Below are 44682 nucleotides of genomic sequence, written 5' to 3' on the forward strand. Positions count from 1 at the left end.
ATCGGCGCAGCGCAAGGCAGATGGGTGTCTCGACTTCGCTCGACACGAACGGACTAGAAGTCGCGCGCTGGCCTAGCGGCGGGAAAGGCGCCAGACAAGGCGGCTGGGGACAAGATGGCTGGACAAGCGCGGGCGGCTCCGGTCAAAGGACGCGCATGGCCGAGGTCAAATTGCATCCCGACTGGCTCGCACGCATCGGCGGCGAGTTCGAGCAGCCCTATATGGCGGCGCTCAAGACCTTCCTTGCCGGCGAGCGCGCAAAGGGAAAGGCGATCTATCCGCGCCCGCGCGACTGGTTCGCGGCGCTCGACGCGACGCCGCCGCAGGACGTGCGCGTCGTCATATTGGGGCAGGACCCCTATCACGGGCCGGGGCAGGCGCACGGGCTCTGCTTCTCGGTCCAGCCGGGCGTGCGGACGCCGCCGAGCCTCGTCAACATCTACAAGGAGATGCAGAGCGACCTCGGCATCCCGCCCGCGCGGCACGGTTATCTGAAGCATTGGGCCGAACAGGGCGTGCTGCTGCTCAACAATTGCCTGACGGTCGAGGCGGGAATGGCGGCGTCGCATCAGGGCAAGGGGTGGGAGAAATTCACCGACGCCGCGGTCGCGGCGGTCGCGGCCGATCCGGCGCCCAAGGTCTTCATCCTCTGGGGCAGCCATGCGCAGCGCAAGGCGGCGAACGTGCCGGGACTGGGGCCGGGAAGTCCGCACCTGATCCTGCGCGCGCCGCATCCCTCGCCGCTGTCGGCGCACAATGGTTTCTTCGGATCGAAGCCGTTCAGCCAGGCGAACGCCTTTCTGGAGGCGCATGGCCGCGGGACGATCGACTGGCGGTTGCCCGAGACGCCCGACATCGCCGCAGCATGAGCCTGCTGTCCGACCCGCTGACGCTGGCGGTGCTGATCGTCGCGGTGATCCTGCTCGGCATGGCGAAGGGCGGGCTCGCCGGGGTCGGTTCGCTCGCGACGCCGCTCGCCGCGCTGGTGCTGCCGCCCGCGACCGCCGCGGCGCTGCTGCTGCCGGTCCTGATCGTGCAGGACGTGATCAGCGTCTGGTCGTTCCGCCATACATGGGATGGCTGGATCATCGGCTGGATGCTCCCCGGCGCCGCGATCGGCGTCGCGGCGGGCTGGTTTTATGCCGAGCGGGTGGACGAGGCGCAGCTGATGGCGGCGCTCGGCGCGATCACGCTGGCGTTCGGTCTCTATCGCCTGTGGGTCGAGCGCGGCGGGCGCGTCGTCGCGGCCTCGACCTCGCCGGGCTGGGTGGGTACGATCTTCGGCGGCGTGATGGGCTTCACCAGCCAGATCGCGCACGCGGGCGGGCCGCCGTTCCAGATGTGGGTGACGCCGCGCAAGCTGCCGCATCTGAGCTTCATCGGGACGAGCGCGATCCTGTTCGGACTTGTCAACTGGATGAAGGTGCCCGCCTATCTGGCGCTCGGCGCCTTTCCGCACGAGGTGGTCGTCGCTGCGCTGCTGCTGATGCCGCTCGCGATCGTTTCGACGCTGGTTACGGTGCGCTGGCTGAAGCGGATGGACCCCGCGCGCTTCTATGTCATCGTCTATGTCCTGATGGTGCTGCTCGGCGCCAAGCTGCTGTGGGACGGAGTGCGCGGATGAGCGTCACGATCCTCGTCGATGCCGATGCCTGTCCGGTGAAGGACGAGGTCTATCGCGTTGCCTGGCGGCACGCGGTGCCGGTGAAGATCGTCAGCAACAGCCGGCTGCGCGTTCCCGATCATCCCTTGATCGAGCGCGTGGTCGTGTCGGACGGATTCGACGCGGCCGACGACTGGATCGCCGAGGCGGCGAATGCGCACAGTATCGTCGTCACCGCCGACATATTGCTTGCCGATCGCGCGTTGAAGGCCGGCGCGGTGGTGCTGGCGCCGACGGGCAAGCCCTTCACCGCGGCGTCGATCGGCCCCGCGATCGCGACGCGCGCGATCATGGCCGACCTGCGCGCCGGGATGAGCGACGGAATCGGCGGGCCGCCGCCCTTTTCCAAGGCCGACCGGTCGCAGTTCCTGCAGGCGCTCGATGCGGCGCTGGTGCGGCTGAAGCGCGAGGCCTGAAAATGTCGCGCCAGTGACACGGATCACGGCGCCACGGGCAGCGGCGGCTTAGGGACGGTATCGAAGACGAACCGTTCTGCGCCGGCCCACCACGCCAGTGCGGAGCCAGCCCTCCCGCCTGACGCGACCCCCGGCGGGAGGGCACTAATTGCGGGTGTTGGCGACAGGTCGGTTTTGGGGTGGGGAGCGGACGTAAAGCCCTCTCCCCTTCAGGGGAGAGGGTTGGGAGAGGGGGGAGGCGTCCACGCCCCTCTCAACTCCGGCTAGCCGGTAAACCGGCAAGCCTTCGTATCTCTCCCCTGAAGGGGAGAGAGCAAGCTCCGCCAACGGCCGACTTCAGCCGAAACCCGCCACCGCCTCCCGTCAAAGAAAAGACCCGCCCTCTTTCGGAGGGCGGGTCCTTATGTGCGTTGGACGTCGGATCAGCCCTTTTCGGGCGGCGCCACGGTGATGCGGACGCGTTCGCCCGAATTGCCGGGGAAGCCGGTGAACATCGCCTCGACGAGGTTCGGGACCAGCGCCTGCAGATTATTGTCGCGCGACTGCGCCTCGGCATGGCCCTCGAACAGGCGATAGCCGTCGGCGGCGCGGTTGATCTGCAGATTGAGGCCGCTCGTGTAGACGGTATAGCTCGACACGTCGTTATAGCCCCACCCGGGACCGAAGCCGCCCCACAGGAAGGGGTCGCGATACCCATAGACATAGCGGCGCCCGCGCGGCCCGCGGACGATCACCGGGCGGTAATAGGAGGGGCCGAAGCCGCCGTACCAGGGATCGCCGAAGCCGGGTGACGACACGACGCGTTCGCGGCCCTTGTCGACGCCATAATCCATGCGGACGACCATGTCGGGATGCTCGCCGTTCGCGGCGGGGCGATAGCCGTAGCGCGTCAGCTCGCCGGCGACGAGATTGGCATATTGGCCGAACTCGATGCCGCCCTGCAGCGCGGGGTTGCTCGCCTCGATCGCGAAGCTCTGGCCCTGCGGCGCCGGAAGCTGCGTCTGGAAACGCGCGACATCGGCCTTGAACGGGGTCGCGCAGCCAGCCAGTGCCAGCGCCGCGCCCGCGATGGCGGCCAGACCGAGCCGCCGGGAAATAGTCTTGCTCATGCTCTTGCTCCGTGATTCGGACGGGCGCGCATAATGCGCCGTTTATAACATGACTACGCCGATGCGACTTAACCTTGGTTGAACTCGCTTCGCCGCAGGGCGGCACCCTCCGCCCAATATGGGGAAGCGGCGCCGATAAACAAGAATTTCCTTGGTGCCGAATGGCTTGCTCAGCGGCAGAGCCCCAGCGCGGCATAAGCGGCGTCGAGCGTCGGCTTCGCGAGAAGCCGCGCCTTTTCCGCGCCCTTTTCGAGAATGGCGTCGAGCGCCGCCGTATCGTCCTTTAGCGCGACGAAGCGCGCATTGATCGGACCCAGCGTTTCGATCAGCAGCGTGCCGAGCGCGGGCTTGAACGCCCCGAACCCCTGTCCCGCATAGTCGCGCAGCACCGCATCGACGCTGGTGTCGGCGAGCGCGGCGTAAATGCCGACGAGGTTGCGCGCCTCGGGGCGGTTTTCCAGCCCGGCGGCCTCGGACGGCAGCACCTCGGGATCGGTCTTTGCCTTCTTGACCTTCTGCATCATCGTGTCGGCGTCGTCGGTCAGGTTGATGCGGCTCATGTCCGACGGATCGGACTTGGACATTTTCGCCGCGCCATCGCGCAGGCTCATGATGCGCGCCATCCCCGCCGGGATGATCGGCTCGGGGAGGGTGAAAATGGGCGCCGCTTCGCTGGCATAGTCGTTGTTGAACTTCTGCGCGACGTCGCGCGCGAGTTCGAGATGCTGCTTCTGGTCCTCGCCTACGGGCACGTGCGTCGTCTGATAGAGCAGCACGTCGGCTGCCTGCAGCACCGGATAGGTATAGAGCGCCGCCGACGCGCTTTCGCGATTCTTGCCCGACTTGTCCTTGAATTGCGTCATCCGGTTGAGCCAGCCGAGCCGCGCGGTGCCGTTGAGGAGCCATTGCAGTTCGGCGTGCGCGGGGACGCGCGCCTGATTGAAAAGCAGCGAGCGGTCGGTGTCGATCCCGCAGGCGACGAGCGCGGCGGTCATCGCGCGAGTGTTGGCGGTCAGTTCGGCCGGAACGTGCGGCATCGAAATCGCATGGAGGTCGGCGAGGAAATAGAGTTTGTCGCCCTCCATCTCGTCCTGCATCCGCACCCAGTTGCGGATCGCGCCCAGATAATTGCCGAGGTGCAAATTTCCGGTGGGCTGGATGCCCGATAGCGTCCGCATGTCTTACTCCTGAGGTTTTGCCGCACCGTTGCGGCGGCGCCGCGTCAGCATGGCGAGCAGATCCTTGTCAAGCGCGCCGGTGACGAAGGCCGCGGCAAAGAAGACCGCGCCCCCCGTGCCGCACAGCGCGGCGAGCGCGCCGACGCGCTGCGCGACATTGCCGCCATACCAGGGCTGCATCAGCGGCATCATCCACCACAGCAGCGCCGCCATCGCGGCAACCGCGACGAGCTGGCGCGCGATCCGTCCCGCGAGCTTCGCGGTGAAGTGGAACCAGCCGCGGCGGTGTAATATGCCATAGAGCAGCAGGCAATTGAGGCTCGCCGAAACCGCGGTCGCGCCCGCGAGCCCGACGATCCCGAAGCGTTCGACGACATAGAGGTTGATCGCGATATTGACGATCAGCGACGCGAGCGCGGTCCACACCGGGGTGCGCGTATCCTCGCGCGCAAAGAAGCCGGGGTTCAATATCTTGACGATGACATAGGCGGGCAGGCCCGCGACCAGCGCGACGACGATATGCGCCATCGTCGCGCCGTCGGCGCCGGTGAACTTGCCGCCGACGAAGAAGGCGGTGACGAAGGCGGGGGCGCAGATTGCGAGCGCGGCGGCGGCGGGCAGCGTCAGCAGCGTCGCCATCTCGAACGCATTCGCCTGCAGCCGCTGCGCCTCGGCGGCGTCGCCGCTGTGGATATGGCGCGACAGCATCGGCAGGATCGCGGTGCCGAGCGCGATGCCGACGATGCCGAGTGGAAGCTGGTTCAGCCGGTCGGCGAGCTTGAGCAGGGTCAGCGATCCCTGCGGCAGCGAGGTCGCGAAGAAGGTGTCGACGAACTGGCTGACCTGATAGATGCCAGCGCCGAAGGTCGCGGGCAGGATCAGCATCCCCAGCCGCTTCACCTCCGGGGTGAATTTGGGGAAACGGAAGCGCAAGGTCAGGCCTGCACGGCGCACCGACCACCAGAGATAGGCGAGCTGGGCGATGCCGGCGAGGCTGACCGAAACGGCGAGTGCTTCGGCGACGATCCGGTCGTCGCCGCCGGGCCCGCGCAGCCACCAGCCGGTGATGATGCCGCCGATCAGCAGGATGTTGAGCAGCACCGGCGCGAACGCCCCCGGCGCGAAGCGCGAGCGCGCGTTGAGCAGCCCCGACAGCATCGCGACGAGGCTGATCAGCGCGAGATAGGGAAAGGTCATCCGGCTCAGGAACACCGCGAAGTCGAACTTGCCCGGCACGTTCTGGAAATCGCGCGCGAGAATCCACACGATCCCCGGCATCGCGATCATCATCACCGCCGAAAAGGCGAGCAGGACCCAGAGGAAGACCGAGAGCACGTCGTCGGCGAATCGCGCCGCGGCCTCCTCACCCCCTTCGCCATGCAGCGCACGGCTGTACATTGGCACGAAAGCGACCGAGAAGGCGCCCTCGGCGAACAGGCGGCGGAAGGTGTTGGGCAGGGTGAAGGCGAGCTGGAAGGCGTCGGCCGCGAGCCCGGCGCCGAGCACGCGGGCGAGCAGCATGTCGCGCACGAAGCCGAACAGGCGGCTGACCATCGTCAGCCCGCCGATCGTCCCGACGCTCCTGACGAGGCTGGTCATGCGGCCCCGCCTTCAATGACCATCGTCATTGCGAGCGCAGCGAAGCAATCCAGAGTGGCGTAAACCGCCCTGGATTGCTTCGCTTCGCTCGCAATGACGAGGTTTTCAAGTCAGATCAGGCCTGACCGACCGGCGTCATCTCGCCCGCGTCGGCCTGTGCCTGCGCCTGCTGCATGAACAGACCGTGGAAATCGATCGGCTCGAGCAGCAGCGGCGGGAAGCCGCCGTCGCGGACGACGTCGGCGACGACACGGCGCGCGAAGGGAAAGAGGATGCGCGGCGCTTCGGCGAGGAAGAAGGGCTGAAGCTGGTCGTCGGGGACGTTGCGGACCCCGAACAGCCCGGCATATTTCAGGTCGACGACGAACATCGTGCCTTCGTCGGCCTTCGAGCTGATGTCGATCTTCAGCGACACTTCATAGATATTCTCGCCGACATTGTCGGCGCCGATGTTGAACTGGACATCGATCTGCGGCGCCGATTGCCACTGATAGGCGGCGGGAGCGTTCGGATTCTCGAACGACAGATCCTTCACATATTGCGAGATCAGGCCGATCGCGGGCGCGGTGTCTTCGCCATTCGCCTGCGGAGCGGGATTGATGTCGGTGCCGGTCTCGTCAGCCATGATCGTAACGCTTTCGTTGGAAATAAAGGATAGGGTCCGCCCGGAGACGGAAGGTTGCGGCGGCGCTTAGCAGCGGCGGCGGACCAGCACAATGGGCGGCGCGCGTCGCCCGTAGCGGCCCGAATCGTTGACCCGCCGCGCTGCCGGGGCCATGGTGGTTTGAAACATGGCCATGGATCGCCTATGTAATGGCCGGATAGACTTTCCCGTTATAATCGGATTTTGCCTGTGACTGCTTTTTCGATCGTCTTGCTCGCCATGATCGCTGCCTTTCTGGGCATGCGGCTCTATTCGGTGCTCGGCAAGCGGACCGGGCATGAGCAGGAACCCGTCCTGCCGCGCCGCGATGAACGCGCGGCAGCCTCGCCCGCGCCGGTTCGCCTCGACGAGGGCGAGGCGCCCGCGGGGCTTCCCGCCGCCGGTGCGAGCGGCACCGGGCTCGTCTATGAACCCGCGGCCGAGGCCGGGCTTCGCCAGTTGCTCGCCGCCGACCGCCATTTCGACGCCGGCCGCTTCATGGAAGGCGCCGAGGCGGCGTATCGCATGATATTGGAGGCTTTCTGGGCGGGCGACCGCGACACGCTGCGCGACCTGTGCGACGACGACAGCTATGAAGGCTTCGTCGAAGCGATCGAGGCGCGCACCGCGCGCGGCGAGACGCTCGACAACCGCCTCATCGGTATCGATTCGGCGAAGATCACCGCGGTCGAGCTCAGCCGCCGCGAAGCGCGGATCACGGTGCGTTATCAGGCCGACATCAGCGCGGTGACCCGCGATGCCGAGGGCAAGATGATCGCGGGGTCGATGAGCGACGCGGCGCAGGCCGACGATTTGTGGACCTTCCGCCGCCAGATCGGCAGCAGCGATCCCAACTGGCTGCTCGACGAAGCCGAAGCCGCCTGATTTTCGTGCGCGAGGCACGGGTGGCGCGGGGAGCTGGTGTCGTGCGATTCTGGTTCACGCGAAGCCGCGAAGACGCGAAGAGGTCGCGCTCGGTCGTTGGAGGCGGTTTGCCGCCGCAGGTGGATATAATAAGCGCAGCGCGCAACGGGCAGGCGAGCAGGGCGTCGATTATCGACTGCTTCGCGTCTTCGCGTCTTCGCGTGAACCCCGAAAATCCGGCGCGAAAAGGCGTTCGCCCGGCCCTCGGGCTGGCGCTGATCCTGCCGTTATTGTCGGGCTGTGCCTCGGTAATTCCCGAGGCGGGAAGCCGTCCGGTCGCGACCCGGCCCGCGCCGACTCCTGCGCCATCGCCGGGCACGCCCGCCTATACGCCGCGCCCCTCGGCACCCGCGAGCGCGGCGGCGAAGCCGGTTCCCGCGACCCCCAATCCGCCGCTGCCCGCGCCGGCACCGTCCGCCACCGCGACCACCGCCATCGAGGCCGGGGTCCTGGCCGGTCCCGAATATAACGAACTCGGCATCGCGGCCGATCGGGCGACCGCCGCGCTCAAGGCGTTCCGGCTGAGCTGCCCTTCGCTGCTGCGCCGCACCGATGCGAGCGGCCTCACGCAGAGCGGCGAATGGGCCGAAAGCTGCAACGCCGCGCCGGGCTGGGCCGATCGCGATGCGAGCAATTTCTTCAGCCGCTATTTCGGCACGGTGCAGGTCGGCGCGGGCACGGCGTTCGTCACCGGCTATTACGAGCCCGAGATCGCGGCCTCGCGCGACAAGCGCCCGGGCTATGACGTCCCCATCTATCGCCGCCCCGCCGATCTGGTCGACGTCGACCTCGGGCTGTTCTCGAAGGATCTGCAGGGCAAGAAGATCCGCGGCCGCGTCGACGGCCGCAATTTCGTGCCCTATTACGACCGCGCGACGATCGAGCGCGGCGCGCTCGCGGGGCGCGGGCTCGAAATCGCCTGGGCGGCCGACGCGGCCGAATTCTTCTTCCTTCAGGTGCAGGGATCGGGACGGCTGCGCCTGCCCGACGGCAGCGTCATGCGCATCGGCTACGACTCGCAGAACGGCCGCGACTATGTCGGCATCGGCAAGCTGCTGCTCGACCGCGGCGAGCTTCAGCCGGGTCAGGCGTCGATGCAGGGTATCCTCGACTATCTGCGCGCCGATCCGGTGCGCGGCGCGGCGGTGATGAACGAAAATCCGAGCTGGGTCTTCTTCCGCGAACTGACCGGCGCCGGCCCGCTCGGCGCGCTCGGCGTTCCCGTCACCGGCCGCGCGAGCGTCGCCGCCGACCCCAAATATGTTCCGCTCGGCGCCCCGGTCTTCCTCTCGCTCGACCGCGCCGAACCGAATGGTCTCTGGATCGCGCAGGACACCGGCGGCGCGATCAAGGGCGCGAACCGCTTCGACAGCTTCTGGGGCGCGGGAGAGGCGGCGCGCGCCATCGCCGGCGGCATGGCGGCGCGCGGTTCGGCGCTGCTGCTGCTGCCGCGCGCAAGCGTCGCGCGGCTCACGGCGCGCCCCTGACATGGCGCGGCGGCTCGCCCCCGAGGAAAGCGCGCTGTGGAAGAAGGTGGCGGCAACCGTCGCGCCGCTGGCGAAGCGGCCGGCGCCGCTCGAACCCAAGGTGCCGCCGACGATCAAGCCGCCCAAGACGGTCGTGCGCGCGGCCGCCCCCGCCGCCGCATCGCGTCCTTCGTCACCGCTGCCGCCCCCGCGCCGGACCTGGGCGAGCAGCACGCTCGACGGCCATTGGGACCGGCGGCTGCGCAAGGGACTCGTGCGCCCCGAGATGAGCATCGACCTTCACGGCCATACGCTGGCGTCGGCGCAAGCGCTGCTCGACGAAGCGATCGGCCGCGCCCTGCTGCGCGGCGCGCGGGTGCTACTGGTGGTCGCGGGGCGGCTGCGGCCGGGCGCCGACCGCCTGCCGCAGATGCATGGCGATCCCCGCCCGCGCGGCGCGATCCGCGCCTCGCTGCCCGACTGGCTGTCGGTGTCGCCCTATGCCGACCGCATCGTCGCGCTGCGCCCGGCGCATATCAGCCATGGCGGCGGCGGCGCGGTCTATGTCATCCTGCGCCGGGGGCGCGAGGAATAATCTCACGCGAAGGCGCTCAGGACAGGCTTTGCGCCTTTGCGTGAGATAAATTCAATCGAGCAGCGCGCGCATCAATATCCCGCGATAGATGGCGGTCAGCTTGTGCAGATCGTCGACCGCGACCGCCTCGTCGAGCTTGTGCATCGTCGCATTGATCAGGCCGAACTCGACCACCGGGCAGAGCGCGTGAAGAAAGCGCGCGTCGGAGGTGCCGCCGGTCGTCGACAGTTCGGGGCGAAGGTCGGTCTCGGCATGGATCGCCTCGGCGACCAGCTCCGACAGCTCGCCTGGCGGGGTGAGGAAGGCTTCGCCTGAAATCTTGCCGAGCACTTTCGCTTGCGGTTCGACGTCGTGCGCCAACCGCTCGACCATCGCGACGAGGTCGGCGCCGCGGTGCCGGTCGTTGAAGCGGATCGACAGCCGCGCGCGCGCCGAGGCGGGGATGACGTTGGTCGCGCCGTTGCCGACCTCGATATCGGTGAATTCGATGTTCGACGGCTGGAACCAGTCGGTCCCGGCGTCGAGGCTGACCGCGTCGATCGCGGCCAATATCTCAACCAGCTTGGGGATCGGATTGTCGGCAAGGTGCGGATAGGCGACATGGCCCTGCGTCCCCGGCACGTCGATCCAGATGTTGACCGATCCGCGCCGCCCGATCTTCACCATGTCGCCGAGCCGGTTCACCGAGGTGGGTTCGCCGACGAGGATCATGTCGGGCTTCACCCCGCGCGCGTCCATATGCTCCATGAGCGCGCGGGTGCCGAAGATCGCGGGGCCTTCCTCGTCGCCGGTGATGATCAGGCTGATCGTTCCGGCTTCGACCGGCGTCGCGGCGGCGGCCGCGACGAAAGCGGCGATCGCGCCCTTCATGTCGACCGCGCCGCGGCCGTAGAGGAGGTCGCCGCGAACCTCGGGCGCGAAGGCGTCGCTCGTCCAGCCGACGCCCGGCGGCACGACGTCGAGATGCCCGGCAAAGCCGAAATGCACCGGCCCCTTGCCCGTCCGCACCGCGAGCAGATTCTCGACCGGCCCGTCGGGTTCGATCCCGTCGATGAAGCGCTCGACCGTGAAGCCGAGCGGGATCAGCGCTGCCTCCAGCACGTCGAACACGGCGCCGGTGGCGGGCGAGATGCTCGGCGCGGCGATCAGCGCCTGAGCGAGGGCGACGGGGTCGATCGGGCTTGTCATGAACGCCCTTTATCCGTTCGTGTCGAGCGAAGTCGAGACACCAATCGTCATGGCGCAAGATCGACGGGCATCTCGACTTCGCTCGATGCGAACGGCAAGAGGGCGAGAGGAGGATTGCCATGCCCAAACTCGATCTCGACGCCATTCCGCAGACCAACGCCACCGGCTATCCCGCGCCGCACGACGCGCCCGTGCAGGGCCGCTGGTATCGCCGCCTCGCGCCGCCTGCGGGTCTCAGCGATTTCGCGGCGAGCCATGTCGTGCTGAAACCCGGCGCCTGGTCGTCGCAGCGCCACTGGCACGACGGCGAGGACGAGATGCTGGTGATGATCGCGGGCGAGGCGGTGCTGATCGAGGACGGCGGCCGCTGGCCGATGCGCCCCGGCGATATCGCGGTCTGGCCCAAGGGCAGCACCAACGGCCACCATCTGGTCAACGAATCGGACGCCGACTGCGTGTTCGTGGCGCTGGGCGGCGGCAAGAAATACGACACCGGCGGCGGTTATTCGGACATCGACATGCTGTTCACGCCCGACGGCTATTTCCACAAGGACGGCACGCCCTATCCGACGACGCGGATTCCCTAGCGTTCGATCCGCCCGACCCTAGCGGATATCGAAGCCGAGCAGCGTGAAGCGGGCGGGGGCGGTCGCATAGACGCCGTGGCCGCGCGCCGCCGCCGACCCGAACACCAGCCCGATGCGGTCGACGTCGGCCAGCGCCGCGGCGATGGCCTCCGGAGTCGCGCCCGATGTCTTGCCCAGCACCGAAATCCAGCTGGGATCGTCGAGCCGCACGCTGATCTCCTGCTCGCCCGTCGCCAGTGGGCGGACCGTCGCGGCGGGGGCGTACCAGCGATAGTGTTCGAACCGGCCTTTCGCGCTCCAATTGTCGCCGCGCCGCTGGAAATAGAGCGATACGGTGGCCGGGCGGCCCGGGCTTTCCTGCGGCACGAAGCGTGTTCCGGGCGGCGCATCGATGCGGTAGCGCACGCTGATCCGCGCATCCGGCGCGATCGGGCCGGACCGGAAGGTGACATAATGGACATGCCCCGCGACGGCGCTTCCCGCCGGGAAATCGAACTGCCAGCCGCCGCGCGCCGGCCGGGGATGCAAGGGCATGCCTTGCGAATAATTCTTGCCGCGGATGATCGGGCCGATTTCCCAGCGATACGCTTCGGGCGCGGCCATCGCCGCCGTCGCGCACAGGGTGGCGACGGCAAGCGGAACGGAGAGGAGACGGTGCATGGGCGCATGATAGCAGCGCTTGACCGATCCCGGCCTGAACGATCGGTTCATCGGCGCGATAGCCGCCGTGTCAGTCGGCGGACGGACCCTCGAACGCCTCGATCACCCAATCCTCGGCCTGCGCGCCGCCGATCCATTCCTGCATGTGCGGGTGGCTGATCACCGCCTGGCAATAGGGGATGGCGAAGCGCGGCAGCGCGATCGAGTAGGTGATGAAGCGGGTGACGACGGGCGCGAACATCATGTCGGCGGCCGACCAGTCGCCGAACAGATAATCGCCCTCGCCGCCGAAGCGCGCGCGCGCCTCGGCCCAGATCTGCATGATGCGGATGACGTCGGCCTGTACGTCGGGCGCGAGCTCGGCGGCGGGATAGATGCGGCGGATGTTCATGCTGCAATCGCGGCGGAGTGCCGCAAAGCTCGAATGCATTTCGGCGGCCATCGACCGCGCCATCGCCCGCGCCGCCATATCCTCGGGCCAATAGCCGCGGGTGCCGCCGGTTTTTTCGTTGAGATAGTCGATGATCGCCAGACTGTCCCAGACGACGGTGTCGGCGCCGTCCCACAGAATCGGCACCTTGCCGCCCGACGGCGCGAACTCGTCGCCCTCGCGCCGGTTCGACCAGTCCTCGTCATAGAGCGGGACGGCGACTTCCTCGAAGGGCAGGGCGCTGTGCCGCGCCGCGAGCCAGCCGCGCAGGCTCCAGCTCGAATAGGCCTTGTTGCCGATGAACAGTTTCATCCAAATTCTCCTCCCTCCCCCTGAACGGGGGAGGGTTGCGTAGACTTGCCAGCTTGCTGGCTAGTCGAAGCTGGGAGGGGGTGATGCGAGCCTTCGGCTCGCGCGGCCCCGCGGGCCGCTCCCCCTCACCAAGTTTCGGTAGCGGACAAGTCCGCAACCTGCACTATCCTCTCCCGCAAGGGGAGAGGATAAACCAGTCCTAACTCTCCACCGCCTCCAGCACCGCGGCACGCAGCTCGGCGATTCCCAGGCCCTTTTCGCTGCTCGTCGCGATCACCTCGGGGTGCGCGGCGGGGTGTTTGCGCGCTTCGGCCTCGGTCGCGGCCTGGACGGCGGCAAGGTCGCTCGCCTTGATCTTGTCGGCCTTGGTGAGCACGAGGCGATAGCTGACCGCCGCGGTGTCGAGCATGTCGAGCACCTCGCGGTCGACGTCCTTGATGCCGTGGCGGCTGTCGATCAGCACCAGCGTGCGCTTCAGCACCTGCCGCCCGCGCAGATAGTCGTTGACCAGGAAGCGCCATTTTTTGACGACATCCTTGGGCGCCTTGGCGAAGCCATAGCCGGGCATATCGACGAGCCGGAACACCAGCGGCGCGCCGACGTCGAAATAGTTGAGTTCCTGCGTCCGCCCCGGCGTGACCGAGGTGCGCGCGAGGCCGTTCCGGTTGGTCAGCGCGTTGAGCAGCGACGATTTGCCGACGTTCGAGCGGCCCGCGAAGGCGATTTCGGGCACCGAAGGCGCGGGCAGGTGCTGGAGCGCGGGGGCCGATTTCAGGAAGGCGATCGGGCCCGCGAACAGCTTGCGCGCGCGTTCGGGGAGCGTGGGGTCTACGTCGTTTTCACTCATGGCCGTGTTCCCCCGCGAAGGCGGGGGTCCATCTCCTGTTGTTTCATTCCGCGCCTGCCGGAGATGGGTCCCCGCCTTCGCGGGGACACACGCCGATTATTTTACCGGCGCCGCGCGAAGCTGCGGGAACTTGCGATACATGAACTGCTGCTGCGCGATCGACAGGCAGTTGTTGGTGATCCAGTAGAGCAGCAGGCCCGCCGCGAAGGGCGCCATGATGAACATGAACAGCCACGGCATGATCTTGAACACCTGCTGCTGCACCGGGTCGGTCGCCTGCGGGTTGAGGCGGAACTGCAGGAACATGGTGACGCCGAGGAGCAGCGCGAGCGGCCCGAGGGCGAGCAGCGACGGCGGCGTGAAGTTCAAGAGGCCGAACAGGTTGAGGAAATGCGCCGGGTCGGGCGCCGACAGATCCTTGATCCACAGCACGAAGGGCTGGTGGCGCATTTCGATCGTCAGCATCAGCACCTTGTAGAGCGCATAGAAGATCGGAATCTGGAGGACAATCGGCAGGCAGCCCGCAAGCGGATTGATCTTCTCGTCCTTGTAGAGCTTCATCAATTCCTGCTGCTGGCGCGGCTTGTCGTCCTTGTAGCGCTCCTGCAGCGCCTTCATCTTCGGCTGGACGAGGCGCATCTGCGCCATCGAATGGAACTGGCGCTGTGCGACCGGGAACATCAGCGCGCGGATGATCACCGTCAGCACCATGATCGCAACGCCGAAATTGCCGACCTGCTGGAACAGCCAGTCGAGCAGCCTGAAGATCGGCTTTTCGAAGAATTCGAACCAGCCCCAGTCGATCGCGTTCGACAGGCGCGGGATGCCCGCGTCCTGATAGGCCGACAGGGTGCTGACTTCCTTGGCGCCGGCGAAGATGCGGCTGGTCGTCGTGACCTGCTTGCCGGGCGCGACCGCCGCGAAGGGACGCGCGAAGAGCGTCTGATACGTGTCCGCCGCAGGCGCGGTGATCGACGCGGTGACGCGCTCGTCCTTCGCCGGGATGACCGCGGCGAGCCAATATTTGTCGGTGAAGCCGAGCCAGCCCGCCGCGCCATATTTGAACGCTTCGCCCTTATCGAGATGCTTGTAATCGACGTCGAACACCGACTTGCCGTCGAGGTAGCCGGTCGGCCCGATGTGATTCGTCCAGCTGCTCTGCTCGTGCGGGTCGGTCGGCTTGCCGAGGCGGTCGATCAGCGCGAAGCTGCTGGCGTTGACCGGCGCGGCGCCGGTGTTGGCGATCGTCTGCTTCGCGGTGATCAGATAATCGGCGTCGATGCTGTAATCGATGCGAAAGCTCTGGCCGGTGCCGTTCGCCCAGCTCAGCGTCACCGGGGTCGCCGGGGTCAGCTTCGCGCCGCTCGCGGCCCACACGGTCGCCGGGCCCGGAACCTCGACGCCTTGCTGCGCGGCCCAGCCGACGCTCGCATAATAAGCGGCCTTGGTGTTGCCGGGGGCGAAGAGCCGGACGGGGGGCGAATCCTTCTTGATCGTCTGGCGATATTTGGTGAGCGTGATGTCGTCGATGCGCGCGCCGACAAGGTTGATCGAGCCCGACAGCGCCGGGGTTTCGATCGCGACGCGATTGCCCGCGGTGAGCGCGGTTTCGAGCGGCACGACCGTCGGGGCGGCCGGGGCGGCGGCGTGCGGGGCCGCCGGGGTGCCGGGCTGCGCGGGTGCGGCCGGGTTCGCCGCCCCGTTCGCGCCCACGACGGTTTTCGTCACATCGGGCTTCGGCGGGGTGGGCAGGAATTTCTGCGCGACGAAGTTCCAGCCGAGCAGGATGGCCGCCGACAGCAGGATTGCCGTGATCCAGTTACGCTTGTCATCCACGCTGCTTGGTCTCTCTTCGTCTCAAAATGTCGGGAAAGGGCGCCTTACGGCACCGGGTCGTAACCATGGCCCCCCCAAGGGTGGCAGCGCAATAGCCGCTTTGTCGCCAGCCAGCCACCCTTGATCGCACCATGGCGTTTCAGCGCGATGATCGCATATTCGCTGCACGACGGCGCATAGCGGCACGTCGGCGGCAGGATGCGCGACGGGCCGAGCTGCCAGCCGCGCGCGATCAGGATGAGCAGGCGGGCGATCATGGAAGAAGCCCTGAAAACTGCCGAACTTCATTCGCGATTCGGGTTTTTGCGGGGACTCTCCATCCGTCGTCACCCCGGACTTGATCCGGGGTCCCGCTCGGCAACGGTGATAAGCGGGACCCCGGATCAAGTCCGGGGTGACGATGGGAAGGTAAGAGAAAAGCCCCGCAAAACTGGGCAACTTCACTCGCAATTCGCATGTTCGATACAGGCAGGAATAGGCTCATGCCGAAATCTTATGCCAGCGAAGCATTGTAGGACAGCCGGTCATTTCGCGAGCTTCTTCGCCGCGCGCTTCAGCGCCGATTCGAGATGCCCGGCCAGTTCGGCAAAGGCGATGGCGTTGCCGCCCGGGCGGCCGATCAGCACATGGTCGGCGCCGGCGATACCCGATTCGGGCAGCGCGGCGCGCGCCAGTTCGCGGAAGCGCCGCTTCATCCGGTTGCGGGTGACCGCATTGCCGACCTTCTTGCTGACGGTAAAGCCGATGCCCGGCACAGCGTCATCGTCGCCGCGCGGGCGGACGAGGAGGACGAAGCCGGGCATGGGAAAGCGAAGGCCGCGGTTCGCGGCCAGAAATTCGCTGCGTCTGGAAAGCGTTCGCACCAGCCCAGATCCTTCCAGGCTCGGCGGCGAAGCGCCGGCGCTTAGGCCGACAGCTTCTTGCGGCCCTGCGCGCGGCGGTTGGCCAGAACCTTGCGGCCGCCGACGGTCGCCTTGCGGGCGCGGAAGCCGTGACGGCGCTTGCGCACAAGGCGGCTCGGTTGATAGGTGCGCTTCATCGCGGTTTTCCCTAGATCTCGTCAAATGCTGCAACAGAAAAGGGCCGCCAAGCGTGGGCGGCCACTGTCGGGGGCGCGGATAAGCGGGATTCGGGACAAAGTCAATCGTCATCGAGGATATCCCCGATCCGGTCGCGGGCGCGGCGGCGCGCGGCGCTGACGCGGCGCATCACCCGGTCGGTCCACTCGCCATAGCGCGGATGACGCCGCTTGAAGCGGACGTAGCGGCGTTTCGCCCAGGCGCTGTTCTGCAAGGCCAGCATCAGCCCGAGCGGGGACAGGATGACGAAGCCGGGGCCGGGCAGCGGGGCGATGATTACCCCGGCTATGATCAGCAGCACGCCGACGCAGAACAGCGTGGTGCGGACCTGCGCGTTCGATCGCAATCGCTGGTAGAGGCTGCGCCCTGTCATGGCAGGCGATGTGGGAAAGGACTAGGTGAGTTGCAACCCTAAAACACGTCGCCTTCGCGGGGGTGACGGTCGTAAATCAGTTCAGCGTCACGAAGCGGGCCATGTCGGCGCGGGTCAGATAGCGGACATCGTCGAACGGCGTCGCGTTGGTGAGCGCATAGAAGGCGCGGGCCTTCGCCTCGTCCATGCCCATTTCGCGGTAATAGGCCAGATATTCGGCGTGGACCGGATCGTCGGCGGGATAATCGTTCGCTTCGCGGCCATATTCGTCGGCCCAGCTATGGACGCCGAATTCGGCGTCGGGCGCGGCGCGGCGAACGGCGCCCGCGAGCCACAGCTCGACCGCGCCCGACCGCACCGAGCCGCCGCTCGGAACGATGGTTTCGAGCCCGGCGCGGCGGATCGCGCGGGCGAGGATCAGATTGGCCTCCTCGTCTAGGCTGCCGGGGCAGTCGATCATCTCGAGCCGCTTGAGGCCGGGAAAGGCCGCGAGCATCGCCGCGAACTGGCGCGGCGTCGCCGAAGTGACGTCGCCCGCCATGCGGATCGTGGCGCCGTCGACAACCGCGAAGGGGCCGAAGCGCGCCTTGGCCTGGCCGAGCGTCGCGAGCGTCGCCGAGGGCGCATAGCGGCGCGTCGCGCCGAGGTCGGCATCTTCGGCAAGTCCCCCGCCGGCAAGCTCTTCATCGGCGAGGAGGGCGGCGCTTTCGTCGATGACGCCCGCATCGTCCGCGTCGGCGCCCGTATCATAAGTCCACGTCACCGTCGTGGTGACGGTCACGACCTGCTGGGCGCTGGCCGGGGCGAACGCCAGCAGCGCCGCGAAGGCGGCAATGATGAGGGTGCGGACGACGGCGGCTGGTGAAACCATGGACCCGCCTTCGCGCGCGCGCGGTTTCCAAAGGACGAAGCGGCAGCGTCAGTGCGGCGTTAACCGCGATATGGGACGGGTTGATCTTCCCCCCGATCCCGTTCGCATCGAGCGAAGTCGAGATGCCCATCGGGGTAGCGCCATATCGCCCGGTGTCTCGACTTCGCTCGACACGAACGGAATTTGAACGCCAGCTATTCTACCTCGCACAAGGCCTTCAACTGCTCGGCGACCGCGCCCCAGCCGGGGGTGAAGCCCATCTCCTCGTGGCTTTTCACCGCCTCGTCGGTCCAGTGGCGCGCCCAGCCGGTGAAGCGGGTGCCGCCCGCTTCGGCTTCGATCTCCCAGCCGCCGATCATGAAGGGCCCCGCGGGAGCGAGGCGGCCGCTCGCGTCGCGGACGACCGCGTCGGTGGTGACGAAGCGCTTGCCCGGCACGACCTCCAGGAACATTCCGTCACTGGGCATCGTCTCGCCCTCCGGCCCGTGCATCGTCATCGCGCAGCGGCCGCCGGTGCGCAGGTCGATCGCGTCGAGGGTGACGGTCCAGGGTTTCGGGCACCACCATTCGGCCATGCGGTCGGTCATGACCTGCCACACCTTGTCCGGCGAGGCGGCGATGAAGGTCGATACCGAGAGTTCGCGGGGGTCGCTCATGGTTTCTTCTCCTGACGTCAGTCGCGATCGGGGGCGCCGAGCGGGAAATAGGGGCGATAGGGGCGGGCGTCCTCGACGCAGCGCGCGACCGATGGATGCGCGAGCAGGCGGGCGCGATAGGCGCGCAGGTTGGCGTGGGTCCCGGCGATTGGATGGACCCAGTCGGCGTAGAAGAGCGACGGCGCTGCGGCGCAATCGGCGAGGCTGAACCCGCCCGGCGCCGCCCAGCCGCCCGCCGCCAGCTCGCTGTCGAGCCAGCCATAGATGGTCTCGAGTCGCGCCTTCGCCTGCTCGACGATCATCGGCAGGTGATGTTCGGGGCCGCGCAGCGCGTCGTTCACCACTTCCTGCATCGGGGTCATGACATGATTGTCGAAGACGCGGTCGAGCAGGCGGACCTGCAGCGCCGCCTCGAAATCCTGCGGGATCAGCCGCGGCTGGGGCGCCAGATGGTCGAGATATTCGATGATGATCGACGCCTCGAACCAGGCGCGCCCATCGTCGCCGACGAGCAGCGGGAATTTGCCGATCGGCCAGTGCGATTTCAGCTCCTCGCCATGCTGCGGCCATTCGGCCTCGAGAATGCGATAGTCGAAGGCGACGTCCTTTTCGTAGAGCGCGATCAGCGCCTTCCAGGTGTAGCTCGAAAAGGGGTGGCCATAGAGGATCGGCATCAGGCGGCCTTTCGCGTCAACCATGCCAGCGGCAGGCCGACGAAGAAGATATGGGGAAAGAGCGCGACCGCGCCCTTGACGAGGTCGGCGGGCGGGAAGGGCGCGCCGAAGCGGAGCGGCAGGACGAGCGCGTTCATCACCAGATAGAGGGCGAAGCCATAGAGGGTGCCGGTGAGCCACCATGGTTCGCGCAGCGCCGGGGCGCGGCGGACGGCGGCGAACCAGAAGGCGACCATCGCGCCCATGATCGCAAAGTGGGTGCCAAGCCCCGCGAGCGCGCCGCCGAGGCCCCAGTTGGCGGCGCCGTCGCCGAACGGTCCCTTGGCGACGCCGCGCAGCATCGTGCCGGGATCGCTCCCCGCAAGCACGCTCCACACCGCCGCGTAGCAGATGTCGAGCGTGCCGCAGAGCAGCCAGGCGAAGAGGGCAGGGCTACGCCGCGCCAACGGCTTCGCCCCCGATCGCGGCCTCGATCCTGGCGATGTCGATCTTCTTCATCGACATCATCGCCTCGAAGGCGCGCTTGGCGGCCGCCTTGTCGCCGCTTGCCATCACGTCGGTCAGGACGCGCGGGGTGATCTGCCAGCTCACGCCCCATTTGTCCTTGCACCAGCCGCACATGCTTTCGGCGCCGCCGTTGCCGACGATCGCGTTCCACAGGCGATCGGTTTCCTCCTGCGTTTCGGTGTGGACCTGAAACGAGAAGGCTTCGCTCTGTTTGAAGGCGGGGCCGCCGTTGAGCCCGATGCACGGGAAGCCGAGCACGGTGAAATCGACGGTCAGCACGTCGCCTTCCTTACCGCTCGGATTATCGCCGGGCGCGCGATGAACGGCGCCGACCTTGCTGTCAGGGAAGGTCGCGGCATAGAAAGTCGCCGCTTCCTCGGCGTCCTTGTCATACCAGAGGCACAAAGTTGCTTTGTTGGACATCATTTCTCTCCTTTCACGGGGGTTCCGATCGACCAGGCATGGCCGAACGGATCGATCACTTGCGCGTAGCGGTCTCCCCAGAACATATCCTCGGGCGGCATGCGCGGGGTCGCCCCCGCCGCGATCGCGCGGTCGTACCAGGCGTCGGTATCATCGACCTGCAGATGCAGCGTGACGCCCGACGGCGGTGCCATCGCGCCGCCGGTATATTCGGGAAAATCGTCGTGCATCATCAGCGACGCGCCGTTGACCGTCAGATGCGCGTGCATCAACCGCACGCCGTCGTCGGCGAGCATACGCGCCTGTTCGGTCGCGCCGAACGCCTTTCCATAAAAGTCGATGGCCTCGGCGCCGCGCTTGTCGGGAATCGCCAGATGCGGGGTCAGGCCGGTTGTCGGTCCCTGGTTTTCCATGATGCTTCTCCTCTTCCTTTATAGCTCAGTCGTCGTAGCGCAGGCTGGGATACCAGTCGGTGCCGCGCCCCTCGGGGGTCAGGTCGAGCAGGTTCCACAGCGAATTGGGATCGGGGGCGCCGTGCGGGTCCTGTCCCGGATCGGCGATTTCCGGTCCGCCCTCGACGCTCCAGAAATGGCGGATCTTTCCGTCCCGGCGCGTGAAGACGCTATAGCCTGCCGTGTCCTCGTCGGGCGTCTCGCCGATATAATCCTGCCAGAAATCGCCGGTCGGGTCCGAATAGAGCTTGAGGTGATCCCAACCCTGTTCGCGCGCGAAGGCGGCGATACGGGGATAGGGCGAGCGCGCGACGATCGCGAAGCCGAGGCGCCGTTCGAGATGCGGAACCTCCGGGTCCCAATTCGCGACCGTCGCGGTGCACATCGGGCACGCCTGCTTGCGTTCGGGGCCGTACATCATGCCATAGACGAACAAAGTGTCATGATCGCCGAACAGATCGGCGAAGCCGACCTCGCCCGCCGCGCCGATGAAGCGATAGTCCCGCGTCACCTCGCCGCCGGGGGGGAGCGCGCGCCGCTGCGCCGCGACGTCGGCGAGATGGCGGCGCAGCTTGATCTCCTCGACCAGCAGCGCGTCGCGCGCGGCGCGATAGTCGGCGCTCTCGTTCGGCCGCGGCCGGCGTTTGCTGTTCCGTACCAGTTCTTCGGCGGGAACCAGTTTGCGGTTATCGGTCATGTCGCTTTCCTTTCCTGCCCCCGATCGCCCATTCGCCTATTGGCGCGGGCCGACGAGTCCAAAGGCGGCGCCCTGCGGATCGACGCCGTTCATCGCGAACTCGCCGCCGGGAATCTCCATCGGCTCGCTGGTGATGGTGCCGCCGTTCGCGGTCACCGCGGCGTGCGCGCGGCCGATGTCGTCGACGCCGATATAGAAGCTCCACATCGGCGCGGGCATGCCGGGCATCAGCGGCATCACCGCGCCGATACCCACGTCGCCGCGCTGGAGGAAGCGATAGGCGCCCATCTCGCCCATATCCATCGCGCCTTCCTGCCCCCAGCCGAAATGCCGGGTGTAGAAGGCGATGGCGGCGTCGGGGTCGCTCGTCGACAACTCGTTCCAGCGGATGCGCTGCGGCTGGTCGACCGAGAAGACGTCGCTCTCCATCCCCTCCATGCCCGGAGGCGGAACCGGGTCCATGATATAGAAGGCCGCGCCCTGCGGGTCCGAGACCATGGCGATGCGCCCGACGGGCAGGTCGGTCGCGGGCATATGCACCGCGCCGCCGTCGGCGGTGATCGCGGCGATCGCGGCATCGACGTCGGGGGTGTGGATATAGCCGAGCCACGCCGGCCGCGCGCCGCCCGCGAGCATGTCGGCATTCAGCGCGAGGATGCCGCCGGCATTGCCGCCGTCGCTGCGGCCGATCATGCGATAGTCGACGTCGCCCGCGGCGGGGTCGCGTGTCGCGGCGATCGTCCAGCCGACGACGGCGCCATAGAAGCGCGCGGCGCCCGCCGGGTCGGGGGTCATCAGTTCGTACCAGATGAAGTTGGCGGCGTCGGTCATCGCTTGGTTCCTTCCACGGTCGGGAAATAGTCCCCGCGACCCTCGGGGGTCATGTCGAGCAGGCCCCACAGCGAATCGACGAGGTCGCCGGCGCGGTGATGCTGGCCGGGGTCCGACGGCGCGAACGCCATTTCGCTGCCCCAGTGGTGGCGGACGGTGCCGCCCTCCTTGCGGAAGACGTTGAAGATCGTCTCGTCCCACTCCTCGCCGTTCTTTAGGTTGCGCTCGGCGCGCATCGCGGGCGGGAATTTGCGCGTGTCGCCGAAATAATCGGCCGAATAGCGGGTGGTGACGTCCGACAGGAACGTCAGATGGTGCCAGCCGCGTAGCCGCGCCCATTCGACGAGCCGCGCGATCGGCGACTTGGCGACGATATAGAGCGGCGCGCGGTCGTCGATATAGCGCGCGCCGCCGTCGACCGAATCGAGCATATGCGTGCAGCCGGGGCAGGGGACATCGCGGTCGGGGCCGAACATGAAGCTGTAGAGGATGATGCTCGGCTTTTCGCCGAACAGTTCGGACAGCTTCACCGTCTCGGGCCGCTGGTGCGCGCCGATGCGCTCGAAGACATAATCCTCGGCGATCTCGCCGCCGGGCGGCAGGGCGCGGCGCTTTGCGGCGACCGCCTCGATCCGGCGGCGCAGCGCGATCTCCTCATCGAGCAGCGCATTGCGCGCGGCGCGATAGGCGGCGCTTTCATTGGGATAGGCGATATGGTCCATGACACTCTCCTGAGCCCCTCCCCTTCAGGGGAGGGGTTGGGGTGGGGCCCCGAGCCTTGCGCGAGGCCGACGGCCCCCACCCGCTGCGACTAGGGAGCAAAGCTCCCAAGTCTCGCTGCCCTCCCCTGAAGGGGAGGGCGAAACCGCGTCACGCCTCGACGATCGGCGCGAAGCCGCCGTAGATCATGCGCTTGCCGTCGAAGGTCTGGTCGTTCGGATCATGCTGCATCCGCTCGTCCTTCATCACCTTGTCCCAGCCGGCCATGCGCGTGTCCTTGTCGGGCCATTCGACCCAGCTGAAGACGACGGTCTCGCCATCCTGCCGGTGCGCGGCGCGGTTGTAATCAGTGACCTTGCCGTCGGGCACGTCGTCGCCCCACGCCTCGACGACGCGCGTCGCACCATGGTCGCGGAAGACTTCGGACGCCTTGGCGGCCATGGCGCGATAGGCGTCCTTGTTGCCGTCGGGAACGGGGACGAGATAGCCATCGACATAGCCCATCTTGCCGTCGGTGCGGTCGTCGACCATCGAATCGAAACCCGCGAAGATCATCCGCATTCCGTCGAAGGGCATGTTCGCGCCCATCGCCTCCATGCGCGGGTCGCTCATCATCTTTTCGTTCGCGGCGTCGCGGGTCGCCTTGTCGGGATATTCGAACCAGCTGAAGACGACGGTTTCGTCGGGCTTCGCCTGCACCGCGCTCTTGAAGTCATTGACCTTGCCGTCGGGGACGTCGTCGCCCCAGGTCTCGACCATCCGGGCCGCGCCATACTCCTTGAACAGCGGCGCGGCGCCCGCGGCGTGCTTGCGATAGGCTTCCTTGTTGGCGGTCGGCACCGCGAGCACAAATCCTTCTACATAGGTCATCTTGTCTCTCCTCGGGGGCTGGAGTTCGGGATCAGGCGGCGGGCGGTCCCGCTTCTTCGCTGAAGGCGGCAAGCTGCGCGGCGAGCGCGCGCTGGAAGGCGGGGCGGGCGAGGCAGCGGTCCAAATAGGCCTGCAGCCGCGGCTGCTCGGCGACCAGGCCTGCCTCGACGGCTTCGCGCAGCACGGTCGCCATCGCGATGTCGGCGACGGTGAAGTCGCCCGCCAGATAGGACTTGTCGCCGATGGCGTCGTTCAGGCGGCCGAGCCGGCCCTGGATGAACTCGATCAGGCTCGGACGGCGGAGCTTCGCCCATTCCTCGTCTTTCGCGAACAGGTCGACATTGCCGAGTTCGAACAACATCGGCTCGACGCTGTTATAGGCCGCGAACAGCCAGGCGAGCGTGTTGGCGCGTTGCTGCGGGTCGCGGGGCAGCAGCCGCGCGTCCTTCTCCGCGAGGTGGAGCAGGATCGCGCCGCTTTCGAACAGGCGGACGCCGCCGTCGTCGAGCACCGGCACCTGACCCCATGGCTGGAACAGGAAATGGTCGGCGGGCCGGTTGATCGCGCTGATCAGATGCTCGGCATAGTCGAGCCCGATCTCCTCGCACGCCCAGCGCGGGCGGAGATCGCGGACGAAGCCGCGCGCGAAATCGGGCACCCAGTCGAAAGCGGTGATTTCGAGGCGGCTGTCGGGGTTCACGGGCATGGCTCTATTTCCTCGCTTGAGTTTGGGGGTCAGGCAGGCAGCGGTTCGCCGACCGCGCAGTCGGCGAGATGCGCCGCCATCGCGCTTTGAAAGGCCGGGCGCGACGTGCCGCGCGCGACATAGGCGGTCAGATTGGGGTGCGGAGCGAGCAATTGCGGGTCGGCGTTGCGCAGCACGTCGATCATCACGATGTCGCCGATCGAAAAATCGGCCTCCAGCCAGTCGCGGTCCCCGAGCGCCTGCGACAAGCGGGCCAGCCGCTGCTCGGCAAAGGGTTTCGCCGCGGCCGTGGCGCCGGCAAGCCAGTCGGTGCCCTGTCCCTTGACGGTCAGCACGACGAGGGTCTGGATCATCGGTTCGACGCTGTTGAGCGCTGCGATCATCCAACTGATCGCGCGCCCGCGCCCTTTTGCGTCGCGCGGCAGCAGGCGCGCGTCGGCTTCGCCGATATGGATCAGGATCGACCCCGTTTCGAACAGGATCAGGCCGTCCTCCTTATAGACCGGAACCTGTCCGAACGGCTGGTCGGCCAGATAGGCGGGCGCCTTGTCCTCGAAAATGCCGCCGATCAGCCGCGTGCGATAGGGCCGGCCGATTTCGTCGAGCGCCCAGCGGACGCGGATGTCCTTGATGCGGCCGAAAGCGAAGTCCGGAACCGATCGGTAGGCGGTGATTTCTGGCACGGCGCTTCCTCCTCTTCCCCGGCGGGACCGTCAGGCGGCCGCTTCGGCGGGCTCGCCGGCCGGGATCGCCGCCGGGTCCATCCACATCACTTCCCAGATATGGCCGTCGGGGTCCTCGAAGCTGCGGCCGTACATGAAGCCATAGTCCTGCGTCGGGGTCGGATCGGCCTTGCCGCCCGCCGCGACCGCCTTGCCGACCTGTCCGTCGACCGCGTCGCGGCTGTCGGCCGAGACGCAGAGCAGCACCTGCGCGGCCGTATGCGCGTCGGGGATCGTCTTCGAGGTGAAGGTCGCCCATTTGGCGTGCGTCAGCAGCATGACGTGGATCGACCCTTCGGCGACCACCATGCAGGCGGCGGTGTCGTCGGTGAAGGCGGGGTTGTTGGCCGCGCCGACCGCTTCGTAAAAGGCTTTCGACTTTTCGAGGTCGGTGACGGGCAGGTTCACGAAGATCATTTGCGGGGCATCGGACATGGGGGAACTCCTCTCGTTTCCTGATAGTTTCGGCCTGGTCAGGTCCGCCCGAAGATCATGCGGACATAACGTGTCAGATGGGCGACGCTTTCCCTGGCAATCGCCGAATCGTTCGTCGTTTTCGCCAGGACGAAGCCGCCCTGCAGCACCGACTGGATATGGCGCGCGAGGTCGAGCGCGGTCATGCCGTCGGGCGCGCCATAAGCGTCCATCGCCGCCTCGATGTCGGGGGCCAGCGCCTCGCAATAGGCGGCGATGCTCGCCTCGCAGGCGAGGCGGATCGGCTCGCTCGTCGCATAGGCGTCCTGCACCATCGTGCCGATGAAGCAGGTGAAGCCGTCGACCGGACCGTGAAGCAGCGAAAAGCGGAAATCGATATGGCCGAGCAGGCGGTCGAGCGGGTCCTCGAGCCTGGTGTGCGGCAGCATGTCGAACATCGGTCGCGCCCGCTCGGTCCACGCCTCGGCGGCGGCGACCGCGAGCGCTTCCTTCGATTCGAAATGGTGGAAGAAGGCGCCCTTGGTGACCCCGGCGGCTGTGCAGATCTGATCGACCGTGGTCGCGGCATAGCCCTGCCGCCGCACCTCCTGATGTGCCGCGGCGATCAGCCGCGCGCGCGCGCTGCCACGCGGGGTGCGGGCGGGAGGGCCGGAGGAGGAGTGAGTCGTGGTCATGCGAATCTACATACCGACTGGTTGGTATGGTGTCAATGGAAGGTTGGGAGCGGTTCGATGAACCAGCGCCTGATCCGTCTTCAAGCGCCGGAAAATGCGCGCAGAGGCGCAGAGGTCGCAGAGATTTTGTTCACGCGGAGGCGCGGAGGCGCGGAGAAGAAAAGAGAAGAGGATTCGCGCAGAGGCGCAAAGATCGCAGAGAAGAGAAGAATAGGGCGGCAAAGCCGCCAATCTCTTTCCCCCTTCCTCCTTCTTTTCTCCGCGCCTCCGCGCCTCCGCGTGAACCTATTTCCGCCCCCGGAACTTTTCCCGCCACAACGGCCGCAAAAGGGACTCGACCTTCCCGCCTTCCATCCTATGAAGGGATGGGAACAAAGGGGGCACAGGGAAAATCTTGGTCGCGATCGTTGCAACCGCCGCCTATCTCGGCATCGAAGCGCGCGGGGTCGAGGTGCAGTGCCAGATCACGCCCGGCCTGCCGCGCTTCGTCGTCGTCGGCCTGCCCGACAAGGCGGTCGGCGAAAGCCGCGAGCGGGTGCGTGCGGCGATCGCGGCGATCGGGCTCGCGCTGCCGCCCAAGGTGATCACGGTCAACCTGTCGCCCGCCGACCTGCCCAAGGAAGGCTCGCACTACGATCTGCCGATCGCGCTCGCGCTGCTCGGCGCTATGGGGGTGATCGATGCCGAAACGCTCGCTTCCTATGTCGTCGTCGGCGAGCTCGGCCTCGACGGGCGCGTCGCGCCGTCGCCGGGCGTGCTGCTCGCCGCGATCCACGCGGGGAGCGTCCAGCGCGGGCTGATCTGCCCGGCGGCGCAGGGCTCCGAAGCGGCGTGGGCGGGGCATGTCGAAGTGATCGGCGCGCCCGACCTGCTGGCGTTGCTCGGCCATTTCAAGGGGCAGGCGATCCTGCCGCCGCCGCAGCCGGGCGCGGTCGAAGCGCCGATGCGCGCCGCCGACCTCGCGCAGGTGAAGGGGCAGGAGACCGCGAAGCGCGCACTCGAAATCGCCGCGGCGGGCGCGCATAATCTGCTGATGTCGGGGCCGCCGGGGTCGGGCAAGTCGCTGATGGCGGCGTGCATGCCGGGCATATTGCCCGATCTGACGCCGGCCGAAGCGCTGGAGGTGTCGATGATCGCGTCGGTGGCGGGCGGGCTCGAGGGCGGACGGCTCGTCCGCGCGCGGCCGTTCCGGGCGCCCCATCATTCGGCGTCGATGCCCGCACTCGTCGGCGGCGGGCTGCGCGTGCGGCCCGGTGAGGTCAGCCTCGCGCATCTCGGCGTCTTGTTCCTCGACGAGCTTCCCGAATTTCAGCGCGGGGTGCTCGACAGCCTGCGCCAGCCGCTGGAGACCGGCGAGGTCAGCGTCGCGCGCGCCAATGCGCATGTCACCTTTCCAGCGCGTTTTCAGCTCGTCGCGGCGATGAACCCGTGCCGCTGCGGCCATCTCGGCGATCCGGCGCTCGCGTGCAGCCGCGCGCCGCGCTGCGCCGCCGATTACCAGGCGAAATTGTCGGGGCCTTTGCTCGACCGCATCGACCTGCATGTCGAGGTGGAGGCGGTGAGTGCCACCGACCTCGTCCTGCCGCCGCCCGCCGAGGGCAGCGCCGAGGTCGCGGCGCGCGTCGCGGCGGCGCGCAGGGTCCAGACCGAACGCTATGCCGGGCACAAGGCGCGCACCAATGCCGAGATCGACGGCGAGCTGATGGAGGCGGTCGCGACCCCCGACGAGGCGGGGCGGCAATTGCTGGCGCAGGCGGCCGCGGCAATGCGGCTGTCGGCGCGCGGCTATACGCGGATGCTGCGCGTCGCGCGCACCATCGCCGACCTTGCGGGGGCAGAGACGGTCGGCCGCATCCATATCGCCGAGGCGCTGAGCTATCGGCGGCAGGCGCCGCGGAACTGAGCGATGGACGGCGACGAAGCGATCCTGTTCGATGGGGCGATTTTCGAATGGCGAGGACCGGCGCCCTTTCTGTTCGTCGCGGTTCCCGACGCGCATATCGGCGCGATCCGCTATGCGGGGCTGTCGCTGAGCTATGGGTGGGGCGTCGTGCCGGTGGTCGCAGAGATCGGCAAAACGCGCTTCGCGACATCGCTCTTTCCAAAGGGCGGCGGCTATCTGTTGCCGGTCAAGGTCGCGGTTCAGAAGGCCGAACGGATCGGGGTCGGCGACCGGGTTGAGGTCGCGCTGAAAGTCGGCCGACCGTAAAGGCGCCAACGGCAGGCAGGGAGAGGTCGAATGTCGAAGCCAATCAGGGGATCGTGCCTTTGCGGGGCGGTGTCGTTCGCCATCGAGGGCAAGATCGGCCCGGCCGGACAATGCCATTGCTCGAAATGCCGGAAAGTGTCGGGGACCGACGGCAATGCCGTCTTCTATACGTCGGTGCGCAGCTTTCGCTGGCTGAGCGGCGAGGCGAATATCGCCCGCTTCGTGGTGCCGGAAAGCGATGGCTGGACGTCCAGCTTCTGCCGGACATGCGGATGCCCGACGCCGCATACCGACGCCGTCGGGAAAATCTATTTCGTGCCCGCGGGCCTGCTCGACGACGATCCGGGATTTAGGGGCTATGCCGCGCATATCTTCGTCGGGTCGAAGGCGCCGTGGGTCTGCATCACCGACGACGCGCCGCAATATGTCGAGGGGTTCGGGTCGGCGATGGTGGAGCGGGGGCGTTCGTGAGTCTCCGCGTCGATCCCCACCTGCTTCGTCATTCCCGCGAAAGCGGGAACCCAGCGCAACGAGGGAACAGCGCGGCAGCGCTGTATCCAAGCGTCGCAACTGGGTTCCTGCTTTCGCGGGAATGACGAAGGGGCGTGGTGTTGGCGCGGGCCGCTTTGCCGCGGTAAAGATTTCCCAAGATATTGGTGCGATAGGGGGCGCATGACTGCCGGGGGGCTCTTTTTGACGAACGTGTGCGGCCGGCTTGCGCTCGGCCTGGCGATGCTCGTCGCCGTGCTGCTGGGCGGCCCCGCGCAGGCCGAGACGCTGACGATCGATCGCCAGCTCTGCCATGCGCAAAGCGGTGTGAGTGCTCCCGACGCCAGCCTTGCCGCTCTCGATTTTTCCTGCACGGGCACCCCCGCCGGCTATCACGCCGCGAGCCTGTGGCTGCGAATCGATCCGGCGCGGTTTCCGATCGTGCGCGGCGACCTGGCGCTGCTGGTCCACCAGTCGCGTTTCGACCGGCTTGCGGTTGCGTTCACCTATGCCGACGGCGGGGTTCGCTGGCAGGCGGTGCGGCAGGGCGATTATGGATCGCACTGGCGCGCTGGCGGGCAGATCCTGTTCGAGGCGCCCGAGCGCGGCGTGCCGCTGACCGGGGTGACGATGCGCTTCGACCGGCTCGCGAGCCTCGGCCTGCTCCACGCGCGGCTGATTCCGAAAACCGATGCCGTCGTTCAGTCGACGGGGATGGCGGTTGCGGTCGGCGCCGCGCTGACCTTGCTGCTCGTGAGCGCGATCTACAGCCTGTCGCTCGCGGTCGCGGTGCGCCGCCAATATCTGGCGTGGCAGGCGGGGTGGTCGGCGGTGATGCTGCTCTGGGGCGCGGTCTGGTCGCAGGCGCATCTCGGCCTGTTTCCGGGGCTCGCGGGCACGGTGTCGGCGCAGCTCGGAACCTTTCTCGCCTGCCTCGCGATCGCCATTGCGACCGCAAGCGCGGTGCTGGCGGTCGCGCCCGAGCTCGTGTCGCGGCGCCTGCGCGCCGCCGCGCTGCTGCTCGGCGGCTTCCTCGGCCTCGCCGGGGTGCCGCTGGCGCTGATCCGCAGCGAAAGCCTGACCCTATGGGGCGATATGCTGGCGCTTGTCATTCTCGCCGACCTGATCGCGGTTGCCCTCTATCTGGGGCTGGCGTGGCGCCGCGGATCGGTCGAAGCGCGCGATTTCCTTGCCGCCTGGTGCCTCCCGATGGCGGTGCTCGCCTTTGTCCATATCGTCGATGTCGACGACGGGCTCTGGGGCGGCGGATCGAAGATCATGGTGCTGCTCGCGGCGACCTGGCAGGCGCTGTGGCTTTCGGCCTCGGCGACGCGGCGGCTCGCGCTGCTGCGGGTCGAGCGCGACCGCGCCCGTGCGGCCGAGGCTTTTGCCCAGCAACTGGCGGCGCGCGACCCGCTGACCGGGCTGCTCAACCGGCGCGGTTTCATCGAGAGCGTGACGCCGCTGCTCGACCGCGCCCATGCCGACGATCTGGCGGCGGCGCTGCTCGTCGTCGATATCGACCGCTTCAAGTCGATCAACGATGTCCACGGCCACGACATAGGCGATGCGGTATTGTGCGAGGTTGCGCGCCGTATCGAGCGATGGGAAGGGCCGATGTGCACCGTCGCGCGGTTGGGCGGCGAAGAGTTCGGCCTGCTCAGCGTCGGGATGGAAGGCTTGGTCCTTGCGCGCTTCGCCGAAAGCGTGCGGCGCGGCATCGCCGCCTGCGATCATAGCGCGGTGATCGGCGAGGGGACGGTGACCGCCAGCATCGGCGTCGCCGAGGTGCGGCCCGCGAGCGATTTCCAGAAACTCTACCGGCTGGCCGACGAAGCGCTTTACGATGCCAAGCGCGCCGGGCGCGACTGCGTCGTCGTGCAGCGCTATTTTACCGATGCCGCGGGCGAGGCGCAGGGCAGCGAGGCAGCGGCGCTGTCGAGCTGAGGGAATCGGAGGGGTTTTGCGAAACTGACCCTAAAGGCCGACCGATTTGTTCTCGACCACTTCGAGCGGCGGCGGGGCCTTTGCTGCACCGGCGCCGGCACGGCGGTGGCTGAGCTTGCCTTCGACCTTGCCGCCGTTCTCGATCGTGATGTTTTCGTAGAAGACGTCGCCGGTGATCCGCGCGCTCGCGTGGACGATCAGCGTCTTCGCCTCGATCGAGCCGTCGACGAGCCCCGCGAGTTTCGCGGTTTCGGCGATGACGGCGCCCTTGATCTCGCTTGCCTCGCCCTGGACGAGGTTCGCGCATTTGAGGTCGCCCTCGATCTTGCCATCGACGTGCAGATCGACGCTGGCCGCGACATTGCCGGTGATCGCGACGTCCGACCCGATGATCGAGAAGGTGGTATGGCGGGCGCCGGTCGCCATCTTAGCGGGCACCGCGGCCGGCGGGGGCGGCGGAAGCGAGAGCGCCGACTCGCTGTCGGGCGTCGGCTTTGACTTCAAGAACATCGGCTTTGGCCTCCAGGAAGCGGCGCGGATTGACCGCGACACCGTTCAGACGGACTTCGAAATGCAAATGGCTGCCGGTCGAGCGGCCGGTCGAGCCCATCTTGGCGATCTGCTGGCCGGCGGTAACCTGTTCGCCGACCCGCGCGGTGAATCCCGACAGATGGGCGTAGCGGGTCAGGATGCCCTGGCCGTGGTCGACCTCGACGACATTGCCGTATCCCGATTTCTGCCCGACGAAGGTGACGCGGCCGGGCGCGGCAGCGAGGATCGGGGTGCCGAGCGGGCCGGGGAAATCGAGCCCCGAATGCATCGCGCCCGCGCCGGTGAAGGGATCGCTGCGATAGCCATAGCTCGACGAGAGCATCAGCACATGCGCGGGCTGGCCCGAGGGAATGGCGACCAGCGTGCGTTCGAGCACTTCCATGCGGAACAGCGCGCCTTCGAGCGCCGCGAAGCTCTTGCCGAGCGCGCTCGCCTGGCCGGTGCGGCCGCGGAAGGGAATGAAGGGACCGCCGCGCCCGGCCGCGGCGTTGCGGACGAGGCCGGCCGGGTCGAGCCCGAGTTGCGCGACCGCGACCTCGGCCTTGGCGGCGCGCGCCTTGACCGCCGCGAGCAGATGCGCCGAAAAGGCTTCCTGGCGCGCTTCGAGGCGTGCGAGCGCCTGCGCCTCGGGGGGCAGGCGCGGGTCGATCGCGCTGGTTTCGAGCGGTTTGGCGGCGGGCTCGCCGGCGGCCGCGTCGCTCGCGGGCGCAGCGGGCAGCGGCTCGTCGCCGAAATAATCCTTCTTCCATTCTTCGAGCTGACCCTGCCGCTCGTCGAGGTCGGCGGCGATCTCGGCGACGCGGTCGCGATATTTGGCGATGCGGGCTTCGGACGCGGCGGCGGCGGCCTGCTTGGCGGCGACTTCGGCGCGCTCGCCCGAGGTCAGGAGCTGGTTGACGAACACCGCCAGCGTCACCCCCGCCCAGGCGAAGAGGACGAGCCCGGCGATCAGCGCGACGCGCTTTTGCCAGACCGCGCTGATACGCAGGAAACGCACATGGCCGTGCGTGCGGATGAAGATTTCATGGTCCTGGAACAGCGCCGAAAAGCGCTGGCGCCAATGGCGCAGACCCGTCGATTGCGAAGACAAGCTACGACCCCGTCTTGTTGTTTTTGTGGAGCCCTCCGCCCCGGCTTGGCGGCGCGTGTAACAGGGCGCGGGGGTGGGGGCGAATCTTTGGGGGGCGAGTCGCGCCGAATCGAAACCGACTCGCGGTGAACGGTGGCGGGGGAACGGAACGCTGCCATTTTGGCGGGAAATGGCGCCGCGACTCGGCCACTTTACGTGGGAGCGACAGTGCAGGAGATCGCCATTGCATTCCCCGCAATGACGCAAAGTGATGCCGCATTATTATTGACGGCTCGCTAACCATTTCCGCTTATGGGGGGTCTGTGACTCCTGTACCCGATATCGTGTCGCCCGAAGGGGCGCAGTCTGTCGAAGCCGCCGGCGCAGCGCCGGCGAAGCGGCCGCGTTCGGCGGTCAGCGCCGGGGTGGGGATCGTCGGTCTGATCGGCCTCTTCACCTATTTGTTCGCCGCGCGCCACGCGCCCGCCATCGCGGACTGGCTCGGGATCGACTGGGGACAGCGCGGCCCGATGAACGGGCCCAGTTCGGCGATCGCCAGCGTTCTCGCCTGCGGCATACCGATGGTGCTCTGGTCGGTCTTCGTCGACAAGGTGCACCGCAATCCGTCGACAGGAATCGACTGGTCGCTGCGCCGCCCGTGGCGCGAGACGATCGACATCAGCCTGACCAAGCTCGCCGGCCTGTGGGCGACCTGGGCGCTGATCGCGGGCTTCTATCTCACCATGCGCTATTATTGGGAGGGCAGCTATGCCTTCTCGATGGACCTGCTCGAACGGGTGGCGCCGTGGCTGCTGCTCGTGTCGATTCCCTATATGCTCTGGCTCGACCGCCGCCTGGTCGAGCCGCGCGACGGCTGCTATCAATTCGGCCGCTGGCTGACCGCGCCCAAAAATCGGAATGGCGGACAGCCGGTCGACGCCCGCGCGATCGCGCATCATTTCCGCGCCTGGGCGGTGAAGGGCTTCTTCACCGCCTTCATGCTGTCGATCGTGCCGGGCAATTTTTCGGCGCTCGTCTCGGTGTCGATGAGCGAGATGCTCGCCAATCCCTATATGACCAGCCTGTGGACGATCAATCTGCTCTACCTCGTCGACGTCCATATCGCGACCGTTGGCTATATATTGACGATGAAGCCGCTCGATTCGCACATCCGCACCGCGAATCCCTATTTCATGAGCTGGATCGCGGCGCTCGTCTGCTATCCGCCCTTCGTGATGATGGACGGCGGTCCGCTCGACTATCGGGTGAATGGCGCCGACTGGGGCTATTGGCTGCAGGGGCACGATCATCTGATGATGCTATGGGGCGCGGTGCTGGTTGCGCTGGTCGCGGTCTATGCCTGGGCGACGATGGCCTTCGGCATCCGCTTCTCCAACCTCACGCATCGCGGGGTGCTCACCCACGGTCCTTACCGGTTGACCCGCCACCCTGCCTATGTGTCGAAGAATCTGAGCTGGTGGGTCGGCTCGATGCCCTTCCTCGTCACCGCGGGCGGCTGGACCGAGGGACTACGCAACACGCTGCTGCTCGCGGCGGTCAGCGGCATCTATTACTGGCGCGCCAAGACCGAGGAGAAGCACCTCCTCGCCGATCCCGCCTATGTCGCTTATTGGAACTGGGCGCAGGGGAATGCGCTGGTGCCGCGACTGTTCGCGAAGCTTTCGGGGCGCCCGCGCCCGCTGATCCGGCTGGAACCCGACCCGCGCGTGGGGCCGGTGGCGTAACGCTTTTCTCCCCTCCCGCCTGCGGGAGGGGAGTGCGCGTTCAGAAGCTCAACTCGTCATAAATCTTCGACAGGTCGTGGCCCCACGGCCCCTCGTAGCGGTCGAGCAGGTCGTGTGCGGGCGATTTGCCGCTCGCGGCGATGCGGCGCAGCGGTTCGAGGAAGCCGACCTCGTTGTCGCCCATCGAATTGACCTCGCCGCGCGCCGCGAGGCCCGCTGCGGCGATGTCGAGGACGCGATGCGCGAGGTCGCCGACCGTGCCGCCGCCGGGCGCGGGCGCGCAGAGCCCGTCGCGCGGCACCGCGTCGCGCAGCGCCTGCTGCTCGGCGATGCTCCAGCCCTTGACGAGATCCCAGGCGGCGTCGAGCGCGCCCTGGTCGTAGAGCAGGCCCACCCACAGCGCGGGAAGCGCGCAGATGCGGTTCCACGGGCCGCCGTCGGCGCCGCGCATTTCGAGAAAGCTTTTGAGCCGCACTTCGGGGAAGGCGGTCGAAAGATGGTCGGTCCAGTCGGACATCCGCGGCAGCTCGCCGGGAAGCGCGGGCAGCTCGCCCTTCAGAAAGTCGCGGAAGCTCTGCCCCGCGGCGTCGATATATTGCCCGTCGCGAAAGACGAAATACATCGGCACGTCGAGCATATAATCGACATAGCGGTCGTAGCCGAAGCCGTCCTCGAACACGAAGGGCAGCATTCCGGTGCGCGCGGGGTCGGTGTCGGTCCAGATGTGGCTGCGGTAGGACATATAGCCGTTCGGTCTGCCGTCGGTGAACGGCGAGGCGGCGAACAGCGCGGTCGCGAGCGGCTGCAAGGCCAGGCTGACGCGGAATTTCTGCACCATGTCGGCCTCGCTCGCATAGTCGAGGTTGGTCTGGATGGTGCAGGTGCGCAGCATCATGTCGAGCCCCATCGTGCCGACGCGCGGCATATGTTCGAGCATGATCTTGTAGCGCCCCTTGGGCATGCGCGGCAGGTCGTCGCGGCTCTTGTCGGGCCACATGCCGAGCCCGAGGAAGCCGAGGCCGAGTTCGGCGCCGATTTCCTTGACCTGTTTCAGGTGGCGCCCGGTCTCGGCACAGGTCTGGTGCAGGTTTTCGAGCGGCGCCCCCGACAGTTCGAGCTGCCCCGCGGGTTCGAGGCTGATCGCGCCGTCGCTGCCGGAAAGAGCGATGACGTTCCCGCCCTCGTAGACGGGCTCCCAGCCGAAGCGGGTGAGCGCCATCAACAGGTCGCGGATGCCGCCGGGTTCGTCATAGGAGGGCGCGCGGTGATCGGCGGTGCGATAGACGAATTTCTCGTGCTCGGTGCCGATGCGCCAGCGCTCGCGGGGCTTTTCGCCCTTGGCCATGGGGCCCGCGAGCTGGTCGCGGCTTTCGATGATGGGATCGTTTTGATCTGAAACCGTCCGCGTGCTCATGGCCGAGCATTTAGGGAGCGCCGCGCCATCTGACCAGAGGGTGATTGCATCAGCCTTGCAGAGTGTTCGCGGCCCAGTCGCCATGCAGGCCCATCCACAGCCCGACCGCGGCGATCGCCGCGGTTTCGGCGCGCAGGATGCGCGGGCCGAGCGACATACGGCGCACGGCGGGAACGGCGAGCAGCGCCGCGCGCTCGCGGTCGGTGAAGCCGCCTTCGGGGCCGGTGAGGATCGCGGCGGGGGCGGGGGCGTCGAGGCCGGCCAGCGGCGCGCCGCCTTCCTCGTCGGCGAAGAGCAGCGCGCGGCCGGCGGGCCAGTCCTTCAGCAGGTGCGGCAGCTTTACCGGCTCGGCGAGTTCGGGGAGCGCGGTGCGGCCGCATTGCTCGCACGCCTCGACGATCTGCGCCTCGATCCGCTCGCGCTTGACCCGCTCGACGATCGTGCGTTCGGTGATCACCGGTTGCAGCCGCGCGATGCCGAGTTCGGTCGCTTTCTCGATGATCCAGTCGAGCCGCGCCTTCTTGACCGGCGCGAAGCAGAGCCAGAGATCGGGCACCGCCTCGCGCTCGCGCGTCCGGCGCTCGATCCGCACCGTCAGCGATTTTTTGCCCGTGCCGGCGATCGTTCCCAGCCACTCGCCGCTGCGATCGTCGAAGAGCAGCAGCGGATCGCCGGACTTCAGTCGCATGACGTTGAGCAGGTAATGCGCCGCCGCCCCCTCGATGACCGGAGCGGCGTCGGGGCCGAGCGGGAGGCCGGTGAACAGGCGGGGTGTGCTGGCGGGCGGCCAGGCGGGGATCGCGGGCATGGCCCGGCGATAGCAGACCACCCGCTGCTGCGCACCTGTTGGCGGACGGCGGCTCGCCTGTCCCGATTCGGGTCATAAGTCCCGAAACCGGACCCGCGCCGCGCGGGCGTTTAGCGATTTGGTAAGCAGTTTCCCCCTAGTGCGAGGATAGCAGTCGCGCATCTGGGTGGGTGGCGCCTCTGGCTAGAGGGGTTTTAGACCATGCGAGGGACCATTTTCGGCTGTCTCAGGACGGTGACCTCAAATAATCTTCGTCGCGATCGGTGCGGCAAGCCGCTGCGCCATCCGAAGGGGCAGGGGCTTACCGGCCGATCCGCCTCGCAAGCCTTGTCTGACCGAATCTGAACGCGAACCGTGGACACTAGCCGCAAGGAGGGGGCAATATGGCGATCTTGTGCAAAACCATTCATGCCCTGAGGGCGGTTGGAACATTTGGCAGGACGCTGCGGAAAAACCGCAAGGGCACGGCCGTCCTGGAGTTCGCCCTGATCGGACCCGCCTTCATCGCGCTCCTGCTGGCGATCCTGTACACGATGATGATCTATCTGGCGCAGCAAATGCTGGAGACCGCAGCCGAGAGTTCGGGGCGTCTGCTGCTGACCGGCATCGCGCAAACGACGACACAGGCCAACGGAACCGTCGGCATGTCGGCGAGCGACTTCAAGAATGCCATCTGCAACGGCGCCTCCGGCACCAATGCCAGCGGCCAGGCCGTCGCCATTCCTCCGCTGTTGCCGCCGATGCTGTCCTGCTCCCGGCTGACGGTGAATGTTTCCGTCGCGACCAGTTACAACGTGGCCAGCACCTCTGCGCCGACCTTTGCCTATGACAGCAACGGCGTTCTGGTTTCGACGGGTTCGGGCTATAATTACCAGTCGAGCGGCAGCGGCAAGAACCGCATCATCGTCCTGCAACTCATCTATCTGTGGCCGACGGGCAAGGGGCCGCTGGGGCTGAACCTGATCAACGAGCCCAACGCCAATCGCAAGCTGGTGGCGACGTCGGTTTTCACGACCGAGGATTACTCATGCAACGCATCGCAAACCTCATGCTGAGGCGCTTCGCACGAAATACGCGCGGCGCGGTTATCGTGGAATTCGCTTTCGCGCTGCCGGTGCTCATCCTCCTATACACGGGCGGAGTTTATCTGTCGGACATGGTCTCCTGCAAGCGCAAGGTGACCGTCGCGACCCGTTCGCTGGTCGACCTCGTCAGCCGGACCATGTCTCCCGCGATCATCTATAACGACCCGAAAAGCGCCAACGCGAAATCGCACCTCAGCGCCAGTGCCGTCGTCCTGACACCCTACAAGCTCGACAAGGCGATCGAGCAGATTTCGCTGATCCGGGTCTGCGACGCCACGCATGCCTATGTCGTCTGGACGCAGGCCCAGACGCAGAATGTCGACGGCAGCGTCGTCACGGCCACGACCTCCAGCCACTCGGCCGGCACGGTTCCCGCGAATGAGACGCAGTCGGTCGCCAACATCGTCGAGATTCCGAGCGAGATGGTCACCTCCGCGATGATCCCCGCTTCGCCGGACGGCTCGAACATATGCGGAAATCTCGCTCCGGGCACCAGCACCAAGACGCAGGTCGGAACGGCCGGCGGTTGGCTGTTCATGGGCAAGATCAGCTACAGCTACACGCCGTTCATCAGCTTCCTCCCGCTCGCGAACACGACGCTGACCGATACGATCTACATGGTTCCCCGTCTCTACTAGGTGGATATATTATGACCAGGATATTCCCCTCGCGCAGACCAGCGGCCGCCTTGGCCCGCTTCCTCGGCCGTCTGAAGGCCGATCAGAAGGGCGGGGTCTATATGATCCTTGGCTTTTCGCTCATTCCGCTGACCTTCATCGTCGGCTTCGGGGTCGACTACGCCCGCGCCATGAGCCTCCAGACCCGGCTGAACGCCGCGGCCGATGCGGCCGCGCTGGCGGCGGTCGCGCCCTCGATGATCCTCGAATCGAACAGTGTATCGACCGCCGCCGCGACGAAAATGTTCAATTCGCAGGCGGCCGAGTTGCGCGGTTACCGGGATTTGCAGATGACCCCCGTCGTTACCGAGGGCACGTCCGGCGGGAGCAGCGGCGCCCTGGGCTATCTCCGCCAGGCCACTGTCAGCTATTCGGCCAAGTCGATCAACATGTTCGCCGGCCTGCTGGGGGCCGATACGTTGACGGTGAGCGGAGCCGCCACGGCCAGCGCCGCGCAGCCCCCCAACGTCGATTTCTATCTGGCGATGGACAATTCGCCCTCGATGCTGCTGCCCGCGACGTCGGACGGGGTCAGCAAGATCATCAAGGCGACCCAGACAAGCGAAAATTCCAAAGGCTGCGCCTTTGCGTGCCATATGCAGATGTCGCATTCCGACAATATATATATCAAGGATGTGCAGGGGCGTCATGTGCTGCTCTCGACCGGATACTATACTTCGGGTTCGGGAAAGCAAAATGTCTGGTATCGTTGGGACGAAGAAGAAAAAAAGCTCTACGATAGCTCTGGAATTTTAATGAATAAGTCTTACACTTCAAATGGAAATACCGTCAAGATTACATATTCACTCCCGGATTGGGATAATAGAAGTGGCGCTATTGTCATAAAGAAGTCCACGAAGGTTGGAAATTCAAACCCAACAACAGAAACCTTCGATACGGGATATTGGGCCGATGGTTATTGGCTAACCCATAATTATGGGCTGATTTTCTCCAGCGGCCCGTCGAGCATCGTCCTGCGCAAGGACGAGGTCGTTTCGGCGGCATCGCAGCTTATCCCGTTCGCCGCCAATCAGGCGGCTCAATATCATGTCACCTATCAAGCGCAGATGTTCTCGTTCGACTGGGCGCGATCGAGCAAAGACACGCCCGTCAAACAGCTTAACAGCCTGACGAACGTCAATTCATACAGCAGCGGCTTTTCGGCAGCCTCCATATTCCCGGTAGACGATTACTGGTGGAAGAACTCCATGCCCAGCAGCTCCACAAACAACGACGACAAAGCTACGGATGTGGCCGGCATGCTCACCTATTTTAGTGATAAAACGAATCTCCCGGACGCGGGAACGGGCGCTCCCGGAGCGGTGCCGCAGAAGATCCTGTTCATCATCACCGACGGCATGCTCGACCAGCCGGACGGGGGCAGCCGTTATTTCGGGCCGATGCGCGCGGATAAAAGCGGTAAAAGCTATGAACTCGCCAAATGCACGGCGATCAAGGCCAGGGGCATCAAGATTGCGATCCTATATACCCAATATCTGCCCGAATCGCTTGCCGGTGATTCCTGGTCCCAATCGAATATTGCTCCATTCCTGCCCGCTCCTCCCTCGCCCTATCCGAATGGAAACGCCGGGAGTTCCGATCAGGTCCTCACCGCGCTGCAAAAGTGCGCGTCGGTCGGCACCAACGGCGCACCGCTGGTGCAGACCGTGACGGCCGATGACAATATCACCACGGCGCTTCAGCAGTTGTTCTCCACGGCCCTTCAGACGGCCAGGCTGGTGCAATAACGCGGGAAAGGACCAGGCGCCGCCGCAATGCCCCGCGCATTGCGGCGGCGCCTGCCGACCGAACCGCGCGCGGCGCGCCGATAAGCATTTATCCCGCGCGCGACTGCTGCTATCGCCCGCGGCACCGATGACCGCCGCGACGCATCCTCCCGACAGCCAGCATCAGGGCTTCCTCGGCCTGCTGCCCGCGCCGCTGCGCCCCTATGCGCTGCTCGCGCGCTTCGACCGGCCGATCGGCTGGTGGCTGCTCTATTGGCCGTGCGCCTGGGGGCTCGCGCTCGCGGGCGGGGTGCGGAGCCACTGGCCGCTGTTTCTGTGGATGCTGCTCGGCGCGATCGTCATGCGCGGCGCGGGATGCGTCTATAACGACATCGTCGACCGCGACCTCGACGCGAAGGTCGCACGCACCGCGGCGCGCCCGGTCGCGAGCGGCGCGGTGTCGGTGCGCGGCGCCTTGCTGTGGACCGCGCTGCTGTCGCTCGTCGGACTGATCGTGCTGCTGCAACTGCCGCTGCCGGCAGAGATCGTCGCGGTCGCGAGCCTGATCCTCGTCGCCGCCTATCCTTTCATGAAGCGCATCACCTGGTGGCCGCAGGCGTGGCTCGGCCTCGTTTTCAGCTGGGGGGCGCTCGTCGGCTGGATCGCGGTCGGCGGCGGCGACGGTCTCGCGCTGCCCCTGCTCTATGCCGGCTGCATCGCCTGGGTGATCGGCTACGACACCATCTATGCGCTGCAGGATATTGAGGACGACGCGCTGGTCGGCGTCAAATCGAGCGCGCGCGCGCTGGGGCGCCATGTGAAGGGCGGGGTCGCGCTCTGCTACGCCTTCGCGCTCGCGGGCTGGGCGGGGGCGCTGTGGAGCGTGCGGCCCGACCCGTTGGTGCTTGTGGCGCTGGTGCCCGCGGCGCTGCACCTGACGGGCCAGGTGGTGACGCTCGATCCCGCGAACGGCGCCGACGCGCTGGCGAAATTCCGCAGCAACCGCTTCGCGGGACTGCTGGTGTTCGCAGCGATGCTGGTGGTGGGCAGCGCGCCCTGAAAATAATAGGGACTGTCCCTATTTAATCATTCCGCCGCCAGCAGTTCCTCGGCGCCGCCGAGGTCGACCGACACCAGGCGGCTGACGCCCTTTTCGACCATCGTCACCCCGAACAGGCGGTGCATCCGCGCCATCGTTACCGCATTGTGGGTGACGATCAGATAGCGGGTTCTCGTCTCGCGGCTCATGCGGTCGAGCAGGTCGCAGAAACGTTCGATATTCGCATCGTCGAGCGGTGCGTCGACCTCGTCGAGGACGCAGATCGGCGCCGGGTTGGTGAGGAAGAGGCCGAAAATCAGCGCGACCGCGGTCAGCGCCTGCTCGCCGCCCGAAAGCAGCGTGAGGGTGCCGAGGCGCTTGCCCGGCGGCTGCGCCATGATCTCAAGCCCCGCCTCGAGCGGATCGTCCGAATCGACGAGTTCGAGATGCGCCTGACCGCCATTGAAGAGCGTCGTGAAGAGGCGCTGGAAATGCTCGTTGACGGTCTCGAACGCGGCGAGCAGGCGGACGCGGCCTTCGCGGTTCAAATTGCCGATCGAGCCGCGCAACTGGTTCACCGCCTGCGTCAGTTCCGCGATCTCGGCGGCGCTCCGCTCGCGCTCGATGTCGAGTTCGGCGAGTTCGTCGGCGGCGACGAGATTGACCGGGCCGAGCCGCTCGCGCTCGGCGATCAGCCGGTCGTGCTGCGCCGATTCGGCGCTCGCGTCGCCGACCTCCGCGCTTTCGAACCCGGCCTTTTGGGGAAGCAGCGGCGGCGGGCATTCGAAGCGCTCGCCCGACAGGCGGCCCATCTCGACGCGGCGCAGTTCGGCATTTTCGGAGCGCGCGGCCGCCCCGGCGCGGGTTTCGCGCGCGGCGGCGACGCGCTCGCGGATCGCGGTGAGCGCGGCTTCGGCTTCGCGGAGCGCGGCCTCGGCCTCGCGTTCCTGCGCTTCGGCGGCCGCGACCTGTTCGCGCAGACCGGCCTGCCGCATCTCGGCATCGGCGCGGTCGGCGGCGAGCTTGTCGGGAAGGCCGGCAAGTTTGGCGGCCTCGGCGGCGAGCGCTTCGGCGCGCTTGTCCATGTCGGTGACGCGGCGCGCCGCCTCGCCCGCGCGCGCCTTCCAGCTCTTGATTTCGGCGCCGACGACCGCCTGACGTTCGCTCAGCGCCGCGAGCGTGCGGTCGTGCGCGGCGAGCGCGCCCTGCGCGTCGTTCGCCCCGGCGCGCGCGCGGTCGGTCGCGCTTTCTTCGGCTTCGAGCGCGGCACGCGCCAGCGCTTCGTCGGGAAGCGCGGCGAGCGCCGCTTCCTGTGCGGCGAGTACTTCGGTGGCTTCCGTCGCGGCGGCGGCGATTTCGGCGAGGCGGCGGCCCAACAGCGCGGCGGCGTCGCGGTGGCGGTCGAGCGCGGCCTCGGCCTGATCGGCGGCGCGCAGCGCGGCGCGGCGCGCCTCGTCGGCCTGCGCGAGCCCCTTGCGCGCGGCGGCGGCGGCTTCGGCAAGCGCGGCGGCTTTCGCCGCGGCGGCATCGCGTCGGTCGGCCAGTTCCTGCACGCCGAGCTCGACCTGCGGGCGCTGCGCCGCGAGGTCTTCGAGCCGGTTCTGGCGTTGCAGCCGCTCGGTCGCGGTCGCGCCGTCGCCGCGCGTCACGAAGCCGTCCCAGCGGCGCATCACCCCGTCCAGCGTGACGAGGCGCTGGCCGGCCGCGAGCGGTTGGCCGCCGTCGGTTTCGGCGACCGCGACCTGCGCCAGGCGGCGCGCGAGCGCGGCGGGCGCCTGGACATAGTCGGCGAGCGATTCGGTGCCGGCGGGCAGGGGCGGGTCGTCCGTGTGCCGGTCGGCGCCGCCCCAGGCGCGCGCGGCGTCGGGGTCGGTGCCGGCGTCGAGATCGTCGCCGAGTGCGGCGGCGAGAGCGGCCTCGTAGCCGGGGGTCACGCGCAGCCGGTCGAGGATGCGGTCGTCGCCGCTGCGCGCGGCGGCGAGCGCGCGTTCGAGCGTCGCGGCTTCGCCGTCGAGCGCGGCAAGCGCGGCGCGCGCTTCGGCGAGCCCGGCTTCGGCGGCGGCGAGGTCGGCGGCGGTCGCTTCGCGGTCGGCTTCGGCCTCGTGCAAGGCGGTTTCGGCGGCGGCGATCGCGGCTTCGGCCTGCTCGGCCGCCTGCGTGCTTTCGGCGCGGGCCGTAGCGAGCGCGTCGCTGTCGCCGAGCGCGGTGATGTCGGCATCGACGCGCGCTTTCTCTTGCGCGACGCGGCGGACGGCCGCGGCGGCGTTGTCGCGCGCCGAGACCGCGATGCGGCGGTCGGCCGCCTCGCTCGCCGCGCGCGCGCGCGCCTGCGCGAGCGCGACTTCGGCATCGCGAAGATGCGCCTGCGCGCCCTGATGCGCCTCGACGAGCGTTGCCCGGCTCGCCCCGTGCGCGGCGATATCCTGCGACAGCCGCTTCGCTTCGGCGTCGAGCGCGGTGAGCGCGGCGTGCGCCTCGCGCGCGAGTTCGCCCTCGCGCGCGCGGTCGTCGGCCAAGCGTTGCTGCTGCGCCGCCAAATCATCGAGCCGCTGGCGTGCGGCGCGTTCCTCGCCCTGCAGGCGGACGAGGGTCGCGGTCGCCGCGGCGAGCGCGTCGCGCTGCGCCTGCGCCTCGGCGCGCGCGGCGCCGACGCTGGTCGCGACCTCGACCTGCGCCGCCGAGACGGTTTCGAGCTCGGCCTGCGCCGCCTTCACCGCGGCTTCGGCGGCGTCGGCGTCGCGGCGCGCCTGATCGGCGGTGGCCGCGGCGTCGCGCCAGCGTGCATAGATCAACCGCCCCTCGGCGACGCGGATGTCTTCGGACAGCTTCCGGTATTTTTCGGCGGCGCGCGCCTGGCGGCGCAGCGCGTTCGCGCGCACCTCCATATCGGCGACGATTTCGGAGAGGCGGGTGAGGTTGGTCTCGGTCGCGCGCAGCTTTTGCTCGGCGTCCTTGCGGCGGACGTGGAGGCCCGCGATCCCCGCGGCTTCCTCCAGCATCGCGCGGCGATCGGTCGGTTTCGCGGCGATGACGTTCGCGATCTTGCCCTGACTGACGAGTGCCGGGCTATGCGCGCCGGTCGCGGCATCGGCGAAGATCAGCGCGACGTCCTTCGCGCGCACGTCGCGGCCGTTGGCGCGATAGGCGCTGCCCGCGCCGCGTTCGATGCGGCGGATGATCTCAAGCTCGTCGCCCTCGCTCGCGTCAGAGAGACCGGCGACGACTCCACCCTCGGTATCGCAATGGATTGCGACCTCGGCGAAGTCGCGCGGCGGGCGCTGCGAGGTGCCCGCGAAGATGACATCTTCCATCCCCCCGCCGCGCATCGACTTGGGGGAGGATTCGCCCATCACCCAGCGAATCGCCTCGAGCAGGTTCGACTTGCCGCAGCCGTTGGGGCCGACGACGCCGGTCAGGCCGGGTTCGATCCGCAGTTCGGTGGGTTCGACGAAGCTCTTGAAACCGGTCAGGCGCAGGCGCTTTATCTGCACGGGCGATCCCCGTGCAGTCGGTCGAATCGGAGCTGTTGCAACCTGTGCGTCACATTTCCCCCTGACGCCGTCATGGCGCGAGCGGGGGGGAGTCGCAAGGCCTTAGGCCTATACGCCCCCTCTCCTTCAGGGGAGAGGTCGGCTGTCGAGGCAGGGCAGCGCGGCCGCTGCGATTTCGTCCAGCATCCATTACATTCCCGTCATTCCCGCGAAAGCGGGATTCCCGCTTTTCTTCGTGCCTTTGTGCCTTCGTGCGAGTCCAAAAAATCTCGCACGAAGGCACAAAG

The 44682-nt window shown here is 67.4% G+C and carries 48 protein-coding genes and 1 pseudogene; 16 read left to right on the plus strand and 33 right to left on the minus strand.

Features of this window, described 5'->3' with window-relative positions:
- Positions 1 to 155: 155 nt before the first annotated feature.
- The 3 genes from ung to OJI97_RS07895 are packed head-to-tail and all read left to right on the plus strand — an operon-like array spanning position 156 to position 2079.
- Complete coding sequence (gene ung / locus OJI97_RS07885) at positions 156 to 869, plus strand: uracil-DNA glycosylase (RefSeq protein WP_297662510.1); 714 nt, start codon at positions 156 to 158, stop codon at positions 867 to 869.
- On the plus strand, positions 866 to 1624 hold the full coding sequence (locus OJI97_RS07890; RefSeq protein WP_297662511.1) for a sulfite exporter TauE/SafE family protein: 759 nt from the start codon (positions 866 to 868) through the stop codon (positions 1622 to 1624). The genes ung and OJI97_RS07890 overlap by 4 nt, the downstream gene beginning before the upstream one ends.
- On the plus strand, positions 1621 to 2079 hold the full coding sequence (locus OJI97_RS07895) for a YaiI/YqxD family protein (RefSeq protein ID WP_297662512.1): 459 nt from the start codon (positions 1621 to 1623) through the stop codon (positions 2077 to 2079). The genes OJI97_RS07890 and OJI97_RS07895 overlap by 4 nt, the downstream gene beginning before the upstream one ends.
- 422 nt (positions 2080 to 2501) lie before the next feature.
- On the opposite strand, the gene OJI97_RS07900 is transcribed toward OJI97_RS07895, so the two are convergent.
- The 4 genes from OJI97_RS07900 to secB form a co-directional block, all read right to left on the minus strand.
- Positions 2502 to 3188, minus strand: a complete 687-nt coding sequence (locus OJI97_RS07900; protein ID WP_297662513.1) for a DUF4136 domain-containing protein — start codon at positions 3186 to 3188, stop codon at positions 2502 to 2504.
- A gap of 170 nt (positions 3189 to 3358) precedes the next feature.
- Positions 3359 to 4366, minus strand: a complete 1008-nt coding sequence (trpS, locus tag OJI97_RS07905) for a tryptophan--tRNA ligase (protein ID WP_297662514.1) — start codon at positions 4364 to 4366, stop codon at positions 3359 to 3361.
- Positions 4367 to 4369: 3 nt separating this feature from the next.
- The gene (murJ, locus tag OJI97_RS07910; RefSeq protein ID WP_297662515.1) at positions 4370 to 5965 is read right to left on the minus strand and encodes a murein biosynthesis integral membrane protein MurJ; all 1596 of its coding nucleotides are present in this window, start codon (positions 5963 to 5965) and stop codon (positions 4370 to 4372) included.
- A gap of 115 nt (positions 5966 to 6080) precedes the next feature.
- A complete protein-coding gene (gene secB, locus OJI97_RS07915) occupies positions 6081 to 6590 on the minus strand; it encodes a protein-export chaperone SecB (protein WP_297662516.1) in 510 nt (169 codons plus the stop codon).
- Positions 6591 to 6818: 228 nt separating this feature from the next.
- On the opposite strand from secB, the gene OJI97_RS07920 reads away from it, so the two are divergent.
- The 3 genes from OJI97_RS07920 (at position 6819) to OJI97_RS07930 (ending at position 9593) form a co-directional block, all read left to right on the plus strand.
- Positions 6819 to 7493 (plus strand): Tim44/TimA family putative adaptor protein, encoded by a 675-nt coding sequence (locus tag OJI97_RS07920; RefSeq protein WP_297662517.1) that lies wholly within the window; start codon positions 6819 to 6821, stop codon positions 7491 to 7493.
- Between the two features lie 200 nt (positions 7494 to 7693).
- Positions 7694 to 9019 (plus strand): murein transglycosylase A, encoded by a 1326-nt coding sequence (locus OJI97_RS07925; protein ID WP_367184757.1) that lies wholly within the window; start codon positions 7694 to 7696, stop codon positions 9017 to 9019.
- A gap of 1 nt (position 9020) precedes the next feature.
- The gene (locus OJI97_RS07930) at positions 9021 to 9593 is read left to right on the plus strand and encodes a Smr/MutS family protein (RefSeq protein ID WP_297662518.1); all 573 of its coding nucleotides are present in this window, start codon (positions 9021 to 9023) and stop codon (positions 9591 to 9593) included.
- A 51-nt stretch (positions 9594 to 9644) separates the two neighbouring features.
- On the opposite strand, the gene dapE is transcribed toward OJI97_RS07930, so the two are convergent.
- The gene (dapE, locus tag OJI97_RS07935; RefSeq protein ID WP_297662519.1) at positions 9645 to 10781 is read right to left on the minus strand and encodes a succinyl-diaminopimelate desuccinylase; all 1137 of its coding nucleotides are present in this window, start codon (positions 10779 to 10781) and stop codon (positions 9645 to 9647) included.
- Positions 10782 to 10900: 119 nt separating this feature from the next.
- On the opposite strand from dapE, the gene OJI97_RS07940 reads away from it, so the two are divergent.
- Positions 10901 to 11368: a cupin domain-containing protein gene (locus tag OJI97_RS07940; RefSeq protein WP_297662520.1), complete on the plus strand. Its 468-nt coding sequence runs from the start codon at positions 10901 to 10903 to the stop codon at positions 11366 to 11368.
- Between the two features lie 18 nt (positions 11369 to 11386).
- Here the strand turns inward: OJI97_RS07940 and OJI97_RS07945 are convergent, their stop codons facing one another.
- The 23 genes and pseudogenes from OJI97_RS07945 to OJI97_RS08055 form a co-directional block, all read right to left on the minus strand.
- Positions 11387 to 12028, minus strand: coding sequence for a hypothetical protein (locus OJI97_RS07945; RefSeq protein WP_297662521.1), 642 nt, complete (start codon positions 12026 to 12028; stop codon positions 11387 to 11389).
- Between the two features lie 70 nt (positions 12029 to 12098).
- Positions 12099 to 12770, minus strand: a complete 672-nt coding sequence (locus OJI97_RS07950; protein WP_297662522.1) for a glutathione S-transferase family protein — start codon at positions 12768 to 12770, stop codon at positions 12099 to 12101.
- A 199-nt stretch (positions 12771 to 12969) separates the two neighbouring features.
- Positions 12970 to 13617: a ribosome biogenesis GTP-binding protein YihA/YsxC gene (yihA, locus tag OJI97_RS07955; RefSeq protein WP_297662523.1), complete on the minus strand. Its 648-nt coding sequence runs from the start codon at positions 13615 to 13617 to the stop codon at positions 12970 to 12972.
- A gap of 96 nt (positions 13618 to 13713) precedes the next feature.
- Positions 13714 to 15453 (minus strand): membrane protein insertase YidC, encoded by a 1740-nt coding sequence (gene yidC / locus OJI97_RS07960; RefSeq protein WP_297662524.1) that lies wholly within the window; start codon positions 15451 to 15453, stop codon positions 13714 to 13716.
- Between the two features lie 44 nt (positions 15454 to 15497).
- Positions 15498 to 15710 (minus strand): membrane protein insertion efficiency factor YidD, encoded by a 213-nt coding sequence (gene yidD, locus OJI97_RS07965; protein WP_067180668.1) that lies wholly within the window; start codon positions 15708 to 15710, stop codon positions 15498 to 15500.
- Between the two features lie 267 nt (positions 15711 to 15977).
- Positions 15978 to 16316, minus strand: coding sequence for a ribonuclease P protein component (gene rnpA / locus OJI97_RS07970; RefSeq protein ID WP_297662525.1), 339 nt, complete (start codon positions 16314 to 16316; stop codon positions 15978 to 15980).
- Between the two features lie 41 nt (positions 16317 to 16357).
- Positions 16358 to 16492 (minus strand): 50S ribosomal protein L34, encoded by a 135-nt coding sequence (gene rpmH, locus OJI97_RS07975; protein ID WP_054586364.1) that lies wholly within the window; start codon positions 16490 to 16492, stop codon positions 16358 to 16360.
- Between the two features lie 101 nt (positions 16493 to 16593).
- Positions 16594 to 16905 (minus strand): PGPGW domain-containing protein, encoded by a 312-nt coding sequence (locus tag OJI97_RS07980; protein WP_297662526.1) that lies wholly within the window; start codon positions 16903 to 16905, stop codon positions 16594 to 16596.
- 76 nt (positions 16906 to 16981) lie between these two features.
- On the minus strand, positions 16982 to 17776 hold the full coding sequence (locus OJI97_RS07985) for an alpha/beta hydrolase (protein ID WP_297662527.1): 795 nt from the start codon (positions 17774 to 17776) through the stop codon (positions 16982 to 16984).
- 194 nt (positions 17777 to 17970) lie between these two features.
- Positions 17971 to 18432, minus strand: a complete 462-nt coding sequence (locus OJI97_RS07990; protein WP_297662528.1) for an SRPBCC domain-containing protein — start codon at positions 18430 to 18432, stop codon at positions 17971 to 17973.
- 17 nt (positions 18433 to 18449) lie between these two features.
- The gene (locus OJI97_RS07995; protein WP_297662529.1) at positions 18450 to 19130 is read right to left on the minus strand and encodes a glutathione S-transferase family protein; all 681 of its coding nucleotides are present in this window, start codon (positions 19128 to 19130) and stop codon (positions 18450 to 18452) included.
- Positions 19106 to 19552, minus strand: a complete 447-nt coding sequence (locus tag OJI97_RS08000) for a hypothetical protein (RefSeq protein ID WP_297662530.1) — start codon at positions 19550 to 19552, stop codon at positions 19106 to 19108. Before OJI97_RS08000 ends, OJI97_RS07995 begins: the two co-directional genes overlap by 25 nt.
- Entirely contained in the window at positions 19539 to 20036 is a 498-nt protein-coding gene (locus OJI97_RS08005) for a VOC family protein (RefSeq protein WP_297662531.1), read from the minus strand. The genes OJI97_RS08000 and OJI97_RS08005 overlap by 14 nt, the downstream gene beginning before the upstream one ends.
- The gene (locus OJI97_RS08010) at positions 20036 to 20449 is read right to left on the minus strand and encodes a VOC family protein (RefSeq protein WP_297662532.1); all 414 of its coding nucleotides are present in this window, start codon (positions 20447 to 20449) and stop codon (positions 20036 to 20038) included. Before OJI97_RS08010 ends, OJI97_RS08005 begins: the two co-directional genes overlap by 1 nt.
- A 25-nt stretch (positions 20450 to 20474) precedes the next feature.
- Positions 20475 to 21185 (minus strand): DUF899 family protein, encoded by a 711-nt coding sequence (locus OJI97_RS08015; RefSeq protein WP_297662533.1) that lies wholly within the window; start codon positions 21183 to 21185, stop codon positions 20475 to 20477.
- Positions 21186 to 21221: 36 nt separating this feature from the next.
- The gene (locus OJI97_RS08020) at positions 21222 to 22016 is read right to left on the minus strand and encodes a VOC family protein (protein WP_297662534.1); all 795 of its coding nucleotides are present in this window, start codon (positions 22014 to 22016) and stop codon (positions 21222 to 21224) included.
- Positions 22013 to 22738 (minus strand): DUF899 family protein, encoded by a 726-nt coding sequence (locus tag OJI97_RS08025; protein WP_297662535.1) that lies wholly within the window; start codon positions 22736 to 22738, stop codon positions 22013 to 22015. Before OJI97_RS08025 ends, OJI97_RS08020 begins: the two co-directional genes overlap by 4 nt.
- Positions 22739 to 22886: 148 nt before the next feature.
- The gene (locus OJI97_RS08030) at positions 22887 to 23240 is read right to left on the minus strand and encodes a DUF1428 domain-containing protein (protein ID WP_297662553.1); all 354 of its coding nucleotides are present in this window, start codon (positions 23238 to 23240) and stop codon (positions 22887 to 22889) included.
- 33 nt (positions 23241 to 23273) lie between these two features.
- Positions 23274 to 23606, minus strand: a pseudogene (locus tag OJI97_RS08035) (DUF1428 domain-containing protein); the annotation flags it as partial.
- A 31-nt stretch (positions 23607 to 23637) separates the two neighbouring features.
- Positions 23638 to 24312 (minus strand): glutathione S-transferase family protein, encoded by a 675-nt coding sequence (locus tag OJI97_RS08040; protein ID WP_297662536.1) that lies wholly within the window; start codon positions 24310 to 24312, stop codon positions 23638 to 23640.
- Positions 24313 to 24341: 29 nt separating this feature from the next.
- The gene (locus tag OJI97_RS08045; protein WP_297662537.1) at positions 24342 to 24995 is read right to left on the minus strand and encodes a glutathione S-transferase family protein; all 654 of its coding nucleotides are present in this window, start codon (positions 24993 to 24995) and stop codon (positions 24342 to 24344) included.
- Between the two features lie 30 nt (positions 24996 to 25025).
- Positions 25026 to 25469, minus strand: a complete 444-nt coding sequence (locus OJI97_RS08050) for a VOC family protein (protein ID WP_297662538.1) — start codon at positions 25467 to 25469, stop codon at positions 25026 to 25028.
- Between the two features lie 38 nt (positions 25470 to 25507).
- A complete protein-coding gene (locus OJI97_RS08055; protein ID WP_297662539.1) occupies positions 25508 to 26143 on the minus strand; it encodes a TetR/AcrR family transcriptional regulator in 636 nt (211 codons plus the stop codon).
- A gap of 394 nt (positions 26144 to 26537) precedes the next feature.
- On the opposite strand from OJI97_RS08055, the gene OJI97_RS08060 reads away from it, so the two are divergent.
- From OJI97_RS08060 to OJI97_RS08075, 4 genes are all read left to right on the plus strand, one after another.
- Positions 26538 to 28046, plus strand: coding sequence for a YifB family Mg chelatase-like AAA ATPase (locus tag OJI97_RS08060; RefSeq protein WP_297662540.1), 1509 nt, complete (start codon positions 26538 to 26540; stop codon positions 28044 to 28046).
- A gap of 3 nt (positions 28047 to 28049) precedes the next feature.
- Positions 28050 to 28352, plus strand: coding sequence for a DUF1905 domain-containing protein (locus OJI97_RS08065; RefSeq protein WP_297662541.1), 303 nt, complete (start codon positions 28050 to 28052; stop codon positions 28350 to 28352).
- Positions 28353 to 28382: 30 nt separating this feature from the next.
- The gene (locus tag OJI97_RS08070) at positions 28383 to 28823 is read left to right on the plus strand and encodes a GFA family protein (RefSeq protein WP_297662542.1); all 441 of its coding nucleotides are present in this window, start codon (positions 28383 to 28385) and stop codon (positions 28821 to 28823) included.
- Between the two features lie 231 nt (positions 28824 to 29054).
- Positions 29055 to 30788 (plus strand): GGDEF domain-containing protein, encoded by a 1734-nt coding sequence (locus OJI97_RS08075; protein ID WP_297662554.1) that lies wholly within the window; start codon positions 29055 to 29057, stop codon positions 30786 to 30788.
- Positions 30789 to 30818: 30 nt separating this feature from the next.
- Here the strand turns inward: OJI97_RS08075 and OJI97_RS08080 are convergent, their stop codons facing one another.
- A complete protein-coding gene (locus tag OJI97_RS08080; protein WP_297662543.1) occupies positions 30819 to 31214 on the minus strand; it encodes a polymer-forming cytoskeletal protein in 396 nt (131 codons plus the stop codon).
- Position 31215: 1 nt separating this feature from the next.
- Positions 31216 to 32430: a M23 family metallopeptidase gene (locus tag OJI97_RS08085; protein WP_297662544.1), complete on the minus strand. Its 1215-nt coding sequence runs from the start codon at positions 32428 to 32430 to the stop codon at positions 31216 to 31218.
- 323 nt (positions 32431 to 32753) lie between these two features.
- Here OJI97_RS08085 and OJI97_RS08090 point away from each other — a divergent pair, with 323 nt between their 5' ends.
- Positions 32754 to 34154, plus strand: coding sequence for an isoprenylcysteine carboxylmethyltransferase family protein (locus OJI97_RS08090; protein ID WP_297662555.1), 1401 nt, complete (start codon positions 32754 to 32756; stop codon positions 34152 to 34154).
- Positions 34155 to 34194: 40 nt separating this feature from the next.
- Here the strand turns inward: OJI97_RS08090 and OJI97_RS08095 are convergent, their stop codons facing one another.
- On the minus strand, positions 34195 to 35568 hold the full coding sequence (locus OJI97_RS08095; RefSeq protein WP_297662545.1) for a glutamate--cysteine ligase: 1374 nt from the start codon (positions 35566 to 35568) through the stop codon (positions 34195 to 34197).
- 49 nt (positions 35569 to 35617) lie between these two features.
- Positions 35618 to 36376 carry a 16S rRNA (uracil(1498)-N(3))-methyltransferase gene (locus tag OJI97_RS08100; protein WP_297662546.1) on the minus strand — a complete coding sequence of 253 codons (759 nt, stop codon included), beginning with the start codon at positions 36374 to 36376 and terminating at the stop codon, positions 35618 to 35620.
- Between the two features lie 383 nt (positions 36377 to 36759).
- Between OJI97_RS08100 and OJI97_RS08105 the strand changes: the two genes are divergently transcribed.
- The 4 genes from OJI97_RS08105 (at position 36760) to ubiA (ending at position 40925) form a co-directional block, all read left to right on the plus strand.
- Entirely contained in the window at positions 36760 to 37431 is a 672-nt protein-coding gene (locus OJI97_RS08105; RefSeq protein WP_297662547.1) for a TadE/TadG family type IV pilus assembly protein, read from the plus strand.
- A 35-nt stretch (positions 37432 to 37466) separates the two neighbouring features.
- The gene (locus tag OJI97_RS08110) at positions 37467 to 38099 is read left to right on the plus strand and encodes a hypothetical protein (RefSeq protein WP_297662548.1); all 633 of its coding nucleotides are present in this window, start codon (positions 37467 to 37469) and stop codon (positions 38097 to 38099) included.
- An 11-nt stretch (positions 38100 to 38110) separates the two neighbouring features.
- The gene (locus OJI97_RS08115) at positions 38111 to 39886 is read left to right on the plus strand and encodes a pilus assembly protein TadG-related protein (protein ID WP_297662549.1); all 1776 of its coding nucleotides are present in this window, start codon (positions 38111 to 38113) and stop codon (positions 39884 to 39886) included.
- A gap of 127 nt (positions 39887 to 40013) precedes the next feature.
- Positions 40014 to 40925, plus strand: a complete 912-nt coding sequence (ubiA, locus tag OJI97_RS08120) for a 4-hydroxybenzoate octaprenyltransferase (protein WP_297662550.1) — start codon at positions 40014 to 40016, stop codon at positions 40923 to 40925.
- 26 nt (positions 40926 to 40951) lie between these two features.
- On the opposite strand, the gene smc is transcribed toward ubiA, so the two are convergent.
- Complete coding sequence (gene smc / locus OJI97_RS08125; RefSeq protein ID WP_297662551.1) at positions 40952 to 44395, minus strand: chromosome segregation protein SMC; 3444 nt, start codon at positions 44393 to 44395, stop codon at positions 40952 to 40954.
- Positions 44396 to 44682 lie beyond the last annotated feature (287 nt).

This window comes from Sphingopyxis sp. (genome assembly GCF_025869345.1).
Lineage (GTDB): Bacteria > Pseudomonadota > Alphaproteobacteria > Sphingomonadales > Sphingomonadaceae > Sphingopyxis.

Bases quoted from the DNA above. Each gene is read 5' to 3' on its own strand.
- ung (WP_297662510.1), top strand. From the start codon at position 156: ATGGCCGAGGTCAAATTGCATCCCGACTGGCTCGCACGCATCGGCGGC.
- OJI97_RS07890 (WP_297662511.1), top strand. From the start codon at position 866: ATGAGCCTGCTGTCCGACCCGCTGACGCTGGCGGTGCTGATCGTCGCG.
- OJI97_RS07895 (WP_297662512.1), top strand. From the start codon at position 1,621: ATGAGCGTCACGATCCTCGTCGATGCCGATGCCTGTCCGGTGAAGGAC.
- OJI97_RS07900 (WP_297662513.1), bottom strand. From the start codon at position 3,188: ATGAGCAAGACTATTTCCCGGCGGCTCGGTCTGGCCGCCATCGCGGGC.
- trpS (WP_297662514.1), bottom strand. From the start codon at position 4,366: ATGCGGACGCTATCGGGCATCCAGCCCACCGGAAATTTGCACCTCGGC.
- murJ (WP_297662515.1), bottom strand. From the start codon at position 5,965: ATGACCAGCCTCGTCAGGAGCGTCGGGACGATCGGCGGGCTGACGATG.
- secB (WP_297662516.1), bottom strand. From the start codon at position 6,590: ATGGCTGACGAGACCGGCACCGACATCAATCCCGCTCCGCAGGCGAAT.
- OJI97_RS07930 (WP_297662518.1), top strand. From the start codon at position 9,021: ATGGCGCGGCGGCTCGCCCCCGAGGAAAGCGCGCTGTGGAAGAAGGTG.
- dapE (WP_297662519.1), bottom strand. From the start codon at position 10,781: ATGACAAGCCCGATCGACCCCGTCGCCCTCGCTCAGGCGCTGATCGCC.
- OJI97_RS07940 (WP_297662520.1), top strand. From the start codon at position 10,901: ATGCCCAAACTCGATCTCGACGCCATTCCGCAGACCAACGCCACCGGC.
- OJI97_RS07945 (WP_297662521.1), bottom strand. From the start codon at position 12,028: ATGCACCGTCTCCTCTCCGTTCCGCTTGCCGTCGCCACCCTGTGCGCG.
- OJI97_RS07950 (WP_297662522.1), bottom strand. From the start codon at position 12,770: ATGAAACTGTTCATCGGCAACAAGGCCTATTCGAGCTGGAGCCTGCGC.
- yihA (WP_297662523.1), bottom strand. From the start codon at position 13,617: ATGAGTGAAAACGACGTAGACCCCACGCTCCCCGAACGCGCGCGCAAG.
- yidD (WP_067180668.1), bottom strand. From the start codon at position 15,710: ATGATCGCCCGCCTGCTCATCCTGATCGCGCGCGGCTGGCAGCTCGGC.
- rpmH (WP_054586364.1), bottom strand. From the start codon at position 16,492: ATGAAGCGCACCTATCAACCGAGCCGCCTTGTGCGCAAGCGCCGTCAC.
- OJI97_RS07980 (WP_297662526.1), bottom strand. From the start codon at position 16,905: ATGACAGGGCGCAGCCTCTACCAGCGATTGCGATCGAACGCGCAGGTC.
- OJI97_RS07985 (WP_297662527.1), bottom strand. From the start codon at position 17,776: ATGGTTTCACCAGCCGCCGTCGTCCGCACCCTCATCATTGCCGCCTTC.
- OJI97_RS07990 (WP_297662528.1), bottom strand. From the start codon at position 18,432: ATGAGCGACCCCCGCGAACTCTCGGTATCGACCTTCATCGCCGCCTCG.
- OJI97_RS07995 (WP_297662529.1), bottom strand. From the start codon at position 19,130: ATGGTTGACGCGAAAGGCCGCCTGATGCCGATCCTCTATGGCCACCCC.
- OJI97_RS08005 (WP_297662531.1), bottom strand. From the start codon at position 20,036: ATGTCCAACAAAGCAACTTTGTGCCTCTGGTATGACAAGGACGCCGAG.
- OJI97_RS08010 (WP_297662532.1), bottom strand. From the start codon at position 20,449: ATGGAAAACCAGGGACCGACAACCGGCCTGACCCCGCATCTGGCGATT.
- OJI97_RS08015 (WP_297662533.1), bottom strand. From the start codon at position 21,185: ATGACCGATAACCGCAAACTGGTTCCCGCCGAAGAACTGGTACGGAAC.
- OJI97_RS08020 (WP_297662534.1), bottom strand. From the start codon at position 22,016: ATGACCGACGCCGCCAACTTCATCTGGTACGAACTGATGACCCCCGAC.
- OJI97_RS08025 (WP_297662535.1), bottom strand. From the start codon at position 22,738: ATGGACCATATCGCCTATCCCAATGAAAGCGCCGCCTATCGCGCCGCG.
- OJI97_RS08030 (WP_297662553.1), bottom strand. From the start codon at position 23,240: ATGGGCTATGTCGATGGCTATCTCGTCCCCGTTCCCGACGGCAACAAG.
- OJI97_RS08040 (WP_297662536.1), bottom strand. From the start codon at position 24,312: ATGCCCGTGAACCCCGACAGCCGCCTCGAAATCACCGCTTTCGACTGG.
- OJI97_RS08050 (WP_297662538.1), bottom strand. From the start codon at position 25,469: ATGTCCGATGCCCCGCAAATGATCTTCGTGAACCTGCCCGTCACCGAC.
- OJI97_RS08055 (WP_297662539.1), bottom strand. From the start codon at position 26,143: ATGACCACGACTCACTCCTCCTCCGGCCCTCCCGCCCGCACCCCGCGT.
- OJI97_RS08065 (WP_297662541.1), top strand. From the start codon at position 28,050: ATGGACGGCGACGAAGCGATCCTGTTCGATGGGGCGATTTTCGAATGG.
- OJI97_RS08070 (WP_297662542.1), top strand. From the start codon at position 28,383: ATGTCGAAGCCAATCAGGGGATCGTGCCTTTGCGGGGCGGTGTCGTTC.
- OJI97_RS08080 (WP_297662543.1), bottom strand. From the start codon at position 31,214: ATGGCGACCGGCGCCCGCCATACCACCTTCTCGATCATCGGGTCGGAC.
- OJI97_RS08095 (WP_297662545.1), bottom strand. From the start codon at position 35,568: ATGAGCACGCGGACGGTTTCAGATCAAAACGATCCCATCATCGAAAGC.
- OJI97_RS08100 (WP_297662546.1), bottom strand. From the start codon at position 36,376: ATGCCCGCGATCCCCGCCTGGCCGCCCGCCAGCACACCCCGCCTGTTC.
- OJI97_RS08105 (WP_297662547.1), top strand. From the start codon at position 36,760: ATGGCGATCTTGTGCAAAACCATTCATGCCCTGAGGGCGGTTGGAACA.
- OJI97_RS08115 (WP_297662549.1), top strand. From the start codon at position 38,111: ATGACCAGGATATTCCCCTCGCGCAGACCAGCGGCCGCCTTGGCCCGC.
- ubiA (WP_297662550.1), top strand. From the start codon at position 40,014: ATGACCGCCGCGACGCATCCTCCCGACAGCCAGCATCAGGGCTTCCTC.